We start from the raw sequence: 45,985 nt of genomic DNA, 5'->3' as shown, positions 1-45,985 counted from the left end.
TCTTCCCTCTCCTTGTCTCTTCAAGGTAAATTCCTCTTTTAATTCCAGTTTCTTTACCTTTCACTTTTTTGTACCTAAGTAGTTACCTTTAGCGGCCGTTATTCGAAGCCCCGAGGACGGAATTGCACAATTTTGTGAAAATAAGGGTCCCTATCATCCTCTATTTCACAAATTTTACTGGATTCGAGCAAATGAAGAGCCCCGAAAAGCTCTTATTGTGATCGATCGACCACCGTCATGCAGCGAAACTACGTCATTATGCAATTTTTGCGCCTCATTTAGACCGATTTTCCTCGAAAAAAGGACCTCAGCCTCCACTTTGCTGTGGAAGTTGAAGTCCTTTCGTTTGAGAACGGGACGTTCCCCCTGTCCTGCGAACACTTATGGGAGAACCCTCTTCTTCATGTCCATTCACATCACCCGCCGCAGCCGGCCCGCAGCGAGAACAATCCAATCCGAATCTCTACACGCGAGCCGGTACGCGCTACAAAGTCAATCCGAACGCCTCCGCGACGAGCCGGTAGGAAGCGAGGCGCGCTTCCATGCTGTGGACCGGCGTGTTGATCATCAGTTCGTCCGCGCCGTACCGCTCGCGCATCTCCAGCAGTTGGCGCTTCACCTTGTCCGGCGTGCCGATAATCCGTTTCTGCCGGTACTGGTTGATTCGCATATAGTCGTATTCGGTGTACGGATAATGCAAAGCCGTTTCCACGGATGGAAGGCTCGTCTGGTTAATGCCTTTCTCCAGCCGGAGAAAGAACAGGTCGGAGCTGGTGGCGAGCAGGTTCGCTTCCTCTTCCGTATCTGCGCAGACGACAAGTGTCGCGACCATGGAATGGGGCCGGTCGTTCAGCACAGAAGGCTGGAACTGGGCTCTGTAGATCCGCATCGCATCCTCACCGCCGGGCGTGCCGAAAAATTGCGCGAAAGCGTAAGCCGCGCCTTGGCTGGCGGCGATTTTGGCGCTTTCGTCGCTGGAGCCGAGCAGCCACATCTCGGGCGTATCGGAGATGACCGGCGACACCGGCAGACCGGCGAACGGATGGTCCGGCGGCAGCGCATCGTAGAAATAACCGACCAGATCCGCGACCTGCTGCGGATATTTGCGGATATCTACGGTCTTGTCCTCCTGGAGAGCCCGGGTGGCCAGCGGATAGCCGCCGGGGGCGCGGCCAAGGCCGAGATCGATCCGCCTGGGATGCAGGGCGACGAGCAGCCGGAAGTTCTCGGCGACCTTATAGGCGCTGTAGTGGGGAAGCATAACCCCGCCGGAGCCTACGCGGATGTGCGACGTAGCCGACGCCAGATGGGCGACTAGCACTTCCGGGCTGGAGAAGGAAAGCATCGGCGAAGCGTGATGCTCCGACACCCAGAACCGCGAATAGCCTAGCCGTTCGGTCTCCCGGGCGAGCTTCGTCGTCTCGCTTAATGCATCGTACGCGGTCCGGCCTTCGCATACGTGGGATTGGTCCAGGACGCTTAGCTTCGTCATGGGGTATCCGCCTCCCGTGTCGGTTTAGTCGTTGCTTCCAGATTTCTCAACCTTCGGCTCCGGCGATACGCCGCAAAAGCCGTCCTCGCATATCCCTTCCGCCCCCTCGTTCATGAGGATGAGCGGGTTTTCTTCGCTCCACGCTTTATCCAGCGCTTCGGCGAACACCTCGCTCGGCTGGGCTCCGGATACGCCGTATTTCCGGTTAATGACATAAAAAGGGACGCCGCGTACGCCTAGAGCCTGCGCTTCCTGCTCGTCGGCACGCACTTCCTGCGAGCCGGTATGGCCCGCCAGCACCTCGGCCGTTTCGGCCGGATCGAGGCCGACCTCGGCGGCGAGAGCGACCAGCGTCTCCCGGTCACCGAGATGTTTGGACTCCGTAAAATACGCATGGAACAACCGTTCGGACATCTCATGTCCGAGTCCGCGCTCTTGGGCGTATTGCGTGAGGCGGTGGGCGTCGAACGTATTCGTCAGCACCATCGTATCGAAGCGGAAGTCGAGCCCGACGGACCGGGCTTGTTCGCCTACATTGGCATTCATGGCGATCGCTTGGTCGCGGCTCATCCCGTATTTGGAGGAAAGCATCGTATGAATATCGGTGTCGATATCGCGTTTGGCGTTGGGATCGAGCTCGAAGCTTTTGTACACGACTTCGATCTCGCCGCGGTGAGGGAACGACTCCAGGGCGGCTTCAAACTTTCTTTTGCCGATATAACAGAACGGACAAGCATAATCCGACCATATTTCCACTTTCATCCTAATCGCACCTTTCCAAAGTAAAGTGTACTTACGAAGCTCCCGAACGTCCCTGTAGCGACGCGACCGGATTGGGGCTCCACAGGCGGCCATTAGTTGTGCCCATTATATAAGCTTTCGTCCGCCCGGGCAAGCTCGTCACCCTCCCTCCATTTGGAAAGCCGGATGCTGCACGGCTGCGAGCCGGTATGCCTCTTTGCCGATGACCCGGGGCTGGTATGGATAACGAGTGATGACGCAGTTCCAGATGAGGTAAACCGCTAACTTGCTTGCTCTGCGGATTGTCGTCCACTTTCAAGGTATAGGGCGCGGACCGGGTTCGCGTTATGGAGGAATAGTAAAAAATATGGAGAAATATTGGATAGACGATCATTCAAACATTAATCCATATATTCCGATTAATCCTCCATTTTATGTGAGTGGAGAAGCGAATATAATCAATTTACGGAACAGGGAGGAATCGTTATGGACAACACTTTCTTCTCGCGTTTTCACCCCCGGGTAATCGATGTGCTTTTGCGTGATCACCGGTTCTGGTTTCAGCTCGGGAAACCGACTCGGGCGGTTGCATTCGAATCCACGAGCATACGGAATTTCATGTTCGTCGTTCGGGGATCGGGGATATTGTCTGCGAACGGGGCGGAGTATCCGCTCACTGTCGGTTCCGTGTTTTATTTTCCATATCGCAGCAAAGTCCGGATTTCTTATACTTCCGAGGAGCCGATGCAGTTTTATTCCGTTCATTACGATTACAAGCTGATCGAGTGGGACGGGGGCTCGGTGATCTGCTCAGACCCGCAGGAGAGTCATATGCCGATTCCGATTGTGACCCAGACGACCGATATCGAGAGCTTCTCCAGATCCATGCGGCAGTTGTACGAACAGTGGCACGGAAAAGCGGCGGATTACGAATGGCAGTCGCGGCTGATGTTCTTAAGCCTCGTGAACGAAGTGCGCAGGCTGTACTTGCAAAAAAACGAAGGCGATCTGGTCCGCCGCGCCATCAACAAAAGCATGGACTACATCCGGAGCCGCTACGCAGAGCCGCTGGAAAGGGAGGAACTGGCGGAGGTCGCTTCGCTGTCCATGAGCTATTTCTCGATTATGTTCAAAAAAGTGGCGGGCTGCACGCCGACGCAGTACATTACGAAGGTCAGACTGGACAAAGCGAAGCAGCTGCTGCAAAGCAGCGAGTTGACGGTGTCGGAAGTTGCCCGGCAGGTCGGTTTTCAGGACCCGCTATATTTTGCCAGAGTATTCGCTCAGCATGCGGGCATGCCTCCCCGGGAGTACAGAAAAGGCTGACGGGCCGGGAAGCGCAGGCTTATCTCCGGCTGCCAGCCGATCACAATGAACAAGCAGGACGAATGTACTTTTGCAACGGATTTTTATCGCAGTTTTGAAAAGGAGGGTTATCGGTGGACCGCACAGACTGCTCTTTACTGATTTGCGGCGCAACGTTCGCCGGCCTCGGCGCGGCGGCAGCCGCAAGGGAAGCGGGGCGTAACGTCGTCGTCGTCGAGCGTTCGGTCTCGGTCGGGCGCGAGTTTATCGAGGCAATGAATCCGGGGAGCGGCTGGAGAGATCCGGCTACGGACTTCGGACAAAATTTGAAGAGGGATTGGCTCCGGCGCAACGTGATGGAGGAGGGCGGACCGGCCCACCTGCCGGCGCTGCATCCGCTGTTATGCCATCTCATCAAGCAATCCGGACTGCAGGTGAGGTTTCTTACCGAGATCGTCGGAGTGAAGGGACGGGACGGACAGTATGAGGTCATGCTGCATGACGCTTCCGGCTGCACTCCGTTACTTGTCCGCGAGGTTGCAGATACGACATCGGAACGTCTTACCGTTCCGGGCCGGCTCGCCGTACCGCCGCGCAAACGGCTGAACGCCTATCTGCATCATCCCGATCCGTCCGGCGCGAGCATCCCCGCTCCCTTCGACGAGAGGATGGCGGTCGTCCGGGGAAGATTTTCATCCGAAGTGATTGTAAAAGTAGAGGTCGATCCGGGCGACAGCTGGCTGCAAGCGAGACAACATCTGCACCAGTACTGGCGGGCAAGGCCGGAGGAGTGGGCGTCATGGACGATCGCCTCCGTAGCCGGATGCTTCGAGTCGGACGTTCCAACAGGCCTGTCCAGGCTCGGAGCGGGGTGGAGCTGGCAACCCTCGGAAGCGTTTTCAAACCCGCTCGCCGCGATCGACCGTGGCTACGATTTGTACCGGAAGGGGGAGTTGGTCCATGATGCGGCAAAAGCCAACTAACAGCGACATAAGCCATCATGCTCCGGATTCCGGAACGGCGCCGGAAGCCTATGATGTGATCGTCGTCGGATTGGGGACGGCCGGAGCGATTGCGGTCATCGCGGCTGCAAGGAAGGGCCTCCGCGTCCTGGGCATTGACCGGCATACGTGTATGGGCGGGGCCGGGACGGCGGGCGGCGTGCTCGGGTATTATTTCGGCAAGCGGGGCGGTTTATTCGAAGAAATTGACGCTAAAGTGCAGCAGACGGAAAAAAGCGTATACACGCCGTCCTACGGAGTCGGGGCGGAAGGAAAACAATATGTGCTCGAACAGGAAGCCGTCCTGGCTGGCGCAGTGATCCGTTACGATACGACTGTGACCGGGGTGCTGACGGAAGGACGGACCGTGACCGGACTGCGCTGTTTCTCTCCCGAACTCGGTTCACGCACGGTGATGAGCAAGGTCGTCATCGACGGCACGGGCAATGCGGACGTATGCCGGCTGGCCGGCTGCGAACTGCAGGGCGGTCGTGAGTTCGACGATCAGCCGCAGCCGTTTTCCAACGCTTTGTTCAAGCTGGACGGGAACCGCGTACGCGCTTATTATACGGATTCCGGCTATGTCTTTCCGGAAGATCCGCACAGCATGTCTGCCGCGATAGTCGATTCCGCCCTGCTGTCCACTCATCTGATGGACCGTTACGACGACGGGACGACGTACATGCGGATCGCTCCGCAGCTTGGGGTCCGCGAGAGCCGGTTTATCGTCGGAGAAGAGCAGGTGACGCTGGAGCGGTTTTTGCGGGAGGATTATTCTCGGGAACCGTTGTTTATGGCATACTCCAATCTCGATAACCATAGTAAGGACGTTGCTTTCGAGAGTGAGCTGCAGCGGGATTGGACGGTAGCCGCGAGTTTGTGGGGACTGAAATTTACGGTTCCAATTCCGCTCGGAGCGCTAATCCCGAAAGGGTATGACGGCTTGCTCGCCACGGGGCGCTGTATCGCTCTGGATCACGATATGGCTTCGCTCGTCCGGATGAAGCGGGATATGCAGAAAAGCGGAGAAGCTGCGGCATACGCCGCTTACCTGGCGATTACCGGCGGAGTTCCGCTGCGGTACGTTCCTTATCCCGAGCTTGCGCGGCTGCTGCGGGAAGCGGGCTGCCTGGAGGAAGGCGAGAAGGTGTTCTTCGAGCACCGGGTCGCCCAATCGGACGCGGCTCATGCTCCGATACGCTGGCTGGAGAACCCGGCGGATATCCGCGAAGCGCTCTCCGGCGTGAAGCCCGGCGTTGCGATCTGGTCAGCGAAGCGGCTCGGGGAGACGATCCGGGGGCACCTGCTCCAATGGATCGGCCAGGCCGAGCCGGAGCATCTGCAGAGGCATAGCGCGATGGCGCTGGCGCTCATGGGGGCGCGCGAAGCGGCGCCGATCTTGCGGGAGATGGTTCGGGAGCGGGACCCGTTCGTGCCGCAGACGAGTCTGAAATACAATCAGGCTCGCGGATACGCAGCCGTTTATCTGCTCGGCCGGCTGGCTGACAAGGAGACTGTTCCCTTGCTGCTGGACTTGTTGAAGTCCAGGGAAGGGTTTACGTTTATTGATGGAAATAAAGAATTTTTGTCCGATGAAGCGGACTTGCGCTTTCAGTATGTGTCCTATGCGCTGATGGCGCTGGCTGCGATCGGAAACCGCCACGAGGAGACACGTCCGGCGATCGCGGAGGCGTTCGGGCGATTCGAGCGGGAGCTCGACGGAACGTTGGTTATTTCCTTCAAAGGAAGCTCGGAAATCCGCAACGTCATGGACGATAAAATCCGAAGGCTGATCGACCGGACGATTCGCGCTTGGCAAAGCCCGGCCGGAGTTTTGTAAGATCAGATGTACAGTGAGTTCCCGCAGGTGGTTGTCCATCTGCACATAGACGCCCGATCCGAAGGATAGGAGGGCGTCTTTGCTTTGCATCAAGGGGAGGAGGGAGTTTAGTTGTTGGCGATCATTGTTTCTTGTATAAAGATTAACGGAAGTTTCATTTCCGTTATTCCAGCAAGGAGGCGCTCCGGCTGCCATTAGCGGAAGTTTTGCTTCCGTTATTATGGATTTCTGCCCTCGATTACTCGTTTTTCCCCGAAATAACGGAACAATTATTTCCGTTATCATCGGTTTTTAGCTTGGATTGCACAAATAACGGAAACGATGCTTCCGCTGATTACTAATAAACCGGGCGAACAACCGGCTGGACAGGAAGGCCAGCTAACCGAATCAACGGTATCCCCGCCCCAAAACAAACCAACCGCCCGGGATCTCGGCTCCCGGACGGTCGATTATCGTCACTTGCTTTTCGCTTCGCTGATCGCTTTGTTGATCTTCTCCTCCGCTTGCCGCAGCATCGTGTTCACGTCTGTGCCCGAATTGATCATATCGCCGAATTCCTTGTTCAGAATCGAATTGGCGTTGACGAGCGGGGCAAGCTTCGTGTTAGCGGTTGGCATGGTAGCGAACTTGTTGTGGAACATAACCTTGAAGTTTTTCCCTTTGGATTTGCTCTCTTCCCCTAACGCGGCGCGAATCGTTTCGTTGTTCAGAATGGGAGGACGGCCTTCCTTGCTGCTCATCAGCTGGACCTCGTCGGAGAGAAGCTGGGTGACGGCGAGAAACGCCTGCTCCGCCTTCTTGTTCGCGTTGCTGATGAAATAATAGATCGTGTTCGCCTGGAACCCGACGTCCGGCTTATCGGCGAAAGTCGGAGCCGCCACCAGATCCCAGTTGAGGTCCTTGTCGTTTTCGAATCGTCCGTAGCCGGACATCGGGGCTATGACCATGGCGATGTTTTTGTTTTTGTAGAACGAGTCCAGCTCGGCGTCCCCGTTAAAGGCTCCCTCCGGTTTATTGTCCACGATGTCGTAAATCCCTTTGTACGTGCGGAAGAGCTTTTGGAATTCGGCCGTGTTGACGGACGCTTTGTCGCTTTTCGGATCGATAAAAGGCAAGGAGAGCTGGTTCTCCGTGATCATATTGCCGGAAAATAGCGACATTCCGCGATAACGGATTCCGTCGACCGTGCGTGTCATTTGGGCGGCCAGCTTGGTCGCTTCGTCCCAGGTCATCCCGCTTTTCGGATACGCCACCCCAAATTTATCAAAAATGTCTTTATTGTAAAACAGGACGACCGTGTTCGTATATTTCGGCAAGCCGTACAGAGCGCCGTTATCCGAAGCGTTGCGTAACGAATCCAGCGTGGACGGCTCGATGCGCGACAGGTCGTACTTATGCTTTTGGATCAGCTCCGTAAGATCGTATTGAAGCTGGAAAGGGATAACGTTGCTGTTCATTCCGCTGATCGAGGTCAGAATAATGTCTGGCGCGCTTCCGCTCGCTACGAGATCGCTGATCTTGGCCTGTGCTCCGCCGATCACATAGTTCATTTTGACATTCGGATATTTGGCTTGCACCGGAGCCTCGATGGTCCGCTTGAACTCTTCTTGGGTGACGGAGGGAACTACGGAGTAAATGCTCAGCTCGACCGGTGCGGCCATCACGGAGGAATCGGGCTGCCCGGACGCAGCGGAAGGTGGGCCGGAATCGCCGCCTGCACACGCCGGCAGCAGTGCCAGGCATACAGCGGCTGTCATCCATAGAACGGTTCGAATCGAATGGATCATGTTTCGGATCATCGTAAACATTCCCCCTGGTTGGATAATTTATGATCTAGGAAAGCCCTTACCTGCAAGCAACTTTAATTATATGTAAGCGGTACCAATAGTAAATGGAGTAAAAAAAGAATACATGGATAATTAGTTAGCCGGACTTTTCCTCGAACAGGAATCCATATTTTTGAATGTATCTCCATAATCAGGGCTTGATCTGCGGGGAGCGTGACGTTTCATATCCGGGGTCCCGGTGTAAATATTGTCATATCGCCCCGAAGGAAGTGATCCGGAGATTGCGTCAGCGCGAGCCAGAGATCGGAAGATAACGTCGTCTGAAACCGTTGCCGACGGTACCGGAAGGTCGCTGGGCCGGCGATACCGGCGAATGCTTCGCTTTACAGTCCCGCGAACGAGGAGTATGATACCTAACAAGATAGCAATCCGTAGTCTGTTATCGCTGAATTCTGTTTCGTTCAGAAGCGGGGGAACCAACGAAGCTATGGGCCGATGTGCCGGTGCTTCACGGGGATGAATCGTTTTGTCCGGTGGACAAAACGTAGGGCGACTCCAGCGCCCGAATCCGTCAGCTAACCTCGCAAGCGTATCGGAGAGACTGCCGTTAACGCGTTTCTGATCATGGCCGTGCCGTCATGTTAAGAGCCGCGGGGAGGGTCCTCTTTCCTGCGGTTCTTTTTGTCGTGATTGCGGAGGGGCATCACCGCATTCGGACTCTGATCGGGCGTTCGGACTTGCGTTTATCGTCCGTTTTGAAGGATACCGCTTTCCCTCATATCAATCCGGCATGAAGATGATCTAAATCACGTATTGTTTATGCCGCACCTTGCATAATAAGATACATGTAATGGAAACCGACGCCACAAGTTTAATCCTATAGGGAGTCCGGATTCATATAAGCGCGAGGAGGAATTGGAAGTGGCAGTTATGGAAAAAGAGCTGGACAACGTTGCGGCGGCGCGCCAATACGTTCAAGACGTGTATGAGACGGTTATTCGCAGAAACCCGAGTGAAAGCGAATTTCATCAGGCGGTAAAAGAGATCGTGGATTCTCTTGTGCCTGTATTCGCCAAACATCCGAAATATATGAAGGCTGGCATCCTGGAGCGGATCGTCGAGCCGGAACGGGTCATTTCCTTCCGCGTGCCATGGGTGGACGATCAAGGCAAAGTGCAAGTAAACCGCGGCTTCCGCGTACAGTTCAACAGCGCGATCGGTCCTTACAAAGGCGGCTTGCGGTTCCATCCGTCCGTTAACGCCAGCATTATCAAGTTTCTCGGATTCGAGCAAATCTTCAAAAACTCGCTAACCGGACAGCCGATCGGCGGCGGTAAAGGCGGTTCGGACTTCGATCCGAAAGGCAAATCCGACAATGAAATTATGCGCTTCACGCAAAGCTTCATGACCGAGCTGTACAAATACATCGGTCCCGACGAAGACGTGCCGGCCGGAGATATCGGCGTAGGCGCGAGAGAAATCGGATATATGTTCGGACAATACAAGCGGATTCGCGGCGGCCACGAAGCGGGCGTCCTGACCGGCAAAAGCATCGCGTACGGCGGCAGCTTGACCCGGACCGAAGCTACAGGCTTCGGCGCCGTCTACTTCGTAGACGAAATGCTGAAGTCGATCGGCGAGAGCTTCGAAGGAAGCACGGTAGTCGTATCGGGCTCCGGCAACGTATCGATTTATGCGATCCAAAAAGCGCAGCAGTTCGGCGCCAAAGTCGTAGCATGCAGCGACTCCAACGGCTATATTTACGATCCGAACGGCATCGATCTGGAGACGGTAAAACGTCTGAAAGAAGTAGAGCGCAAACGGATCAGCGAGTATGTCATCGACCATCCGCATGCAACCTATCATGAAGGCTGCACGGGAATTTGGACGATTCCATGCGATATCGCGCTTCCGTGTGCGACGCAAAACGAAATCAACGAGCATTCGGCGAAGATCCTCGTCGAAAACGGCGTGAAAGCAATCGGCGAAGGGGCGAACATGCCTTCTACGCTTGAAGCGATCGAAGTGTTCCTGGAGAACAAAGTATTGTTCGGTCCGGCCAAAGCGGCCAATGCCGGCGGCGTAGCCGTATCGGCGCTCGAAATGTCCCAGAACAGCATGCGTTATTCGTGGTCGTTCCATGAAGTAGACGATAAGCTGCACGGCATTATGAAAAACATTTACCGCCAAAGCGTGGCAGCCGCCGAGGAATACGGATGCTCCGGCAATCTCGTAGTAGGCTCCAACATCGCAGGCTTCCTGCGCGTAGCCGACGCTATGATGCTTCAAGGGATCGTATAAGCAATCGCAGTCCCGCTCATCCGCGCCTGCAGGCGCACTTCCGCCTGCGGATGCGGTTCAACGCCAAAAAAAGGAAATGAACGCTTGAAGGCGTATCGTTTCCTTTTTTTGGTTTATCCAATATTAAATTGGCCGATCGTCGCGAAGTAGTTTTTCAGAAAATCGTAAAACAGCTTCTCCGTAGGAGGAAGCTCGCGATTGTTCGGCGTAATGACGCCGACGCTCCGCGTAACCTGCGGGTCTTCGAGCCGAACCTTGACGGCCGAACGGGGGACGTTATCGTTCAGGGCGATTTCGGGCAGCAGCGTGATGCCGAGACCGGCGGCTACGAGACCTTTGATCGCGTCGATATCGTCGCCTTCGAACGAGATTTTCGGTTCGAACCCCTGAGCGGTACAAGCCCCGATTACGAGATCCCTTAAGACGAAACCGGCGGGAAATAATACAAACATATCGTTGCGCAGCTGACTCAGCTTCAGCGACGACTGCTCGGCCAGCGGGTGGCTCGCCGGCAGCAGTGCGACGAATCGCTCCAGAAACAACGTGTCGCCTTGAATCTGCTTGTCGTGCTTCGGTACCGGACCGATCAGCGACAAGTTCAACGTCCCCTTGATGACGGAATCGATCAATTCCCGGTATGAACCGTGCTGCAGCTGAAAATGAACCTGCGGATAATGATCGCGAAATGCGGATATGACCATCGGAAGCAGATGCGAAGCCAGGCTGCTCGGGAAACCGATCCGTACGGTGCCCCGCTCGGGGTCGAGAAATTCCTGAATTTCCTGCTGCGCTTTCTCAATAACTTGAATCGCCTGCTCCATATGACCCAGAAACATTTTGCCGATCGGAGTCAATCTTACTTTACGACCGTCCCGTACGAACAGATCGACGCCGAGCTCGGCCTCCAGCTTGAAAATTTGCCGGCTGACGGCCGACTGCGCCACGTGAAGAACATAGGACGCTTCCGTAACGTGCTCCAGCTTGGCAACTTCTATGAAATATTGGATTTGTCTTAATTCCACTCTATATAGTCACCGCCATTACTTATCACGCCGTGTGAGGTTTAGCGCTTCCCTTATTGTACAACAAACCGGCCGACAAGGAAACAGCCTATCGTTTTATGGGAGGAGGGGAGTGTGGGCAGGTGTGTCTCTAATGGGTCTCTAATTGGTTATGCCGACCAAATGATAGAGTTCGCATTTCGCAGGAAGTTCATTCAAATCTTTCGTTTTCATCTTGAAACCGTTTTCCTTCAGGCGCGTATCCATAGTAGAATAGAACTAGAGAACCGGGATCGACAGGTGAAATGGGGGAGCGGGCAAGATGAAGAGCAAATATGGACGGCTTTCGGTCGTGGCCGTTTTTTTGGCCGTAGTCTGCGTGTACTGGTATGTGAGTGCGGACGGCAAACGGGATAAGGATATTCCCGCTGCCAGCGGGCCGGACGCCACGGGCGGGAATGAGGAACAACTGCTGACGGAGCCCGTACAACTGCTGAACTGGTGGCAGCAACGCCTTGAGGCGGCGGCGTCTGCAGGCGATTACGAGGTGGCCGGCGACTATGCCACCCGCAAAGCGAGCTACTACCGGAGCATCGGGAACGAAGCCGAGGCGGCTGCATGGTACGAAACGTCGGCTTCACACTGGGCGAAAGCCAAGGCGGTAGACCGGCGGTTTTACGATGATGTGACGCCTTCTGCCCACGAGGTGACGATCGAGCCTTACGTCAGTGTCCCCGTCGGAGCGGATAACCGGAAGCTGGCCAAGTTCGAGCCGTCATCCGGGACCTACCTGGGCCTGTTCGGCTTGTTCGACTGGCCGGCCGTTGAACCCGAGTTTGGGCAATATCATCCGATCGGGCTCACGTATTCCGGCTGGCGCAAAGACGAGAACGATACGCGAAACTACTTTCCCATCCGGTTTATGAACAGCATTAAATCGACCGCTTCCGGCGCGCTGCAGATCGGTTGGGAGCCGCATTACGGGCTGGACAGCGTCAAAGACGACGATTATGCCCGGTCCTTTGCCCGCCAGGCGAAGGAAGCGGGAATTCCCATCTTTATGCGGTATGCGTCGGAGATGAACGGCGCCTGGGTTCCCTGGTACGATGAGCCCGCCAAGTACATCGAGAAATTCCGCCTCATGTCGAAGGTGATGAAGGAAGAAGCTCCGAATGTCGCCATGGTCTGGTCGCCCAACTTTTGGCCGAACGATAATATAGACGATTATTATCCCGGTGACGAGTATGTCGACTGGGTCGGGTTTTCGCTGTACGCGACTCCTTTTTTCGGGGAGAATGAAGATTTCAGCAAAAATCAGATCGATTATTTCGCGCCGCTGTATGAGAAATACAGCCATAAACCGATTATGATCTCGGAAGGAGGCGTCACCCACTATATCCGCAAGACCGGAAAGGATTACGCGAAATGGGGGGAAAGCCAGCTCGCAAACATGTACGCGTACTTGCCGCGCATGTTCCCTCAGGTGAAAGCGATCACGTATTTCAACATTGCCAAATCGCGAAGCGAGACACTGAATGCCGACTACATCTACGACATTAGGGAAAATACGCTCATGTACGATCTGTACCGCCGGCAAGTGCAAAGCGACTATTATTTGACCCGGGTCGAGCAGGGCGCGGCCACGAAGGATAACGTCAAATACGTTCCGCTGCGATCCGCCCAAGCGGAAAGCCTGACGGGCAAACGAAAGCTGTTCGTCTACGTCAAAATGCCGATGGAGGTCCAGCCTTTCGCCATAGCGGTGTTGCAGGGCGACCGCCGCCTTGCGATCTCGTATGAGGTGCCGTGGGAGGTGGAGCTTGATTTCTCGACGCTGCAAGCCGCGGAGCCGCTCACGGTGGCCGTTTATAACAGCAAGCACGAGGAGGTCGCCCGGCAACCGTTCGAATGGAGCAAGGCGAACCTGAAGTGAACTTTTTCAATAATAGACAACTAATGTGCTTTTCAATCCAGTCTGGCGGATGTACAATCAGGCCAAAGAGGTTAATGTAAGGTCTGGCCTTCAGAACGACTGCCGTTCAATCATTCCGTCAATCAGGAAAGGAATTCGGAGGATGTCCGCTTCAAGGGTAAACAAATGGGGAATACTGCAAATCGTCAATATGGGGACGCTGATCTCCACGCTGGACGTCGGGATCGTCAACGTGTCGCTGCCGATTATGGCCAGACAGTTTGACGTCTCGCTGGCTCAGATTCAGTGGGTGGCTACAATTTATTTGCTGACGATGGTCGTGCTGCTGCCGTTCATGGGCAAGCTGTCCGACCGGCTGGAGCGGCGTACCGTGTACAGCTACGGATTTCTTATTTTTGGAATCGGCTCGTTGTTCATCGCCTTATCGACCGGCTTCGTTGCGCTATTGCTGGCCAGATGCCTGCAGGGCGTCGGGGCGACGATGATTATGGCAAACAGCCAGGCGATGGTGCGTCAGGTGTTTCCGGATCATGAACGGGGCCGCGCGCTCGGGGTGAATGCGATCGTCATCTCGGCGGGCACCTTGTCCGGTCCGGCTCTAGGCGGGCTGCTGCTTGAATTTGTAGACTGGCCTTGGCTGTTCTGGGTGAACGTGCCTATTGCGTTAGCCGCCTGCCTGCTAGGTTACCGCTGGTTTCCGAGAGGCAAAAGCGATGCGGCCAAAACCCGGTTCGACTTCGTAGGGACGTTCCTGCTCGGCGCCGGAGCCTGTCTGCTGATGATGGCGGCGGAGTCGGCCAAGGAAACTTCGGCGATGTCGATAGCGGCCTGGATCGAGGGTGCGACTGGCATCGGGCTGCTTGTCGCCTTGTGGCTGCATGGCCGAAAAATCGACTACGGCATTATCGACCGGGAGCTGTTCCGTCATCGCAAAGTATGGCTTGGCAACACGAGCTCGTTTCTGATTAATCTGGCCCAGACGGCGACGCTAATTCCGGTTACGTTCTACATGCAGAGCCAGCTCGGCTACTCGGCCTGGACAACCGGGGCGCTGCTGATGCTGCAGCCGCTGCTGATGGGCATCGTGGCGCCGTTCGCCGGCTGGTTCCGCGACAAATACGGCGGCTCCTTTCCGATCACGGCGGGAGCGCTGCTGTGCTCCGTCTCGATGCTGTTCGTCGTGCTGCTGCCTGACGTGTCTGCGGTCGCGATCGGATTGCAGTTGGCCGTATTCGGGATCGGAATTGGTCTGTTCCATGCGACGAACAACGCCGAAGTGATGAGCGCTTCCCCGTCCTCCAAAAGCAGTCTGGCGGGAAGCTTGCTCGCGCTCGTCCGTTATCTCGGCCAAATAGCCGGCATCGGACTGGCGACGCTGCTGGTCGGCTCGATGGGATCGTCCGCCGATGCCGCGGAATCGTACGGAGTACCCATCCGGATTTTGTTCGGATTTTGCTTTGTGTTTTGTATGGCTGTAGCGTTGGCCGGAAAGTTCCTTCCGAAAGAAAAGCCGGAGGCCGGCAGTTTGTCCGCTTGAAGCCGAAGCACGGAAGGATACGTATCATCAAAGCCCCTGTCGGAAGGATGAGTCCGGCAGGGGTTTTGATGTTTTTCGGAATAAGTAAGAAGCGGGGGGCGGAAATCGCTGGAATCCGATTGAACGGCAGGCGGATGGGTAATCTATGAAGGAAGGAACGATAACAACAGCTTTGGGAAGGAGTGACGGAGTATGCCTCAACTCGAAACCGCAATCAACCCGAATCTGGGGCGCGTCAAGGACCGCGTAGCGTTCGTGACGGGAGCCGGCTCGGGAATCGGCCGGGCTGCTGCGTTAAAGCTCGCGTCGGAAGGCGCCCGAGTATGTCTTGCGGATCTGAAGGACAACCGCACCGACGAAGTGAAGCAGCTGATCGAGGAGAAGGGCGGCGAGGCGTTCGTCGCCGACGTCGACGTATCAGATGAAGCGAGGGTCCGGGAAGGTATCGAGAAGGCGGTAGGGAAATGGGGCCGTCTCGATATCGTCTTTGCCAACGCCGGAATAAACGGAACCTGGACGCCAATCGAAAATATGACATCCGAGCAGTGGGACGATACGCTGGCGACCAATCTGAAAGGGACGTTTCTTGCGGTCAAATATGCGATCCCCTATATGAAGGAGCACGGGGGCAGCATCATCGTCACCAGCTCAATCAACGGCAGCCGCAAATTTTCCAGCTTCGGCGCGTCCGCCTATAGCGCTTCGAAGGCGGGACAGGTCGCGTTCGCAAAAATGGCCGCCCTCGAGCTGGCCCGATACCGCATCCGGGTAAATGTCATATGCCCGGGAGCGATCGACACGAATATCGGCGAGAATACGAACATCACGCCGGAGCTGAAAACCATTCAAATTCCGGTTAAATACCCGGAAGGCAGCCAGCCGCTGGAGCACCGGTCCGGCAAGCCCGAACAGGTGGCGGATCTCGTGTTGTTTCTCGCCTCGGACGAGTCCAGCCATATATCCGGCACGGAGATGTTTATCGACGGGGCGGAGTCGCTGCTGTAATGCTGTAAAGGCGGAGGCGCTCAAACGAGTTGCAGATTGAGCAAAACCGTCCGGTAAAGGTGTCCGGACGGTCCTGTCTATGTGCAGACCCACACATTAGCATGTTGGAGGAAAAGGGTACCATCGCCCCAGTCGCTCGTTGGTGAGGTTTTGCGGGCACGAACTGATTTTCCAATCGTGCCCGTAACCCTCCTTCATGCAAGCGGGTTCTGTTCGCCTCCGCCAAAACGTATGCACGCGTGCTCTGAACAAGAGGCAAAAGCACGGTTTGCTCTGAACAAGAGGCAAAAGCACGTTAGTGCTGAACAAGAAGCAAGAGTATGCGTGCTCTGAACAAAATAGAAGTCTTTGGCAGCTTCTATTTTCGGCTTTTTCCCAAAACGAAAACAAATAGCGGCGGTTTGCACCACTTATTTCAACGAACTGGTGGGGGACCTGCCCTTTTGCGGATTTTAGCAGCTACAAATCGCTCTTATTCTGTGCTCAAGCGAGTTTTCGGACAAAATAAAGCGTGCAAACCGCTCTTATTCGGTTCCCTCCCGCTTGAAGCAGGGCAGAAGCCCCAAACAGCCGCCCGATGAGCAGACGACTTGCGACAGTTGCCGTCTTGACCTTGCCAAGGAAGGAGGACCCTAACCCTATCTGGTTTAGTATGGTGAAGAAGAAGTTTAGACGCCCTGATAATTTCAAAAAAGGAGCCGGCATAAGCTGCCGGCTCCTTTCCTATAGTCCACGCTGCTTACTTGTCCACGATGCTTACTTCCCCACGACCCTTACTTACGGGTCATTTCCTTCAGTACGGATTCGATCGCTTCCAGCGTGATGTCTACTTCCTTGTCGGTATGGCTGTAGCTGAGGTGGTTGCGCTTCAGGTTCATCGGCATTTTGTAGATGCCTTTTTCGATCAGCTTTTTCCGGTACGTGACGTAAAACTCGGCGTCGTTATGCTGCAGGTCCGTGTAGTTTTTCGGTTCGAAGTCCATGAAGTACGTCGTCCAGGTCGAGCCGAAGCCCGCGACTTGACCGGTGATGCCCAGACGGTCCAGGATACCGCGAATTTCCGTACGCATCCGGTCGCCGAGGCGGAAAATGTGCTCATGAACCGGCTCGTTCTCCATGACCTCGATCGTGGCGATACAAGCGGCGGTGCCAACGGCATGACCGTTGTACGTGCCCGCGAACCACACGTCGCCGCCCGGCTGCGTGTTGAAGCGCTGCATGTACTCTTTCTTGCCGGCTACGGCTGCGATCGGGAAGCCGTTGGCCATCGCTTTCCCCATCGTCGTCAAATCCGGAGTAACGCCGGCCACTTTCTGGTAGCCGCCGAGGTTGTGGCGGAAGCCGGTAATGACTTCGTCGAAAATAAGCAGTGCGCCGTTGGCGTCACAAAGCTCGCGAAGTCCTTCCAGGAAGCCCGGCTGCGGCATAATGATCCCGATGTTGTGCGGAATCGGTTCGAGAATGATGCAGGAGATCTGGTCCTTATTCTCCTTGAACGTCCGTTCGACGTCGTCCAGATCGTTGAAGGTGCAGACGAGCGTATTGTCGATCGCTTCTTCGAGCATGCCCGCCGATCCGGGATCGCGCTTGCCGATTTTGTCCCAGGAGCTGAGCATGTTGCGGGCGACGTAATCGTGCCAGCCGTGGTAGCAGCCTTGGAACTTGATCAGCTTCTGACGGCCCGTTACGCCGCGTGCCAGACGAATGGCGTGGAACGTCGCTTCCGAACCGGAGTTTGCGAACAGCACTTGCTCGGCGGAAGGAACGTGTTTGTTGATTTTGCGTGCGGCTTCGATCTCGAGATCCGTCGTGCCTACGCCATACATATCGGTTCTGCTGAGAGCCTCGATCACTTTGTTGTTGACGTAAGGAAAGTTGTGACCAAGAATATAAGGGCCGAAAGCAGCCTGGTAATCGATGAATTTATTACCGTCGGCGTCATAGATGTAGGCGCCTTCCCCACGGGTAAATACGTGAAACGGTTCGACGTTTCTTGTGGCCGAATGAACGCCTCCCGGCGTATACAAATTAGATTCCTGACGAAGTCGAGCGCTGTTGTTCATGTCGTTCCTCCGTATGTTCAATATATTAAATTCCATTCAATAAGTTGATTATAAGGCGGACTCAAATCGGAAGTCAACAGCCGATTGACTGAAATCGCCGTGCTGGTCCGATGAGTAATATCCTTTACAGATAGCGGGCCAATGAATATGAAACGATTGCGCTTTATCAATTGACAATAAAAAAGGGATTCCACTATTATTATATTGAACATTGTTCATTATATTAAGTTATCTATCCGAATCAGATGTCGGAGGAGGAACCTACAGAATGAAGCTTGCCGGTAAAAAAGTGCTGATCACAGGCGGCGCACAGGGGATCGGGCAAGGCATTGCCGAGAAATTCGCCAAGGAAGGCGCTGACCTGTTTCTACTCGATGTCAAAAGTGAAGAGCTGAAGCAAACCGTGGAGCAACTGCGAGCCGAAACTTCATCGCAGATCGAAAGTCTGGTGTGCGACCTGAGCGATCTGGACGCCGTACAGGCGGCGGCGGATCGTGCCTGGGAGCAATGGGGCGGGATCGACATCCTGATCAACAATGCGGGAATCGCGTTTCGCGAGCCGTTCACCGGCATATCGCTCGCTACCTGGAAGAAGATTATGGACGTCAACGTCAACTCGATGTTCGTGCTGAGCCAGTCGATCGCAAGCAAGATGCTGGAGCGCGGCCAGGGCGGATCGATCGTGAACATGGCTTCCAAAAACGGTCTGGCCGGCAGCTCGATGCTGGCGCACTACAATTCGTCCAAAGGCGCGGTCGTGCTGCTGACCCAGTCGCTCGCCGTCGAGCTTGCGCCTCGCGGGATTCGCGTGAATGCGGTCGCTCCCGGCTTCATCGATACGCCGCTTGACCGCAAGCTGAAGCAGCTGGACCAGTCGCTCGATTTGACGGCACGCACACCGATGGGCCGTACCGGGACGGTGGAGGAAGTCGCGAACGCGTTCCTGTTCCTCGCTTCCGACGACGCTTCTTATATTACTGGCACGACGCTCGTCGTGGACGGCGGCCATCTGGCCAACGCAGGCGAGCTGTGAGCATAACGAAAGGGGAGGGACCGGCCTTGAAAAAACAGCCGAAAGAATATTCGGTTCCGGCCATCGACAAGACGGTGGCGATCCTGAATGCACTTACCGAGCGGCAGCTGTCGATTCAAGACATCCATTCCACCTTGAACGTACCGAAGTCAACCGCTTTTGTCATCTTGAATACCCTCGAGCAGTATTCGCTGATCCAGAAAACGCCGGAAGGCAAATACCGGCTCGGTCACGGCGTGCTTCGCTGGGGAATCGGATATATGAAATCGATGGATCTCGTGTCGATCGCCCGTCCGCATCTGGAACGGCTGGTTGCGGATACGCCTTATACCGCGCATCTGGCCGTCGCCGAGAAAGACAAACCGGTTTATGTCGATAAGGTCGAGGGCAGCGGGTTCGTCCGGTTTGCTACGAAAATCGGGCAGACGCAGCCGCTACACCAGTCGGGCGTAGGCAAGGCGATCGCTTCCGGCATGACGCCGGAGGAGATCGAGCATGTCGTGCGCGCCGAGCTGGAAGCGGCTCCGGATAAGATAAGCAAGGCGCTGGACAAGATGATGGAGGATGTCCGGCACGTGCAGCAGTACGGCTATTCGATTGAGGATGAAGAATTCGAGGAAGGCATACGCTGCATCGGAGCTCCGATCCGGGGCGAGAACGGGCAGGTGTTCGCTTCCATCAGCATCACCTCGCTTAACAAGGACCTGCCGGCGACGAAGTACCAGCAGATCGGCAATTTGCTGAAAAGCACGGCTGACCGGATCTCCGCGGAGCTGGGGTATTTGCCGGATGAAGCATTGCCGGGCGAAGCGCCGGGCAATCAGAGCACAAGATCGTAACTTGCAGATGCCAGGACGGCATCGTTTTCTATACGTGCGAGTTCAAAAAGTCCGGTTTTCAGCACCGAGAAGATGGGATGAAGCAAGGAAATGAGGAGCGGAGCGTAGTGAAGCTACGTGAGCACCGGAAGTTCCGGCTGAATTCCATATTCGATGTCGAGTACGCTTTCGGATCGGCTTCGTGATCAAAAGTGGACTTTTTGAACATCCTCTATACGATGAAACGGAGTGGATCAGGGTGACGTTAAAGGTTGGGATAGTCGGAGCAAGAGGCCTGAGCAATCTGCTGGGCTTCCGGGCGATTCCGGACGTAGAAGTAACCGCTTTATGCGATTTGCACGAGTCGTTTCTCCAGGAGCAGGCACAGAAATTCGGAATTCCGAAGACGTACCGGATCTATGAAGACATGCTCGAGTCCGACATTGACGCAGTCGTCGTCTCGACTCCGATGCAGCTGCACGTGCATCAGACGATTCAGGCGTTGGAGGCGGGCAAGCACGTCCTGTGCGAAGTAACCGCCGGCGTGACGATGGATGAGCTGTGGTGGCTGAAGGAATCGGTGGAGAAGCATAGTGACAAGGTGTATATGTTCGCTGAGAACTACTGCTATATTCCAACCAACCAGCAGATCGCGAACATGGTCAGCCAAGGCGTATTCGGCGACATTTACTTCGGAGAAGGCGAATATTTGCACGATATCAAATATTTGACCCAAGGCTTTAACCGCCGCGTCTCCCAAGAGGATGCGTCCGCGAGCAAAACGTCCTGGCGCAATTACTGGCAGTTCGGCAAACGGGGCAATTTTTACCCGACGCACAGTCTCGGTCCGCTGATGCAATGGTTTAAAGGGGACCGGATCAAGTCCGTATCGACGTTCGCGACAGGCTGGCATACGGCGCCCGAGCTGCGGCAGGAGGACACGTCGATTACGATGTGCCAGCTGGAGAGCGGCAAGCTGATCAAGCTCCGGCTCGATTGCGTCTCGAACCGTCCGCATAACGGTGCATATTACACGATCCAGGGGACGAAAGGCTGCTACGAAGCGCCGAGAGGGCTTGGCGACGACCACAAAGTCTATATCAAGGCGGACGGGGAGCATCCGGATGACGCCAAATGGCGTCCGCTGTCCGACTTCCAGGAATATATGCCCGAGCGGTATCAAAACGTGACCGAGGAACAAAGTGAGGCCGGACACTGGGGCGGCGACTATTTTATCGTCAAGGATTTTGTCGACGCGATCCGCGGCAGCACGAAGCCGCCGATCGATGTGTACGACGCTTGCGAGTGGACCGCCGTCGCACTGCTCTCCGAGCTGTCGGTCATGAACGGCGGCAGAACGATGGATATGCCGGATTTCCGCAAATCCGGCTCGTACAAAGATCAGATCATCCGTCTATAGCGGCGGCTTACGTAGGCGCATGGCTGTCCATGCGCCTACGGCTGTCTGCGTCTGCCTCCGGGAGCCGAGGACGGATCGGCAGAACGCCGGATAATCGGATGAACCCGGGATTTCATTTGCGAAACCGCTTCCAAAACTCGCGTTAATCTGAAGAGCTGCTGGAAAAACGGCGGCAGCGAGCAGATGGAGAAAGAAACGAACGGATGGTTCGCCAAGCTGAAAAAGTAACCGCTGTACGCTGACTCAGGCAAGCGATGTAGGAAGAGGGGCGCTGCGCTGCACGTTAAGTCCCCGCCCTGACTTGACCAGCGGACGAATCCCAAAGACGCCTTCATATCCACTTTCTTGGTGGATTTGGAGGCGTCTTTTTATCCGGGACCTGATATGGCCTGTTTGCGGCTTCCCTTTGGGGTAAACTTCCCGGGTTGTTGTGCCCTAGGTTGCTGCTAGGTGGAAATAAGACGGTTGGACAATTAAACGATCAGTGCGATTGCCAGCAAGTCGAATAAGACGAGCGGGAGAATAAAGGGAGCGAAGAAAAAGCGGGTTCCGGTCTTCCCTTTTTTGCGCCGGCTTTTCTGCAAATACACATGAGTATTGGTTACTTTGACGACTTTCCCGATATGCGTTTTTCCGGATTTCATCCGGATACGTACACGGCGGTTCAGCAGCGAGCGGCAAGAATGATAGATGGCGGTCATGGCGGTCACCTCCCTCATATTCTAGTGTATGTCCGGCATCATAGATTGTGAGGGCGCGTCCAAGATTCATATGGTAAACTTTGTGTAGATCGGAATCATCAAATGCTGCAAGAAATGACAGTTCCGAACAGGGAACGATGCACTAGCGAAGGAGGCGATTCGTGTGTACATAGTAGCGAATCCGGCCCGGATACAGGGAGAACAATATATGGAGACGGTTGAAGCCGGGGCGCAAGTCGAACTGCCCGCCGGATACCGGCGATTTCTCGAGCAATATGGGCCGGGAACGTACCGGGATTGGCTGTATGTTCAACTGCCGGACCCGGAGGTGCTGAAGCCGTTCGTGGAGTACGAGTTCTGGGAGCATGACGAGGAGAGTCCGATTACGCTGGAGCAGCTCGCCGAGTGCGTGGTGACGATGTCTACCAGTGACGGCGACTTTATCGCCGTTCATCCGGCTGTAGACGGGTTGATTTGGCTGCCGCGCCATTCCGAGCAGTTGCGCGTATGGACCGTGGAGGCAGGGGAGACGTGGACGGAGACGATGGACCGGATGATGAGAGAGTCCAATGTGCAGGATGTGTCCGGTGTTGCGACTTTCGATCCGGAGAGCGAGTCGCGGCAGTTTGTATTTATGCTGCTTCCGGATGGAGGGACAGAAGCGCTAAGGCAGTTGGCTTCCGAGTGCAGCCGGCAGTTAGGCGGCTTCGACCTGGTTAAGGAAAAGGAGCACAGCTGCTATCAATACATGAAACGGATGGGCGGCTGGATTCGTTACAATTATGCGTACGGGAAAGAAGTCAAGGTCTGTTATGAGGCCGAACAGGAGCAGGTGGCGGAAACGTTCATCCGGTGGCTGGAAAGCCGGGGGTGCAAACGCCATGCTACCTAACCGGGAATCGCTCGTTGGAGGCATGCTGCGGAAATGAAGCGGAGTAATGGGGGCTATGGCGGCAGCGACGTACATCCGGTAGGTCCCGCGGTTCCGACTTTCGGATCATTTCCGGACCTGAACTTGCGCGAGTCCGGCGTCGATCGATATAGTGAAAGGAATAACTTGCGAACAAGAGGAGAACGAGACAGTGAGTGAACAAGTGTTAAAGCAAGACTTGAACGAAAAAAGCGAGTTTCAAAGGTTGTTTCAAATGTACTTGTTGTTTGAAGAACAAGCCGAGCGGCCGGATGCGGCAACGATCCGGGAGGCGCTGCAGGCCCGCTGCGGACAGGTGGATACGGTGTCGGGGAATGAGGCGTTGTCTTCTTTTGCGATAGAGGCTTACAAAGTGGCTTACCGGGACGGGGAGCTGCCTGCGCAGGTGATGATGGCGGATGTGACCCCGTTTCAGCAAGAGACGATCACCGATCTGGAGCGCACCCAGTTCTGGACGATGCCGGATGGGGAAGACGTGCTGCAGCGCTGCCGCTACAAGCTGTTGATCAGCGACTTTATGGCGGCGGGGCTGGACTACCAATCGCGGGCGTCCTTGCTCGCCGACTGGCTCGAAGCCGCCGTCAGCCTGTTCCCGACGTGCCAAGCGGTCTGGATTCCTTCGAGCGGCAAACTGCTGGTTCCGTCCGAGATTGCGGACAATCCGTACGAAGGAGCGAGCCGGTTTTTGCAGTTCGGCGTTAATATTCGTTTTTTTAACGTGCACGGGACCGAGGACAGTCTGATCGATTCACTTGGCTTGTTTGCGCTCGGACTGCCGGACGTCCAATACCACTTTCACACGCTGGACCCTAACGATGTGTCGCGCCATGCGTTTAATGTTGCCGCATATATATTCGAAGCGGAGGCGCCTGTCCAGGATGGCGAGACGATCGCCGGATTGCGGGACGGGGAGATGGCACAGGATGTGTACTGGACGTGTCAGTATGAGATGTCGTTGATCCAGCCGTCAAGAGACGTGATGGACGTCTGCCCCGGCGAATATGCGGCGGGAGGACGGGAATGACGGACGAGATCGGGCAACTGTCAAGGCAGTGGAAGGAAGAAGGGCTGCGCTACGCTTCTGAAGTGAACGCCTTCGTACGACACGGCTTGGCAAGCAATTGGCAAGAGGCCGGCGCGGAACCTTCGGAAGATACGCGAGGTGAACTGGCGTCCCGCGTGTTCCGCTACATCCAGCAAGCGAATCGTTCCGGGGATACGGAGATGTTGCGGGAACGATTTCCTCCCGCCTCCTGGCCGTTCAACAAGTCACACCAGCAGCTGATGCGGGCGGTGCAGCCGATTGCGCTGCTCACGGACGGCAGCGCGCTCCTATCCGGACGCAACAAGGACCAGACCAATGCGATCTATGTGGCCGACCTGGAACGGGTCACGCAGGTGGAGCATCTCCGGGCCGCGAGCTGCTCTGCGGATGGGCGGGATGTCGCACTGATGGACGAGCGAGGCGTTCAGGTCGTTCGCGAACCGGATCGGACTTTGCATGGACAGTTACTCGCTTCCTATACGTGGGAGGACATCATACGTCGCTTGCAGGATCGGTACCCGGCGATCGAAACGATTCAGGAACAGAGCTACCGGACGGCGGATGTCATTCCGTTCGCGGACGGACAAAAGCTGCTTTTTGTATCGCATGACGGCATCTACCTCATCGAAGAGAACGGGGTGCTCCTGCTTCATCCGACGGAAGAGGAATTGCAGGAACAAGCGGACGGGGAAGGGCTTAACGCGTCGCTGTCGATGCCGCATGGCGCAGTGTCCAGAGACGGCAAATGGATTGCATTCGGCAGCCAAGGCAGCGAGCATTTACTGCTCGATGTGGATCGCAGAATCGTATACCCGATTGAGCCGGCATCGAGCTACCCGCACTACTGTTTGTTTTCGAGCAGCGGTCAGCAGGTCTGGTTCAATGCGTGCCATTTCTACAACGGAGATACGATCCGGGTGTCGCTTACCTCTCTCGAAGCCGATATAGAATCAGGGGATTGGCCGTCGATGAACGGCGAGATGCGCGTGTATGCCGGGGTTGCGCTTCGTGAAGGGAATATTCTCGGAGATGCTTACGGATATTTGCGGTTGATCGATCATGAGGGGCAAGAATTGTGGCGGTACCACGTCTCGGGTACGATAAGCGGAATGGCGCTGAGCCCGGACGAGAAGACGCTGCTCGTAGGAACGTACAGCGGGATGTTGCACTGGGTCGATTTGACCGCGCAGGAACCGGACCCGTACTGCATCGGAACAGCGCCGATCCGGGAGATTCGCCGCTGGATTGTGTGGGAGAACAAGCAGCCGCTGCTTTGGTAACGGATAGGTTTAGAAACGCATCATAGACAAGCAGAGGAACGTGACCACACTCTTTGCTTGTTTTTGTTTATCTCTTCAGCCTTCTAAAGGAAGTAAATCAAGCACTAGGAAAGGGGAGCTTTTATGTGCAGATATGCGATGTACGGCCCCTATAAGGATGTGTACGCCTGTTTTCGGTGCCCACCTGCAGTACCGTTCGGAGGGAGAGCGGCTGTTGCAGAAGCTTTCGGTAAGGGTATGATCCGCCTGAAACAAATGGACTGCCGACAGGAGTGTGAACTTGAATGCATCGTGTGAGGCCATGTGAGCCGGATGATCTGCCCGCTGTTATCCGTTTATCCCAAGCGTGGGCTGAAGAACGTATTACGAAAGGCTATGAGAATGTGAACTGGACGGAGGAAAGATTGGCTTCCAAGATGGGGAGTTACTTTTTGGTCGCCGAGCTCGAGGATCGGATTGCTGGGTATACGTTCGGAACGGTAAATACGAGCGGAGGAAGCTCGGTGATGACAACCGGAGAGAATTATTTAGAGATTTACGAAGTCTACGTAGACAAGGGGATCCGGTCCGCCGGATTGGGAAGGAGTCTGGTCAAGGCCTTGATCGAAAAAGCGAAGTCCGAAGGGGTCACCCGCGTCACAGTCGGATCATCCAATACGAACTGGAGAGAAACGGCACAGTTTTACGAGAAGCTTGGCTTCGGCATGTGGTATTTTCAGATGATTAAGTAGGTGTTCATGGAATAAAACGGTATGTTCGGATGCAGCCTGCTAAATGACGGTATTTGTCGAAAACCAATAAATAAGTATACCCCGGTATTCGTCGAATGATTTATAATAGGGACGGGACTTCAAGATCAACCAATTACAAATTCAGAGCTATAGATTTGGCTTGAAAAGGGGAGTTGGCCGCCGGCAACCCTGTTCATCCCATAGGATAAGCTCTGAAATTGTACCAGAAGAAAGGGTCATCCACATGGACAAGCTAAAGCTATGGATGAAAGCTTCCCGGTTTCGTGTCCTCCCCGTTATGGTCATTCCGGTCGTGCTCGGCGGCTTGGGAGCTTACGCGTGGGACGGCGTGTTTCATCCCGGATTGTTTCTGATTACGCTGCTCGGTGCCGGAGCGGCTCATTTATTTTCCAATATGATTAACGATTTGTGGGATTACCGGAACGGCGTGGACGTAGCGGCCAAAGAAACTGCGGCGGCGATCTCAACCAACTCCGGCTTTCTCGCAGGCGGAATCATGGCGCAGCGAACGTTCGCAGCCGCAACCTGGTCGTTGTTCGCTCTTGCGGTCGCATGCGGTGTCGTCGTCAGTTTGGCAAGCGGCTGGTGGGCTTTGGCATTTGGCGCGCTCGGGGGAGCGATCGCCTATTTTTATGTAGCTCCGCCGCTGAAATTCGGCTATCGGGGAAAAGGATTTAGCGAGATTGCGATTTTGCTTTCATTCGGCATTTTACCCGTTATGGGCACTTATTATGTGCAGGTGGAGCAATTCGGCTACCGCCCGCTGCTGCTCTCGCTTCCGATCGGGTTGCTGACGACGCTGGTGCTGTTCAACCATCATTTTCTGCATTGGCAAGCGGATCGGAAGTCTGGCAAACGAACGCTGGTTGTCGTATGGGGCGAGAAAAAAGCGCTCGTCTTCTCGAAAGGGCTGGCGGTGCTCGCCTATGTCTCGCTGATCGTGTGCGCCACTGCGGGAGCCGTGCCGTGGTACGCTTTGCTGGCGCTGATCACCGCTATTCCGCTATTGCGCGTCTATGGGACGATGAAGGACGAGAACGAGTCCAGAGCGTATCTTCCGCTGATGGGGGCGTCGCTGAAAGCTTCGGTGCGCTGCGGCGGGCTAATGGGACTTGCTCTGCTCGTTCAAGGACTGCTGCATTAATTCCGATTTGAAAACCGACAGAAGAGGTGCAAACATGGACAAACAGTTGACTTTCGGAGATTTTCATACCATCTTGTCAGAAGGAGAAGTGTGGAAGATCGGCGGGTTTCCGCTGCAGGACGGATCGTTCTGGTCGTACCGCGAGCCTAACGCCGTCGTGATCGTACGCAACGGCATTTTGTATGTCAGGGCGCCGCTCAGCCGCAGTCACGATCATGTGCAAATTCTCGACAATGCCAAGCATATGTACTACTCGGTAGAACAGGTCGAGGTGCCGGAGTCCGGCGAGGTTTGCTTCGAGCTGCAAATTCGCGCGCGTTCGCAAAATACGGCTCCCGGAGATCTGTACGACGGCTACGTTTCTCTCAATCTGCTCGACTTCACCACCGGCGGTGCGCTTGATTTCTTTGCAGGCAACGATAAATACGCGAGCGTTTATGCGGTACTCCCATTCCCGGGAGTTCAGGTTCCCGAGTCGGATAAGACGAGATATTTTTGCATTTTCAAGGAAGATACGAACTTTAAGCCAAGGGAATTCAATACGTACAAAATCGTCTACAACCGCGGCAGCGACGAAGTCGTCTTTTATGTGAACGGCGAAGAAGTGCGGCGGGACCACGATGTGCCGGTCAAGTTCAACCGGTTCACGATCGCGCTCGGCATTATGACGGAGAAGGATCTGACGCCCGAAGGCAGCGTATCCGTCCACGGCCAAACGGTCATCGGCGAATGGTCGCCTGTACAAGTGACGATTAAGGAATCATAGAATCGAGAGCCGGCCGCCGGCTTCATCCCAATTGATGAAACCTGCACCTCTTTCGGGAGGTGCGGGTTTTTGGTTTGCCCGCCGCCGCGCGGATTAACCGAGCCAATGGGTCAGCGCAATCATCGTGACCGTCCCGACGATGAACGCAAACGTAGCCGGGATCTCATGGCCGTCGCCGTGGCTCTCCGGGATGAGTTCTTTGTAGACGACATACAACATCGCTCCGGCGGCGAAGGACAGCCCGTAAGGGACGAGCATCTGAAGCTCGGTTCCGAAATAATAACCGAGGCAGCTGGCCAGCCATTCGGTCAACGCGATCATGAACGTATAAGCCAGCGCCTTGGACGGCTTGGCCCGCTGGGTAACCATAAGCAGGGCAACCAGGAAGCCCTCGGGAATGTTCTGCAGGCCGATCGCCACCGATACGAGCTGACCGAGCTGGCGGTCTCCGCTTGCCAGACTGACTCCCGTGGACAGTCCTTCCGGCAAATTATGAAGCAGCATGGCGGTCATGACGAGCAGATGAGCAGACTGCCGATCCTCCCGCGGCGGAAAGGCATGGTCCGAATCGACATGGGGAATAACCAGCTCCATGACCGTCAGCAGCACAGTGCCGAGCAGGATGCCGGCGGTCAGCACATACAGGTTCGACAGCTTAAGCGCCGAAGGGATGAGGCCGTACGTGGAGGCGGCAACCATGATGCCGGCCGTATAGGCGAGCAGCATATCCTTGGCGCGATGCGAGACGTTGCGAAGCAGCAAGGTCGGCAGTGCTCCGAGCAGGGTACATAAGGAAGAGAAGACGGTCCATTGCCAAAACATGCTCATGGCGACCTCCAGCGTCCGATTGCAAAGCTTATCTCATATATATGTACAAGTCCAAGCCGCATGCCGTTTTCGTTGCACGATTGAACTTTTTGCCGGCCCGGACGTCTATATGATGGAGAGATCAAATCACGGAGGGATTGGGTATGAAAACGATGAAGAAGACATGGTTGTCCCTTAGCGTTGCGGGAACGGTTATGATAGCAGGGTATGCGCTGCCGCCCGTGCCAGTGCTTGCCGCCGCCGCCGCGGTTCCGGTTTCCGCGAAGACGGACGGCTCCGTCCAGGCGGATTTTATTACCTCGACGGAGCTCGGCTCGAAGAGCGAATGGCTCAAGGCGAACGTAAAAGTGCCGGTGCTGCAAGGGCTCCAGGATAAAAAATATCAGGAAGAGCTGAACTATATCATCCAATCCCATGCGGAGAAGGACATTGCGAACTGGGAGAAGGAAGCGGAAGAGACCGCGGCCGACATGAAGAAAAACGGATACGAGATGCGACCGTACGAGCTGATTGTCGATTACGAACTGAAATCGGACGGCAGCGGCAAGCCGGAGGGGATCGTCTCGCTGCGAGTCGTTACATACGCCCAGACGGGCGGCACCGGTATGCCGAGAGTTGATACGTATACGATTCGGAACGAAGCGGAGGCGACCCGTGTGACGCTGGACGAGCTGTTCGGCGACAAGTATCAGGAGACGATCGACGCTTTCATCAAAGCCGAGATCGCCAAAGATCCGGATAGTTATTTTCCGGAGGAGTTTAAAGGGATTTCGGCCGAGCAGGCTTTTTATGTGGAAAATGGCGAGGTCGTCATCGTCTTCCCGAAATACGCGATCGCGCCGGGAGCTGCCGGCAATCCGGAATTCCGTTTGCCGATTCCCGGAGTCGAGACGGAGAAAGGCTCGGAAAGCGAACAGGCGAAGGAATCGTTCACGCTGTATCGGAACCAGGTTTTCGCCGATGCGAGCGGCAACACGATGATCCCGCTCCGGCTGGTCGCCGAGCGGATCGGCTTCGAGATCACGTGGATTCCCGATACGATGACCGCCGAGCTGAAGAAAGGGCCGAACTGGACGACGGTGACGATCGGCAAAGACGCTTATTTCTTTGCCCGGATGGCTCCGATGCCGCTGGGGGCGGCTCCGGTATTGGTCGAATCGTCCGCGTACGTGCCTTTGAAGTTCGTGACGGACATTTTGAAGGCGGACTTGAAAGAGGAGAACGGTTCGATCGTAATCTCATGGTCCTGAGTGTCAGGCTGTAGCGACTTGCCTTCCTGTTGTTCCATCCTTCAATGGATAAACCTATCGGTCAGGCGGAGCGATGAAGCTCCGCCTGTTTGGGTTGATTCATAAAAATACAATCTGTTACAATAACAGCAACAATGTCTGTGGATGAAGCGGAGCGTAGAAGATGAGAAGAAGACCGACCAAAGAACAGTTTCAGCAGCAATTGGAGCAGATGGTTCAGACGATCCGGGACGATATTATTAAAGGCGTATATCCGGCCGGGGACTATTTGCCGTCGGAGAAAACGCTCGTCTCCCAGTTCGGGATGAGCAACAACTCGATCCGCATCGGTCTTGAACAGCTTGTAGAGGAAGGCTGGATCGAGAAAGTGGCGAGGTTGGGCAACCGGGTAGCTCCCGGACGTCCACCGGTGAAGCTGAAGCTGCTGTGCAACGAAATGCCGCTGCGTAATTTGAAGCTGAGGCAGCTGCTGGATGGATTTCATAAAAAGTACCCTTGGATTACAGTAGAAACGACAGTTACTGCGGGGCTGCTCGGTTTCGGGAACAAGGAGGAGCCGATTCCCGGCGATGTGGTGCTGCTGACCAGCTATCAATTCCAGCAGGCGGCCGAGGAAGGCAAAACCGTATGGCTGGAGGAGACGGCGGAGAATCCGGCTATTTATCCGCAAGTGAACGCGTTGTACCGTCATAAGGACGTGATGTACATGCAGCCGCTTATCTTCTCCCCAATCATGCTCTGCTACAACAAATCCCACTTCCGCGAAAGCGGACTGCTGGAGCCGGACGGCAGCTGGAGATGGGACGATCTGATCCGGCATGCCGAGCTGCTGTCGGACGGCAAAAGCCGTTACGGCTTCTGCTTCCATATCCCGGACGGGAACCGCTGGCCGGTCTTTTTGCTGCAAAGCATGGAACGGTTCGAATGGGACGAGAACGGCAAGCTGAAGGACATACGCGGATCGAAGCTGATGGAAAGCATTCAAATTTGCAAACGGATCATCCTTAATGCGAAAGCGTTTCCCCGTTACTTGTCGGAAAGCAACGACGATATCGACAGAATGTTTATGGAAGGCAAAGTGTCGATGACCTTAACCAGCTATATGGCGCTGAACGGGCTTATCGATTCCGGACTGGAGTACGACGTCTCGCCTATGCCGTTTATCCGGGAGATGCGGACGCTGGGCATCGCCTTGGGCGCCGGGGTGCTGCGTCAGTCCGGCCGCAAGGAGGAAGCGGCGCTGCTCGTCGACTATTTAACGTCCGTGGAAGGACAGACGTTTATCCGTACGAATACGATGAGCGTTCCGAGCGTGGGGAATTTGCCCAGCCCGCCGGAAACCGGCGGAATGTACCGGCCGTCCCGGGCGATGATGTACAGGGAAATTCTGTCCTCGCTGCGCACCCACGGCGAACTGAACGTATCGCTTCAAACCCTGTACGGCATCGGTAATTTGCTGAAAGGGTATTGGGCCGATCTGATCGACGAGGAGGAGCTGTGCAGCCGGCTCAGTGACCAATTGTCCAAGCCGCAAACAATCCGGGAGGCGGCGCCTGCCGGTGACTGGGGATAACGGGACGTGAAGTCCCCTGATTAAAAGGTTGACGCCCCGAACTTTAACTAAGCTCGAGGGCGTTTTGTTAACGATTCGCCGGAATGTTTAAGCTCGCTATTAAGATCGCTAAAGCGTTGAAGCGAACCGAGGTATTCGGAACCAAGTTATCCTATCAGAAAAGCTGCTCTTACGCAGGGCCATTCGTCGCGGCGAGTGGCTTCGTTTAGAAGCTTTTCTTAATCCGCCAGAACGTTTATGTTTTTTTTCATACTAAAGGGAAGGGAAGAGATTTCCTTCCTTGGCGTTAGGGAACGTATACTCAGGTCCGATGACTAACGAATCGGATCGTGCTTATGGCTGAAAAACGACGTTATTCCAGACGTAACGAATCCGGGTATCGTTATCGAACCGAAAGTGGAATAAAACGATTCGATTCGCGGGAATAACCATACAAGAGTTCGTTACAAATTCAAACGTCCGCATTCGGCTCTGATAACGACTGCTGAGCTCGTTAGCCATACCGGCGCATGATGACAACACGACTGAGGCCGAGCGGCTGGAGCAAAGGGACCTATTCCCTTCCAACGTACAAATAAACTTTATGGGTTTGCACGTCAAAGGACCGTCCGGACGGTTGCCGGACGGTTGTTCATAATGGTTACCAACGAAGACAGGTGAGGAAAACTGTGAGCCTATGGAAGGAAGTTTGGTTATCGCTTGTGACGATTCCTAGTAGCGGAATCAGAATATATAAAAGATGAGACCTTTCCCCTCGGCTGCAGTTTGGCTGTAGAAACGGCGGATTTCGTTATAATACTGCAGGATGTAGGCAAAGAACTCGTCTTGATCCTCGTCTGAAACTATGTCAGGATCAAGAGGATATACCTCCTCCTTGACCATAGCCGGGAAATCATACCGCAAGCGGAGCTGCGCTTCATCCAGCTCGGATATAGCCCGGGCCGCTTCTGCAACTTGCTCGCCACGCAACACAAACGCCCCGAATGAGCCGAAATCGATGCCTTGGTCCGACGTTATCGGAACAACATACCCAAGAGGGGGCTCTCCATCGGCAATATTTCCGCAAAGCAAGAAGTGAATCGCCTCCCAGGATCTATCGATGTCCAGTCCGGGATAATCGTCCACTCGCAAATTTTTCAGTGCAACTTCGCCTGCGGCGGTTTGCTGTACCAGTTTGTCATCCAGAGCAAAGTAATATCCGCGCATTGCCAAGTTGTCATCCCTCATTCCACTGTAGTGACCTATACTGCTTGGATTAATGTAACATCCAGGAAATGTGTATTTCGAGCCATGGACATAAACGTCAGGTCTAATCCATTTATCCAACACTCCCGACTCCGTCTTCAAATGGGTCTAAAGACCCGGAAAACAACCAGAAACACAAGGATGCACAAAGGTAGAGCAATTCCTAAAAACCCTTATGGAAGCAGGTTACCGGGCATCGCGAATTACTTATAGCCATCTCCCGGGCGGCAGTGGTTCGAGCTTCCAACGGCGCCGCCGTCAGCAGCAGCTTTCCTTGCCCGTTCGCTATGCCAAGTGTCTAATATTCTGATTCACCGTTTAAGCAACCACGTGTTCATCAAGCGACGGTCCCGGAACCCAACCCTTAAACGGTTGTCTAGTGGGAGTTTCCGGCCTTTTCTTCATCTTCAAAGTGTGGTTTGCGGCACCAGGGAAACAGTCGGCAGGTCATGAAGACAGTGAAACTGTATGTAACTCATAAAATTTATATTAATTTATACTTGGTTTATAAAAATACGAATTGACAACGGTTTCAAACGTGATAAAATGAAATTTAGATTCAGGAATTGATACTAAAATCACAATTGACTTGTATATATTTAATTTTTATGAGTCACATTGTTGGGGTGTTGATTTCTGTCAACAGGTCGAGTCATCACAAAGGGAAGCGGGCGCCGCAAGCGTTGTCGGCATCCGGTTGAACGAAGCACAGGATACAAAACAGGGGGTAGAGGATGTATGAAGGTAAAACGGTATGGCGGTCTAGTGATGGCTGCGAGTCTGGTTGTGCTGACAGCGTGCGGTGGCGGTAATACGCCGCCGGCGGCCAACGCTCCGGCTCCGGTTGAAGAGAAGAAGAAAGATCCGGTCGAGCTGGTTTTTTATTCGCAGGTCGCCGATTACGACCAGACGTTTATGGATACGTTCGGCAATATGATCCAGACCAAATTCCCGCATGTAACCGTCAAGCATCTGCCGGCAGGCAGCAACAAAATCGCCGACGTCGTGGCCAGCGGCCAGACGATCGACGTCATGTTTATGTCCATCGGTCAGGCGGACAGCCTGACTACGTACGATTATCAATACGACATCTCCGAGATGATCAAGACGAGCAAGTACGATCTGTCCAAGCTCGAGCCGTCGGCCGTCGAGCTGCAGAAAGGATTTGCGAATAACGGGATGTACGGCTTGCCGGTATTTACGAACACGCTCGGACTATTCTATAACAAGAATTTATTCGATAAATTCGGTGTGGAATATCCGAAGGACGGTCTGAACTGGGATCAGCTTAAGGACCTCGCCAAGCGGCTGTCCCGTACGGAAGGCGGAGTCAGCTACAAAGGGCTGGTCATGTCGTCGTCCGCCAACATCGTGCTGAACCAATATTCCGCGGCATATATCGACCCGACGACCAAAAAATCGATCTTCACCACCGATTCGTTCAAGAAGGCATTCGAGTTGTTGACGAGTGTATCGAAAATTCCCGGCAATGAGCTGACCGCTCAAACCTGGAGCTTGGCGGAGCAGCAAAAAATGTTTTTCCAGAACCAAAATGCCGCGATGCTGCTCCACTTCGTCGTGTTGTCGCTGTCTACGCTTAAGGACCAGTTCGACTGGGACATCGCGACGTTCCCGCAACTGGCGGATAAGCCGGGTGTCGGTCCGCAATCGTACCCTACGTATTTTTATGTAACGAAAACGAGCAAGCATAAGCAGGATGCGTTTGATGTGATCGCCTATTTGACGACGGAGGAGTTCCAGAATCATCTGGCCCAAAAAGGAATGCTGCCGATCCTGAAAGACCGCGTCGCGGGCATGTCTCAGTTCGGGCAAGACGTACCGACTTTGAAAAACAAAAACGTAAAGGCGCTGCTGCCCGAGAAGTTCGCGCCGTCCGCTCTGACCAAAGTAGAAGTAGTTAAAGCGCAATCACCCGGGCATACGGCCTACTTCGAAGCTTACCAAAACACGGTGCTTGGACAAAAGGATACGAATACGGCGCTTCGCGAGGCGGGAGAAAAGCTGGACCAGAAGCTGGCGGACCTGTTCAAGTAACGAAAGGAGCGAGCAGTATGGCAGGCATACGCCTATAAGCCGAGTTCGTACGGTGCGAACGGGCTTGTGTTCGGAGATCAGGAGCTGGCGGTCAACCCGCCGGCTCCGGTTCGTTAATCCGGCACTGCGGAGAAGGACCAAGGGTACGAAGCTTCATAGCAGCAGGTGCTATCGACACAGAGAGAGGGAGACGGAAGATGAAAACATACAGAGCCGCAATTATCGGTGCAGGAGTGATCGCCAAAGTACATGCCAAAACGTTGCATGAGAATGCGAGGACGGAGCTTGTCGCCATAGCAGATATCGCGGAAGAGCGGGTCCGGGAGCTGGCCGCCGCCTACGGAGCGGCGCCTTATACGGATTACCGCGTCATGATCCGGGAGCGGGCCCCCGATATTGTCATTATTACGCTGCCGCATCATCTGCACCAAGAAGCGGCGATCGCATGCGCCTCGCTGGGCTGTCACGTGCTGCTGGAGAAGCCGATGGCGCTTAACGCGGCGGAGTGTGCGGATATTATCGAAGCATCCATTGCCCATAACGTAATGATGGCGATCGGACATATGCAGCATTATTACCCGGCCAATCAGAAAGCGAAGGAGATCGTCCGTTCGGGACGGCTCGGCCAACTGGTTGCCATTCATGACCGCAGACACCATCCGTACTTTTTGCCCGAACGTCCGGCGTGGTTTCTTGAGAAGTCGCTTTCCGGGGGCGGAATCGTCATCAATATCGGCAGCCATTCGATCGATAAAATCCAGTGGCTGACCGGGAGCGCGGTTCGCCAAGTGAAGGCGAACCTGACCTTTTACGGCGATCGCGGCAATGTGGAAGGCAGCGGCATCATGTTTATGCAGACATCGGCAGGCGTGACGGCAACGGTTTCTTTGTGCGGGTATCGCAATATTACGGCTAATGAGACGGAGCTGCTGTTCACGGGAGGACAACTGAAAATCGCAGGCAATAAGCTGTGGGTGTCCGGGAGCGAGCGCGAATATGAGGAGATCCTTTTGGATGAGCCGGTCGAGCCGTTTCAAGCCCAATGGAACGATGTTCTAAGCGTTGTGGACAAAGGGACCGGATATGTGGAAAGCGCGGTGTACGGGCAATCGGTGTGTGCGGTTGTAGATGCGGCATACCGCTCTCACGAGTCAGGGGCGGAGGAATTGGTCACCCAGTTCGCGGATTCCCCGGCCGGCGCCGCCCGATGAGTGGCCGGAAAATTCGGAATAGGGTATAGTAGGGGGAAACGTGAGGGAGGTTCGGCCAATGGGGAATGAATTCTACCATAAGCTGGGCGCTGCTTTTCTGTTCGCCGCTGCTATCATCTATATGGTGGAACGGCTCGGACAGAAGCTGGCGGGGCTGGCTGTCGGCGAGGCCGGTTTCTTCAGCAATCTATTTGTTCCTGTATTTGCGTTGATCGGTATCGTCATCTTTGTATTCGGCTTTCCGGGCAGCCGGAGATGACAGGCGGGCGTAAAGGGTCCCGGGCGAGAGAAAGAGCGGTTAGACGCTCTTTCTTTTGTTTTTTGCACGACCGGAATGCAGATGGGGCTGACCTAATATTGCGAGGAAAACCGGATAAGGTTGGTTTGTACTCCTTATTTTGTCCGAATCCAGCCTGCACGGGGGAATAGGAGCGATTTGAAGCTTTTATTTCCGCGAAAGTGGCGTTGGACTCGACCTGTTGGTTGAAATAAGAGGTCCAAACAGCCTTTAATCGTTACATTTTTCCAAAAAAGCCGAAAATAAAGGGTGCCAAAGGCTCTTATGGTAGGGGAGTTAGCCCGTACCGCAGTGAGAATAGCCCTGCATGTACGCTCGGTTCCGGACAACTGAACAACACCGAATCACCGGGTTCGCTTGGAGAATCTAATCCACAGCGTGATGTAGAGAAGTAACAAAACAAGGCTGGCGACCGCAAAGAAAAGGCTGAGGAGCAAAGGCTCGATCGTCGTGTAAGAGAGTAGAGCCAGAATACCGAGCAATCCCATATTTTCTTTGTTATATTTGGCAAACCGGATTTTCACCACCCGGTATCCAATAAGGGCAAGCGAAGACAAATAAACCGCAACGGCAAGTATGGAAAGCATCTGATACGCCTCCTCGTTCAAAATGATCGTGGGCCTGCCGGTTAATCGGTCTGATCTGGCGCGCTTAACCGCTCGTTCACATCCGAGCCGGACTGCCGGATCCGCAAGTGCAGAAAACGCATCCTCAGCACCAACCGCCCTCCTATCCCTTCTTCCATACCCTATTGTAGTCTATTTTTTCCACCCAGGTAACCATTCTTGAAGAACGGATTTGCGCACCGTGTCGTCTGCTTCTCCCAAGGCCCCCCTACTTCTCCCCCGAGCTCCGAATATGTATGAACGTATACATAAAAGGGGGACCTCACAACATGAACAGACGGCTGCAGCCTTTGGCGAACGTAATTCGTCTCTTTCGGGGACAGCTTAAACCTAAAAGGAAGTCTCGTTCCCTGCCCCGGTTCCGCATAAGTAAAGCAATGGCGCTTGTCGCCGTCGTCTCGGTGTGCGGGTCGGCCGCGCTCGGCGCTATCTTCTGGGTCCGCTCGCTCGATATCTCGAAGCTGGCCAATCCGCTGCTGGCGCCGACCCAACTGATCGATAAAAACGGCGGGCTCGCCTCGGAAATCTCTTCTTCCAAAATCGTTCCGGTCTCGCTCGAACGCATCCCGCTTCATCTTCAGCACGCGATCGTCGCGGTGGAGGATAAACGGTTTTACGACCATGCGGGTGTCGACGCCATCGGCATCCTGCGCGCCTTGATGCAAAATCTGAGAGCGGGAGGAGTCGCGGAGGGCGGCAGCACGATCACCCAGCAGCTCGCGAAAAACATGTTCCTGTCGCACGATCAGACGTTATCCCGCAAAGTGACGGAAGCGGGGTATGCGTTCAAAATCGAGCAGACGTACGATAAAGAACGAATCCTGGAGACGTATCTGAACCAGATCTATTTCGGCGAAGGCCAGTGGGGCATTCAAAAGGCCGCCAATACGTACTTCGGGAAAGACGTCGCCGATCTGACGCTGCCGGAGAGCGCGATGCTGGCCGCATTGCCGAAGGCGCCGACCCATTATTCGCCGTTCAAAAATAAAGAGAAAGCGCTCGAGCGGCGCAATCTCGTCCTGGACCTGATGCTGGCCGGAAAATATATCGGCGAAGACGATTACCGCAAGGCTGTCGCCACGCCGATCGTCCTAGCGGAACTTCAGCAAGAAAGCCTGCGCGGGTTGTATCCGTACTATATGGATCAAGTGATCGAGGAAGCGATTGAACAATACGGGTTCACCGAGCGCCAACTGCTTGCCGGCGGACTTCGCATCTATACCCGTCTCGATCCTGCGGTGCAAGCCGCTATGGACAAAGCGTTCGGCAACGACTCGTTATTCCCGAAGAGCGCCCCGGATCAGCTCGTGCAGAGCGGCGCCGTCATTCTCGATCCGTATACCGGCGGAGTATTGGGACTGGTCGGCGGCCGCGGCGAGCATGTATTCCGCGGCTTCAACCGGGCGACTCAGTTGAAGCGGCAGCCGGGCTCCTCGTTCAAGCCGCTCGTCGTATACGCTCCTGCGCTGGAGCAAGGGTACGGTCCGAATTCCAAGCTTTACGACGGTCCGCTGGATATTAACGGCTACAGGCCGACCGATTGGGATAAACGGACCCGTGGCGAGGTTACCATGCGCGAAGCGGTGATCCGCTCGTGGAACATCCCTCCCGTCTGGCTGCTGAACGAGATCGGTTTGCAGACCGGCCAGGCGTTCGTCCAAAGGTTGGGGATTCCGCTCGCGAAAGGGGACAACAACCTCGCGATTGCGCTCGGCGGATTGCAGGAAGGCGTATCCCCGCTGCAGATGGCGCAGGCTTACGGGGCATTTCCGAATCTCGGATCGATGATGCCCGCTCATACGATCGAGAAAATAACGACGGTTGACGGGCGGGTATTGGCCGAAGCGAAGCCGTCTCCGGTAGCCGTGATGTCGCCGTCGACCGCCTTCGCGATGACGGGCATGTTGATGGACGCCGTCCGCGAAGGGACCGGCTCGAACGCGGCGATGAACCGTCCGACCGCCGGCAAGTCGGGAACGACTCAACTGCCGGCCGGCGCGCCGTTCGAAGGGATCGAGGGCGGCTCGAAGGACGCCTGGTTCGTCGGGTATACGCCGGAGCTGGTCGGAGCCGTATGGATCGGGTACGACCAGACCGACCAGAATCATTATCTGAACATATCGGGCGGGTACAGTTCCGCGATCGTTTTCCGCGAAATGATGAGTTCGGCGCTTCAGGACGTGCCGGCCAAGTCGTTCAGGCAGCCGCCAGACCCGGGGAAACGCACTGACTCGTTTGTTCCAGGTAAAGGAAATAGCTCGAAGGACGACGAGCAGAAGAAAGAGCCGCCAGGCCAGAAGAAAAAAGAAGAAAAAGAAAAGGAAAAAAAAGAGAAGGAGGAGAAGCGGAAGCGCGAGGAAGAGAAGCGCAATAATGACCGCAAGCCGGGTGAAAAAGAGGACGATGATGACGACTGAGCCGGCAGGGGAGCCGGAAACGCAGAGCAGCCGGGTTCCAGATAGGGAAACCCGGCTGCTCTGCGTTTAGTCTTCGAAGCTGTTTGTAAACTCGTCCAGACTGCGGTCGGCTTTGCTTTGATTGCACAGGCTGCAGGCGCAGACGCAATTGGCCGGAGTCGTATGCCCTCCTTTGGCCCGGGGCAGCAGATGGTCGATCGTATCGCCGTATTCCCCGCAGAAATGGCATGTATAATTGTCCCGCGTCAAAATATAACGGCGGAAGTTTTTGTTGCTGTAAATCCGGCGTATCGTATGCCGGTTCACGACGATTGCGGCCAGCTCCCGAACGAGCGTCACCGCCGTCTCGAGATCGGTCTCCTGATGCCAGCGGCGTCCTTTGTCCGTCTTGCCTCTCATCCGGATGATGCCTTGACGGGTCGGCACGAGCACCGAGGCGTCGGGTCCTTCCGGCTTCGGCGGCAGGGGAGGCATTGGCCTCTTCGTTCTGCGTTTCGGCGTTTCGGCGAGAGGCGGCCCGGCAGATGCAGATGCCTCTTTTGGCTCAGTAGGCGGCAAGGGCTCCGGCTCCGACTTCATCTGTTTCCGGCACGACCGGCAGGTGCCGCGGCGCGAAGATTTCCCGGCGCGTTTGCCGCTCCGCCGGAGGAAATGGGACAGCGGCTTTATTTGGTTGCAGCGCGAGCAGTGCTTGCCGGGAAGCGGATCGCCGCCGGCTGCTTGATCCTGCTCGGTTGTTGGGGCATTCGGATCGATGATGTCCACCTCAAGTTTTATTGTCCGTTCGTTTGCCGAATAACGATCGATATAGCCTGCCAGTATGTAGGAAGGATAAAGGATCAGCTGGGTAAGCGGTCCGTCTGCATCTCCTCGATCCGCACAAACGAATCGATGATATCCGGATCGAAGGCGGTCCCTTTATTCTCCTTTAAATAGGCGAGCGCCTTGTCCTTCGACCAAATTTCCTTATACGGCCTTCGCGAGGTAAGCGCGTCATACACGTCGACCACGCTTACGATCCGCGCTTCCAGCGGAATATCGGTCCCTTTCAGCCGGTGGGGGTAACCGGTGCCGTCCCATCTCTCGTGATGACTGAGGATGATCTGTCGCGCGACAGAAAGCTCGTCCTTGAAAAAGCTGTCGGTCAGCTCTATGTTTATTTTCGACAAAATATCGACGCCGATTAACGGGTGCATCTCTACGATCAATCGCTCGTAGCCGGTCAGCGGACCGGGCTTGTACAAAATACCTTCGGGGACGCCGGACTTGCCGATATCGTGCATTATGCTCGAATGAATGATGCTTTGCTTATAGTCTTCCTTCAGGTTAAGGCCCATCCGCTTATTGTGCACGGTCACGAGCTGCTCCGTATACTGCTGGACCCGGAGCAGATGCTCCTCGATCGCCGGATCGCGAATTTCGCAAGAAATCGCCAGCACTTTCAGCAGGACGCCCTGAATGTTGTTCCTTCGCTCCTCTGCGACGTAGACGCCCTCCGCAAGATGTTCCAGCTCGCGGAATATGCCGACGTAGTAGACGTTTCCACCGATCTCGTACGGTGTGATGGAGATGGAGGAATGCCACAAGCAGCCGCTCGCTTTTTTGTTAATAAAGATGCCGGACCAGCTGGAGCCGCGGTTTAGCGCCTCGTACATGCTGCGGTAGGTGGCCTTGCTCGTAAGCTTGCTTTTGACGATGCTGGCTTTCGATCCGAGAATCGTCTCCCGCTTGTAGCCGGTGATGGTCTGGTACGTTTCGTTCACTTCCATAATGCGGTGGTTGGAATCGGTGATAATAACGGCATCTGCTAATGTTAGAAAAATGCGCAACGTGTCAATCATGATCGGTCTCCTGTAACGGGTAAACATAATATCCGGTTTCTTCCGTTTTGTTTTGCTGTATACAGCGCCTCGTCGGCAAGCTGCACCAAATGTTCCGGGTCTACGGACAGCTTCGGGACCACGGTGGCCCCGCCGATGCTGACGGTAATCCGGTCCGAGATTTTCGAATGGCTGTGCGGAATCGCATGCTGGTGTACGGACTCCCTCAGCAGCTCGGCCATCGAATACGTCTCCGAGGCGGACAAGCCGGGAAGCAGTACCGCAAATTCCTCCCCGCCGTACCGGCAAACCCGGAAGCTGCGAGGCAGCCTCATCGCCAGTACGCTCGCCGCTTCGCGGAGACAGCTGTCGCCCTGCAGATGACCGTATAAATCGTTGTACTCTTTAAAAAAATCGACGTCGATCAACAGCAGCGACAAATAGCTTCGGATTTTGGCCAGTGAATTCCATCTCCGCTTCAAGCTTTCATCGAAGTACCGCCGGTTGTGGACGCCGGTGAGCGAGTCGGTATGGATTTGACGCTTGAGCAGCTTGTTGTCGGACTGCAGCTTCGTCTCGATCCGTTTTCTCTCCGTAATGTCCGAGAATACAGCCCCGTAATGCGTAATGTCGCCCTGTTCGTTTCGCAAAGCCATAATGTTCTGCCACTCGATAAAGATCTCGCCGTTTTTTCTTTTATTCCATATTTCCCCCTGCCACTGTCCCTTAATCCGGATCGACGACCATAACTGCTTATAAAATGGAATGTCGTGATAGCCCGATTGCAAAAAGCTCGGATTTTTGCCAAGCGCTTCTTCGTACGAATAGCCTGTCGATATCGTGAACGCTTTGTTCACATAAATGATCCGCTTGTCGGCATCCGTCAGAATGATTCCATTCGTCGTTTGTTCAGCCAACATGTAGAATAGTTCGAGATTATGCATCGCAAAGAGGCTCCCATTTATGAAGGGTAGAATTCACGGTACGAATGAAACAAGAGATATACCGATTGTACCACAAAAGCTTGAAATAAAGATGAATTTGCGTCCTTGTCACATGAGACCCAATGTGATATTTTGACGGTAAGATCGCAGACGATATCGGCCCTGCGAAACTGAAAGCACTTACATCTCGTCCCCTGCGATCCAAATGATGGAGGTGGGAAAAGATGTCAAGGAGACGATCCGTCAAGGTATGGAGTATCTGTCTGTGCGTATGGTCGCTTCTGGTTGTTCAGCTCGCCTGGGCGGAACCGGATGCGCCCGCAGGCGGAGGAGGAGGGCAAACGATGGACAGCGAGGTGTTAAGCTTCACCAACCGCATAGCTATCGTACCGCAGACCGGACACGTTCCGGCCGTAGACGGAACAATGGAGCCTTTATGGCAGTCGGCATTTCAGGCGGACGGCTTCGTCACCATGTTCGACAACCGCCCGGCCGGGTCCGGTACCAAGCTGTATCTGCTGTACGATGATGCCAATCTATATTTAGGTCTGGAGGGACTTTATGAACAGCCGGGGACAGCCCCGGACACGGAAATAGTGGAGGTATTGCTGGCCCCGGGAACGGCCCGTGCCGACGTATACCGGCTGACAATCCCGATCGCGAGCGGGGACCGTCCGATCCGCAGTAATTGGGGGACGGCGGTAAAGGAACTGCAGGGAGCGGCGGTTCAGATCGGCCGGGGGGCCGGTTCCTGGACGGCAGAAGTGAGAGTGCCTTTCCAATCGCTCGGGAAGACGGAGCCGGCCGAGGGAGAGATGTGGTCATTTAACCTGATGCGTTATTTTGGAATCAACTCGGAGCCGTTCAGCTCCTGGGCGCCGATCCGCAGCTCCTACATCGTGGATCAGGGAGGCAGCTCGATCAGCCTTGTCTCTCATGTGCTGAACGAGTCCCGCATGGCGCCGTTATACTTTGTGAGCACACCTCCCTTACATGACGCGCCGGGCAGCCGTACCGAGCGGTGGCAGCCCCCGAACGGAAAGCTCACCTATGTGAACTACACGACGAAACAATTCGCCGTGAACGGCAATGCGATTCATAACGGGACGGAAGTGCGCCTGGCGTGGATATCGCCGGATGGCGTAACGACCCGCCTGGAGCCGCCTGCCGTGGAGAAACTGGGCGGGCAAACTTTTCTTACGTTTAATCATCCGAAACCGTTGGCGGCGGGACAATACCGCTTGCAGGCCGGTTTCCGCCAAGGAAACGGCATCTACCATTACTTTGAGCTGTCGTTCGACCGGAACGCGCTGATCGAAGCCGGGGATAAGCAAGCTTCGGGGATCGTTTTCCCTGCGGGGCCGATCCGGGAAGTGGCGAATGCGCCGGCTTCCAGTCATGTCGAAACCGTGATGCGGCTGATTCCGGAGAAGACCGGCTTTATCTTTACCGGACTTCCGGAAAATCCGACGCTTTCCCCGTATCAGCTGTACAGCTGGAACGTGCAGAACCCGAATCAGATCGTCTCGAAGACGACCGGGACCGTCTATCCGAACAGCACATACCCGGAGACGCATAAGCTGACCGTAACGAACCGAAAAGGCGAAACGGTCGAATACCCGTATTACGAAGACGGCGAAGGCCGCAAATATTTTCTGACCGCCCATCTATGGTACTTCCAGAAAGACTACACGCTGCGCGAGACAGCTAAAATCGCGGCGACGGATCCGCTTGGAGCGGCCCTTCTGCTGAACCGGTGGGCCGACGTTTACGCCGGATATTTGCCGACCAACGATTATTACTGGACCAATTATCCGGTCGTCGGCGGGCCTCCTTACCATTACTGGGGCGGAGTATGGTACCGGTGGTATACCGGCGAAATGACGAATATGAGTTATTTGATCAACGCTTACCGCGACGTGCGCAAGACGAATGCTTTTGCGCTATTAAGCGCGGAGCTTGGCTTCGATGTCGAGAAGAAGCTTGTGGAGACGGTGTTTGAGCCGTCCTTCGACTTCGTCCGGTCGTTCCCGGTGCTGAATCACAATATGGAGTATACGACCTGGCTCGGTCTGGTCCGGATGGCCAAAGCCTCGGGACAGCCTGCGTACATGCACGAGGCGGTGGATCTCATACAGGACTTCGCTGCGAACAACTTTTTGTCCGACGGGTTCTGGAAAGAGGTGACGCTGTCTTATCACAATCAGTCGATTAACGGTCTGGTGCAAAGCATGGAGGAGGCGAAAGGGTGGAGCGACCCCACCGGCTATTTGTCTCCCAGGGACGGCCAGCGTCTGGACAACGTCGATATGACGGGGACGTATCCCGCGCTCGGCAATGCGCTTAACATGAAAAACGTAGTCGCTTATCCGAACGGCAGTTATGTACCCATTCAGGATACGTGGGCGAACGAGAAAACCGCGTTGCCTCGCACCGATCTCGGCTCCTATCTGCTGCCTGGCTCGGGCATATCCCGGCTTGCGCTGGGAACGGGCGGCCGGCAGTTGCAAACTTATTTGCAATTCACGCCGAAAGATGGCCACAACCACTACGATCCGTTAAACTTAACCCTGTTCGCGCAAGGACAGGAGCTGCTTCCGGATATCGGGTATACGCATACGTTTTACCGGAGATGGACGTCTTCGACGCTTGCGCATAACATGGTCATCGTCGACGGGGCGGATATGAAGCTGAGCGGACAAGGGCTGCATGGCGGGCGGATCGAGTCGCTGGTAACGGGAGACAGCGGCGTACAGATCGTCCGGGCCAGCCAGCCGGATGCCTACCCGGTAACGGACGAATACAGCAGGGAGCCCTGGGTCATTCCGTTCGGAGACGGCGAGTCGGCGGAGGACGGCTATGTGGTGGATCTGTTCCGCATAGCGGGCGGCAGCCGCCACGAATATACCCTCGGAGGCGATGCGAACCGCGACGGCGTATTTACAACCGACGCGGCTATAGAGCCTTACGGCCCCTATTTGCTCCCGGAAGGGACGCAGGTGACGATGCCCGAATCCGAGAACGACACCGGTTCCGCGCAAGGAAACTATTACGGTTATATTTACGTGCAGGATGTGCAGCGCGCGGAAATTCCGGACGGCCGCTATCAGGTTACGCTCGAGACGAGCGACAACGGTACAGATCAAGGGAAGCTTGCGATTACCGGTTTTACGGACGCAAGCGGGGAGAACGAACTGTTTATCGGCCGCTCGCCCTCGCTTCGGGCGACCCGTCTATCCGGCACATCTAAAGATATCAATACCGAAGCGGTCAAGTATTGGATGCCGAAGCTGGTCGTAAGAAGGAGCGGCACCAATCTGTCGAGCACCTTCGTCCATATCATCGAGCCGTACAAGGGAGCGGGTCCGAAAATCGAATCAGTTGAGAAATTGGTACCCGACCTGCCCCAAGAAGGCGGGGTTGCGCTGCAAATCCGTTACGGGGCGATAACCGATACGGTGCTGAGCTCGTCGGAGCCCGGTGCGACGCTGAAGGTAGGGGACATGGAGCTGAACGGCAAATACGGCTTTATCCGAACCGAGAACGGGACGGTGACGAAGATGGTGCTCTCGGAAGGAACACTGCTGCGCAAAGGCGGTGAAACGCTAACCGGTCCGGGGCCGGCGACCGGGACGGTGACGGACGTTATGCGAATCGTTAACGGCGATCCGGCCGATGCGATCGTTACCGAAACGGCCGTGCCCGCATCGTATACGGGCAGCACGGTTGTCGTCACTCATCCCGACGGCAAAACTCACGGCTACAAAGTGAAGGAAATCCGCCGCGAAAGCGGAAAGGCGTGGATCGTGCTGGATCATACGG

The 45,985-nt window shown here is 55.1% G+C and carries 35 protein-coding genes and 1 riboswitch (1 of these 36 running past the window's edge); of the genes, 23 read left to right on the top strand and 12 right to left on the bottom strand.

Annotated features, from left to right (window positions below; all coding sequences use genetic code 11):
- Positions 1–484 precede the first annotated feature (484 nt).
- Positions 485–1,492, bottom strand: a complete 1,008-nt coding sequence (locus tag IDH45_RS26610; protein WP_190931181.1) for an LLM class flavin-dependent oxidoreductase — start codon at positions 1,490–1,492, stop codon at positions 485–487.
- Between the two features lie 24 nt (positions 1,493–1,516).
- Complete coding sequence (locus IDH45_RS26605) at positions 1,517–2,254, bottom strand: DsbA family oxidoreductase (protein WP_190931180.1); 738 nt, start codon at positions 2,252–2,254, stop codon at positions 1,517–1,519.
- 465 nt (positions 2,255–2,719) lie between these two features.
- Here IDH45_RS26605 and IDH45_RS26600 point away from each other — a divergent pair, with 465 nt between their 5' ends.
- The 3 genes from IDH45_RS26600 to IDH45_RS26590 all read left to right on the top strand — a co-directional run bounded on the left by IDH45_RS26600 (position 2,720) and on the right by IDH45_RS26590 (position 6,379).
- On the top strand, positions 2,720–3,559 hold the full coding sequence (locus IDH45_RS26600) for an AraC family transcriptional regulator (protein WP_190931179.1): 840 nt from the start codon (positions 2,720–2,722) through the stop codon (positions 3,557–3,559).
- A 113-nt stretch (positions 3,560–3,672) separates the two neighbouring features.
- On the top strand, positions 3,673–4,521 hold the full coding sequence (locus IDH45_RS26595; protein ID WP_190931178.1) for a hypothetical protein: 849 nt from the start codon (positions 3,673–3,675) through the stop codon (positions 4,519–4,521).
- Positions 4,499–6,379 (top strand): FAD-dependent oxidoreductase, encoded by a 1,881-nt coding sequence (locus IDH45_RS26590; RefSeq protein WP_190931177.1) that lies wholly within the window; start codon positions 4,499–4,501, stop codon positions 6,377–6,379. Before IDH45_RS26595 ends, IDH45_RS26590 begins: the two co-directional genes overlap by 23 nt.
- A 455-nt stretch (positions 6,380–6,834) precedes the next feature.
- Here IDH45_RS26590 and IDH45_RS26585 read toward each other — a convergent pair whose 3' ends face one another.
- Positions 6,835–8,178: an ABC transporter substrate-binding protein gene (locus IDH45_RS26585; protein WP_190931176.1), complete on the bottom strand. Its 1,344-nt coding sequence runs from the start codon at positions 8,176–8,178 to the stop codon at positions 6,835–6,837.
- A gap of 421 nt (positions 8,179–8,599) precedes the next feature.
- A riboswitch (cyclic di-AMP (ydaO/yuaA leader) is annotated at positions 8,600–8,771 on the top strand.
- 325 nt (positions 8,772–9,096) lie between these two features.
- Between IDH45_RS26585 and gdhA the strand changes: the two genes are divergently transcribed.
- A complete protein-coding gene (gene gdhA, locus IDH45_RS26580; RefSeq protein ID WP_190931186.1) occupies positions 9,097–10,467 on the top strand; it encodes an NADP-specific glutamate dehydrogenase in 1,371 nt (456 codons plus the stop codon).
- A gap of 113 nt (positions 10,468–10,580) precedes the next feature.
- On the opposite strand, the gene IDH45_RS26575 is transcribed toward gdhA, so the two are convergent.
- The gene (locus tag IDH45_RS26575; RefSeq protein WP_190931175.1) at positions 10,581–11,489 is read right to left on the bottom strand and encodes a LysR family transcriptional regulator; all 909 of its coding nucleotides are present in this window, start codon (positions 11,487–11,489) and stop codon (positions 10,581–10,583) included.
- A 301-nt stretch (positions 11,490–11,790) separates the two neighbouring features.
- Between IDH45_RS26575 and IDH45_RS26570 the strand changes: the two genes are divergently transcribed.
- The 3 genes from IDH45_RS26570 to IDH45_RS26560 all read left to right on the top strand — a co-directional run bounded on the left by IDH45_RS26570 (position 11,791) and on the right by IDH45_RS26560 (position 15,943).
- Positions 11,791–13,401, top strand: coding sequence for a glycoside hydrolase family 26 protein (locus IDH45_RS26570; RefSeq protein ID WP_190931174.1), 1,611 nt, complete (start codon positions 11,791–11,793; stop codon positions 13,399–13,401).
- Between the two features lie 142 nt (positions 13,402–13,543).
- On the top strand, positions 13,544–14,938 hold the full coding sequence (locus IDH45_RS26565) for an MFS transporter (protein WP_190931173.1): 1,395 nt from the start codon (positions 13,544–13,546) through the stop codon (positions 14,936–14,938).
- Positions 14,939–15,130: 192 nt separating this feature from the next.
- Positions 15,131–15,943, top strand: coding sequence for an SDR family oxidoreductase (locus tag IDH45_RS26560; RefSeq protein WP_190931172.1), 813 nt, complete (start codon positions 15,131–15,133; stop codon positions 15,941–15,943).
- Positions 15,944–16,716: 773 nt separating this feature from the next.
- On the opposite strand, the gene IDH45_RS26555 is transcribed toward IDH45_RS26560, so the two are convergent.
- Positions 16,717–18,006, bottom strand: coding sequence for an aspartate aminotransferase family protein (locus tag IDH45_RS26555; RefSeq protein ID WP_190931171.1), 1,290 nt, complete (start codon positions 18,004–18,006; stop codon positions 16,717–16,719).
- Between the two features lie 268 nt (positions 18,007–18,274).
- Between IDH45_RS26555 and IDH45_RS26550 the strand changes: the two genes are divergently transcribed.
- The 3 genes from IDH45_RS26550 (at position 18,275) to IDH45_RS26540 (ending at position 21,277) form a co-directional block, all read left to right on the top strand.
- Positions 18,275–19,039 (top strand): SDR family NAD(P)-dependent oxidoreductase, encoded by a 765-nt coding sequence (locus IDH45_RS26550; protein WP_190931170.1) that lies wholly within the window; start codon positions 18,275–18,277, stop codon positions 19,037–19,039.
- A 26-nt stretch (positions 19,040–19,065) separates the two neighbouring features.
- Complete coding sequence (locus IDH45_RS26545; protein WP_190931169.1) at positions 19,066–19,878, top strand: IclR family transcriptional regulator; 813 nt, start codon at positions 19,066–19,068, stop codon at positions 19,876–19,878.
- A gap of 238 nt (positions 19,879–20,116) precedes the next feature.
- On the top strand, positions 20,117–21,277 hold the full coding sequence (locus IDH45_RS26540) for a Gfo/Idh/MocA family protein (protein ID WP_190931168.1): 1,161 nt from the start codon (positions 20,117–20,119) through the stop codon (positions 21,275–21,277).
- A 473-nt stretch (positions 21,278–21,750) separates the two neighbouring features.
- Here the strand turns inward: IDH45_RS26540 and IDH45_RS26535 are convergent, their stop codons facing one another.
- Entirely contained in the window at positions 21,751–21,978 is a 228-nt protein-coding gene (locus IDH45_RS26535; protein WP_190931167.1) for a hypothetical protein, read from the bottom strand.
- A 163-nt stretch (positions 21,979–22,141) separates the two neighbouring features.
- On the opposite strand from IDH45_RS26535, the gene IDH45_RS26530 reads away from it, so the two are divergent.
- The 6 genes from IDH45_RS26530 (at position 22,142) to IDH45_RS26505 (ending at position 27,896) form a co-directional block, all read left to right on the top strand.
- Entirely contained in the window at positions 22,142–22,870 is a 729-nt protein-coding gene (locus tag IDH45_RS26530; protein WP_190931166.1) for a hypothetical protein, read from the top strand.
- 190 nt (positions 22,871–23,060) lie between these two features.
- Positions 23,061–23,933, top strand: a complete 873-nt coding sequence (locus tag IDH45_RS26525) for a DUF4261 domain-containing protein (protein ID WP_317891293.1) — start codon at positions 23,061–23,063, stop codon at positions 23,931–23,933.
- A complete protein-coding gene (locus IDH45_RS26520) occupies positions 23,930–25,234 on the top strand; it encodes a WD40 repeat domain-containing protein (protein WP_190931165.1) in 1,305 nt (434 codons plus the stop codon). The genes IDH45_RS26525 and IDH45_RS26520 overlap by 4 nt, the downstream gene beginning before the upstream one ends.
- A gap of 284 nt (positions 25,235–25,518) precedes the next feature.
- The gene (locus IDH45_RS26515) at positions 25,519–25,965 is read left to right on the top strand and encodes a GNAT family N-acetyltransferase (protein WP_190931164.1); all 447 of its coding nucleotides are present in this window, start codon (positions 25,519–25,521) and stop codon (positions 25,963–25,965) included.
- 244 nt (positions 25,966–26,209) lie between these two features.
- On the top strand, positions 26,210–27,130 hold the full coding sequence (locus IDH45_RS26510; protein WP_190931163.1) for a prenyltransferase: 921 nt from the start codon (positions 26,210–26,212) through the stop codon (positions 27,128–27,130).
- 34 nt (positions 27,131–27,164) lie between these two features.
- The gene (locus IDH45_RS26505; protein ID WP_190931162.1) at positions 27,165–27,896 is read left to right on the top strand and encodes a DUF6081 family protein; all 732 of its coding nucleotides are present in this window, start codon (positions 27,165–27,167) and stop codon (positions 27,894–27,896) included.
- A gap of 93 nt (positions 27,897–27,989) precedes the next feature.
- Here IDH45_RS26505 and IDH45_RS26500 read toward each other — a convergent pair whose 3' ends face one another.
- Complete coding sequence (locus IDH45_RS26500) at positions 27,990–28,724, bottom strand: ZIP family metal transporter (RefSeq protein WP_190931161.1); 735 nt, start codon at positions 28,722–28,724, stop codon at positions 27,990–27,992.
- A 143-nt stretch (positions 28,725–28,867) separates the two neighbouring features.
- On the opposite strand from IDH45_RS26500, the gene IDH45_RS26495 reads away from it, so the two are divergent.
- Complete coding sequence (locus IDH45_RS26495) at positions 28,868–29,974, top strand: stalk domain-containing protein (protein ID WP_190931160.1); 1,107 nt, start codon at positions 28,868–28,870, stop codon at positions 29,972–29,974.
- A gap of 163 nt (positions 29,975–30,137) precedes the next feature.
- Positions 30,138–31,547: an extracellular solute-binding protein gene (locus IDH45_RS26490; RefSeq protein ID WP_190931159.1), complete on the top strand. Its 1,410-nt coding sequence runs from the start codon at positions 30,138–30,140 to the stop codon at positions 31,545–31,547.
- A gap of 723 nt (positions 31,548–32,270) precedes the next feature.
- On the opposite strand, the gene IDH45_RS26485 is transcribed toward IDH45_RS26490, so the two are convergent.
- Positions 32,271–32,753: a YfbM family protein gene (locus IDH45_RS26485; RefSeq protein WP_223836985.1), complete on the bottom strand. Its 483-nt coding sequence runs from the start codon at positions 32,751–32,753 to the stop codon at positions 32,271–32,273.
- 777 nt (positions 32,754–33,530) lie between these two features.
- On the opposite strand from IDH45_RS26485, the gene IDH45_RS26480 reads away from it, so the two are divergent.
- The 3 genes from IDH45_RS26480 to IDH45_RS26470 all read left to right on the top strand — a co-directional run bounded on the left by IDH45_RS26480 (position 33,531) and on the right by IDH45_RS26470 (position 36,317).
- On the top strand, positions 33,531–34,847 hold the full coding sequence (locus tag IDH45_RS26480) for an ABC transporter substrate-binding protein (protein WP_190931157.1): 1,317 nt from the start codon (positions 33,531–33,533) through the stop codon (positions 34,845–34,847).
- Positions 34,848–35,044: 197 nt separating this feature from the next.
- Positions 35,045–36,058: a Gfo/Idh/MocA family protein gene (locus IDH45_RS26475; RefSeq protein ID WP_190931156.1), complete on the top strand. Its 1,014-nt coding sequence runs from the start codon at positions 35,045–35,047 to the stop codon at positions 36,056–36,058.
- A gap of 58 nt (positions 36,059–36,116) precedes the next feature.
- Complete coding sequence (locus tag IDH45_RS26470; protein ID WP_190931155.1) at positions 36,117–36,317, top strand: hypothetical protein; 201 nt, start codon at positions 36,117–36,119, stop codon at positions 36,315–36,317.
- Positions 36,318–36,700: 383 nt separating this feature from the next.
- Here IDH45_RS26470 and IDH45_RS26465 read toward each other — a convergent pair whose 3' ends face one another.
- Positions 36,701–36,943: a hypothetical protein gene (locus tag IDH45_RS26465; protein ID WP_190931154.1), complete on the bottom strand. Its 243-nt coding sequence runs from the start codon at positions 36,941–36,943 to the stop codon at positions 36,701–36,703.
- A 308-nt stretch (positions 36,944–37,251) separates the two neighbouring features.
- Between IDH45_RS26465 and IDH45_RS26460 the strand changes: the two genes are divergently transcribed.
- Positions 37,252–39,399 (top strand): transglycosylase domain-containing protein, encoded by a 2,148-nt coding sequence (locus IDH45_RS26460; protein ID WP_190931153.1) that lies wholly within the window; start codon positions 37,252–37,254, stop codon positions 39,397–39,399.
- 66 nt (positions 39,400–39,465) lie between these two features.
- Here the strand turns inward: IDH45_RS26460 and IDH45_RS35105 are convergent, their stop codons facing one another.
- The 3 genes from IDH45_RS35105 to IDH45_RS26445 all read right to left on the bottom strand — a co-directional run bounded on the left by IDH45_RS35105 (position 39,466) and on the right by IDH45_RS26445 (position 42,163).
- Entirely contained in the window at positions 39,466–40,155 is a 690-nt protein-coding gene (locus IDH45_RS35105; RefSeq protein ID WP_190931184.1) for an HNH endonuclease, read from the bottom strand.
- Positions 40,156–40,238: 83 nt separating this feature from the next.
- Positions 40,239–41,240 carry an HD domain-containing phosphohydrolase gene (locus IDH45_RS26450; protein WP_190931152.1) on the bottom strand — a complete coding sequence of 334 codons (1,002 nt, stop codon included), beginning with the start codon at positions 41,238–41,240 and terminating at the stop codon, positions 40,239–40,241.
- Positions 41,237–42,163, bottom strand: a complete 927-nt coding sequence (locus IDH45_RS26445; protein WP_190931151.1) for a sensor domain-containing diguanylate cyclase — start codon at positions 42,161–42,163, stop codon at positions 41,237–41,239. Before IDH45_RS26445 ends, IDH45_RS26450 begins: the two co-directional genes overlap by 4 nt.
- Before the next feature lie 224 nt (positions 42,164–42,387).
- Here IDH45_RS26445 and IDH45_RS26440 point away from each other — a divergent pair, with 224 nt between their 5' ends.
- Positions 42,388–45,985, top strand: the 5' portion of a protein-coding gene (locus tag IDH45_RS26440; RefSeq protein ID WP_190931150.1) for a heparinase II/III domain-containing protein. 110 nt of this gene lie beyond the right edge of the window; only the first 3,598 of its 3,708 coding nucleotides appear in the window; it begins with the start codon at positions 42,388–42,390; its stop codon lies off the right edge, out of view.

This window comes from Paenibacillus oceani (assembly GCF_014705615.1).
GTDB classification, from domain to species: domain Bacteria; phylum Bacillota; class Bacilli; order Paenibacillales; family NBRC-103111; genus Paenibacillus_AB; species Paenibacillus_AB oceani.
This window is presented reverse-complemented; position numbering and strand designations above follow the sequence as displayed.

Coding starts and splice junctions, on each gene's coding strand:
- IDH45_RS26610 (WP_190931181.1), bottom strand. CDS start 1,492: ATGACGAAGCTAAGCGTCCTGGACCAATCCCACGTATGCGAAGGCCGG.
- IDH45_RS26605 (WP_190931180.1), bottom strand. CDS start 2,254: ATGAAAGTGGAAATATGGTCGGATTATGCTTGTCCGTTCTGTTATATC.
- IDH45_RS26600 (WP_190931179.1), top strand. CDS start 2,720: ATGGACAACACTTTCTTCTCGCGTTTTCACCCCCGGGTAATCGATGTG.
- IDH45_RS26590 (WP_190931177.1), top strand. CDS start 4,499: ATGATGCGGCAAAAGCCAACTAACAGCGACATAAGCCATCATGCTCCG.
- IDH45_RS26585 (WP_190931176.1), bottom strand. CDS start 8,178: ATGATCCGAAACATGATCCATTCGATTCGAACCGTTCTATGGATGACA.
- gdhA (WP_190931186.1), top strand. CDS start 9,097: ATGGAAAAAGAGCTGGACAACGTTGCGGCGGCGCGCCAATACGTTCAA.
- IDH45_RS26570 (WP_190931174.1), top strand. CDS start 11,791: ATGAAGAGCAAATATGGACGGCTTTCGGTCGTGGCCGTTTTTTTGGCC.
- IDH45_RS26565 (WP_190931173.1), top strand. CDS start 13,544: ATGTCCGCTTCAAGGGTAAACAAATGGGGAATACTGCAAATCGTCAAT.
- IDH45_RS26560 (WP_190931172.1), top strand. CDS start 15,131: ATGCCTCAACTCGAAACCGCAATCAACCCGAATCTGGGGCGCGTCAAG.
- IDH45_RS26555 (WP_190931171.1), bottom strand. CDS start 18,006: ATGAACAACAGCGCTCGACTTCGTCAGGAATCTAATTTGTATACGCCG.
- IDH45_RS26550 (WP_190931170.1), top strand. CDS start 18,275: ATGAAGCTTGCCGGTAAAAAAGTGCTGATCACAGGCGGCGCACAGGGG.
- IDH45_RS26535 (WP_190931167.1), bottom strand. CDS start 21,978: ATGACCGCCATCTATCATTCTTGCCGCTCGCTGCTGAACCGCCGTGTA.
- IDH45_RS26520 (WP_190931165.1), top strand. CDS start 23,930: ATGACGGACGAGATCGGGCAACTGTCAAGGCAGTGGAAGGAAGAAGGG.
- IDH45_RS26515 (WP_190931164.1), top strand. CDS start 25,519: ATGCATCGTGTGAGGCCATGTGAGCCGGATGATCTGCCCGCTGTTATC.
- IDH45_RS26510 (WP_190931163.1), top strand. CDS start 26,210: ATGGACAAGCTAAAGCTATGGATGAAAGCTTCCCGGTTTCGTGTCCTC.
- IDH45_RS26505 (WP_190931162.1), top strand. CDS start 27,165: ATGGACAAACAGTTGACTTTCGGAGATTTTCATACCATCTTGTCAGAA.
- IDH45_RS26500 (WP_190931161.1), bottom strand. CDS start 28,724: ATGAGCATGTTTTGGCAATGGACCGTCTTCTCTTCCTTATGTACCCTG.
- IDH45_RS26495 (WP_190931160.1), top strand. CDS start 28,868: ATGAAAACGATGAAGAAGACATGGTTGTCCCTTAGCGTTGCGGGAACG.
- IDH45_RS26490 (WP_190931159.1), top strand. CDS start 30,138: ATGAGAAGAAGACCGACCAAAGAACAGTTTCAGCAGCAATTGGAGCAG.
- IDH45_RS26485 (WP_223836985.1), bottom strand. CDS start 32,753: ATGCGCGGATATTACTTTGCTCTGGATGACAAACTGGTACAGCAAACC.
- IDH45_RS26480 (WP_190931157.1), top strand. CDS start 33,531: ATGAAGGTAAAACGGTATGGCGGTCTAGTGATGGCTGCGAGTCTGGTT.
- IDH45_RS26475 (WP_190931156.1), top strand. CDS start 35,045: ATGAAAACATACAGAGCCGCAATTATCGGTGCAGGAGTGATCGCCAAA.
- IDH45_RS26470 (WP_190931155.1), top strand. CDS start 36,117: ATGGGGAATGAATTCTACCATAAGCTGGGCGCTGCTTTTCTGTTCGCC.
- IDH45_RS26465 (WP_190931154.1), bottom strand. CDS start 36,943: ATGCTTTCCATACTTGCCGTTGCGGTTTATTTGTCTTCGCTTGCCCTT.
- IDH45_RS26460 (WP_190931153.1), top strand. CDS start 37,252: ATGAACAGACGGCTGCAGCCTTTGGCGAACGTAATTCGTCTCTTTCGG.
- IDH45_RS26450 (WP_190931152.1), bottom strand. CDS start 41,240: ATGATTGACACGTTGCGCATTTTTCTAACATTAGCAGATGCCGTTATT.
- IDH45_RS26445 (WP_190931151.1), bottom strand. CDS start 42,163: ATGCATAATCTCGAACTATTCTACATGTTGGCTGAACAAACGACGAAT.